The sequence below is a fragment of the Mycobacterium sp. AT1 genome (assembly GCF_002043095.1).
Lineage (GTDB): Bacteria > Actinomycetota > Actinomycetes > Mycobacteriales > Mycobacteriaceae > Mycobacterium.
Genome location: NZ_MVOC01000042.1, coordinates 1 through 57,671, shown reverse-complemented (window position 1 = coordinate 57,671; position 57,671 = coordinate 1). Strand labels below are relative to the sequence as shown.

Sequence of the window (57,671 nt, the reverse complement as noted above, 5' to 3'; positions counted from 1 at the left end):
TGCCGTTATCGATGATGTGCTCCTAGTTGGGGCAGGTGCCAGGTCGCGCCGTAACCGTGCCAGATGGTCACTCACCACAGATCAGCTTCGGTACATACGCGCCGACCACGCCGCATTGACTGCCCGCCGAACAGCTAGAGGTCAGGCAGCACGGCATGCCGAGTAAACCCTCCGCGAAGGCGCGAGCATGGCCGCTATTCGATGCGATCGTTGACCGCGCGGAACGCAAAGACGTCAACCCGTGGGCAGCGGGCGGCACATCGTTCGAACCGGACTTCGCGACGTTGGAGACGCTGCTTGCCGTTCCGCTGTACCTGTCGGCTAACACTCAATCCGGCGTGCCTGCACTGGCTTTCGATGTTTGGGCTGCATACGAACTTCGGCGCGCAGGACTGGACCCCGATGCCGTGTGGCCACGCGCCGTCCCCCCGCGCGTCGTGGCTCGCGATGTCCTGCGGTTTGTGGAGGGCCTGCCGAAGAAACTCCAGGCCGAAGTTTCACCGCGACTACTCAAAGGCGCTGCCGCTAAGGGAGTTACCGCAGCGTCGGCGAACATCGCGGGCAAGAATTACCTCAAGCAGGTCGACGTCATCATGTCGCACTGGCAGACAGGTCCCGAGATCCTCATTTCGGGTAAGAGAATGGACTCGTCGTTCGGCAAGAACGCAGCGAATCGTGTCGAGGAGTCCTACGGCGACGCCAAGAATCTAGCCCTTCGGCATCCCTTATCGGCACTCGGGTTCGTGTTCGGTCTGCGCTCGACGTGCTATACGGAAGAGCCGAAAACCTTCGAGTGGATAGTTGACCTGCTGATTAAACTCGGAAGGGAGGATGGAGCTTATGACGCGTGCTCGCTAATCATCCCTGAGTACGAAGGCGAAGCACCTGCCGAGTCTGACAGCGAAAAAGGTGATGCTGTAATGGATCCCAATGACGTTGAGCAGGAGGACGTTGATGAGGAGGACCTTAGCGGTATCGACGCGGAACTCGCGGAGCTGCCGAGGGTGCAGCTTCGCCACGATCTAGTGCCCGATGAGATCAGCCCCGCACGATTCTTCGCGGTCATCATCGCGAAGGTACTCAATAACTCAAGTGTCACCCAGCACGAAGAGGCGCGCCGTCGGAAATCGGCACAATCAGCCTCCCAGCGCCCCATCAGGGGCTGATGAAACTCGCCAAGGCCTTCTCGGTCATCTCAGGATCTAGAAGTGTTAAAAAGCTAATTATATTAGGGCCCTCAAAGGGCTTGACCGCATCCCGGGTCGCTCGCTGCTACTCCCATGGCCGAGCAACCGAGACGCAAATGACAGCATCAGTGAGACCCCCGGTGGCTCTTTCATCTCAATTCGCGGGCGGTCGTAGACGCCAGCATGCGGTCACCCGCCGCCGCGCGATCAACTAAAACCCGGACGACAACAGGATTAGCGCTGACCACGTTTTGGGCCACGGCCTCGGCCAGATCGGCGGCGTGCAATGGATTCTGGTCCATGCTTATTCCTCTAGTGTGGCGTTCCGGTAGAGGCGGGACAGGTCGCCTTCGGAGTTCAAGCGTTCAGTCTCCTTGCTACGAAGAAGATTCCGGCGCTGGCGAGCAGCACCGATGAGGTGATCGCAGATCTCCATCAACCGGCGGACCATTGCCGGGTTCGGTCGAGCCAGATTTTGCGTCCTGGTCTCGACCTCGACCACCTCGCTTGGTTCTGGCGGTGTCGTCAGAACAGCGAAGACACGGACCTGCTGCATCTCTTTGTTGACTCTGTGAGCGATATGGTGATGAGCTCTTTCAAAGATCTCGTCGTGTGCTTCTAACAAGCCGGAAGGCAAAGTCTTCACCCATTCGGTCCCTCGCGGCCGCCGGTGTTGATTCTTGCCGTGCCCGACCCCGTTCACGAATATGCGCCGGTACGAGATGAGGCTCGCCGTCCAAAGGGCCAACCTGATGTCGCCATGAGGGTTGGCCGTGACAACAACTGGCTGTTCCAGGTAGAGCTCCGCAAACCTGCGCGCGGTGTGCATGTCGTGAAGCTGTGAGGTGAGTTCGGCTATTTCGCTGGCTACCGCACTCCGCAACGATGCTTCCAAGTGCTCGCCGCCTGTCATGTTTTCTCCAGTCACCGGTCTACAAGAATGGGGGGCGGCAGTTCACGACGGTGGAGCAGTGCGCGTGACCATGCCCGTCGGCGGCGTCAGACGCGCTCGGCCGCTCTAGGGCGTCGGTGGGTCGACCGACACCTTTAACTTCAACGTGCGTCGGCCGAATGGGATCCGGCCTCCCTCGAGGTGTTCCAACGCCAAGGCATTGAGCTCGTATCGCTCGAGCGAGCCTACTGCCTCGATCTGACCATGTCCGGCGGTCGCTTTCATGGTCACGATCTGCTCCGCATCGCCGCTCACGACTATGCCCGGACTGCGGGTGGCGAACAGATACTGGCGGCTGCCGCGCAGCGAGCGCAAACGGTCGACGAGATACTCTTCGATCCACGGTGCGTGCAGCGCATCCTCTGGTTGATCGACGAGCACCGGTGTGTCGCCGTCGGCCAGCAAGATGACCAGGATGGCCGTGCATCGCTGACCATGCGCGAGCTGTTCGATCGCCGTGTACGTTTGATCGCCCGGCTTCTTGAACTTGATGGTGAGAACATCGGGACGATCGATGGCCTGTAGATTAAGAAGCTCTTCCCACAGATTGCGTTCGTCGATGTTCGTGAGCAGCTTGGCGAGGCCGGCCATGTCGATTCCGTGCTCGACGTCAACGAGTTCCGCGAGGTTGTGCGACCACATCATGCGGACGAACCTCAGCGGATGCGTCCGTAGTGCGAGTTCATTTAGGAAGTCTTCGCGGACCCGTGAGCCCACCTTGATCAGGTCGAGCGCACGGCGAAACTCAGACTGGTCCCCCTGATTGGGAACGTCGAGCTTGACGAACCCAGCCGCCTTCGCGTTGAGTTCCACGACCCGCGCCCGGCGCATGTCCCGACGCGCGCGTCTGGCAGCGTGAAGAGAGTCGGTGAGGTCATGCCTTTCCTGCTCCAGTCGGTTTAAGTCGGGCATCGCACGCGTTTCGAGCGCGGTCCTGGCAGCCTGCGCTTGGGTGAGTTTGGACTGCAATTGTTCGAGACTCACGCGGAGGGACGTGAGGGACGCCTCCGGATCGATCTTGACGAGCTCCTCATCGAGGCGGGTCTTGAACTCCTCGAAGCGCGTTCCCCACTGACCCTCAATGCGCGCCAGGGCCTTCGACGCCTCGGCGATCGCATCGAGAATCTGAGTGCTTCCTGCGTGGAGGCGTTGACGGAGAAGCGCCAGCACGGTGTTGGCTTCTATGAACAAACCGGCGTTCTCGCTTACTGACTCGTGGAGTTCGCCTTCGAACAAATCGAATACGGGCGCGTCGAGGTCGGCGAGGTCGTTCCGAGTGCCGTGCAGGCTGGTCTGTTCTGCAGTCCAGCCCGACTGCTCTTTGACCGTCTCGGTCTTGAACAGCTCCTCGAGCTGGCGGACCTGTTCGCCGAGTTCCGCCTCATTAGCGGCCTCGGATTGCAATGCCTGGACGCGATGCCGAGCGGCGATCAGCCTGCCGGCGTTTCCGCGCAGGCCCTCGATAGCTTCTTCGATGGAGGCGTTGACCTCCTCCAGGTCGATCGATGCATCGACAAGGGCCATGCGTCCAACGGGTTCTCGGGAGTACTCGAGGATCTCGCCTTGCGAGAACGCCGCGATTGGGCAGAGAAGGGCGGGGTCTACGTTGAGTTCGGCCCAGTCGCTTCCGGTCTGTTGCAAGACTCGCGCAGTTGGCGATCCGCCGGCGTTGTAGGTCCGCTCGATGCGGTACCGCATGCCGTCGCCGGCGACGTGCACGACAACCGTGCTGTTGTTCATCAGCGCCTTGGCCATTCGCGAGTCGATCTCGGCTCGAATCTGAGGAAAAGCGCTGGCGTCGACCTGCTGGTTCAACACGAACCGGATGGCCTCCAGCACTAACGACTTGCCGGCCCCGGTGCCTCCAAGCAGGCAGTTCAAGTCCGGCGAGAATCGGATGCGTTCGCCGCCAAGAAATCCCCCAAGGAATTCGACGTCCACGATTCGCGTGTAGGTGGTCGGAGCTGGCTGCTGCAGTGCGACGCGCAACTGCGGGTCGGCTAGTGCGTGGCGAATGCCAACCAGGTCCGGGCGGCTGGCCTTTATCCAGGTCCGGCGGGCACCAATTCCGGACAGCGCGTGATGGCTTCCGTCCTTATCCCAGGTGTCTGATCCGCGGACGAAGGCCATGTTGCGTTGCTCGCCGAGTTTGTGACGGACGTCGTCTGCGGTGTCGAGGTGAACGATCTCGACGGCGCAGACGTCGTCGTGCAGCAGGATCTCCTTGACGTGAGCCGGAACCGTCAAGCGCATCAGCCCTTTGTCTTTCTCGATGTGGGCCGGAATGGCCAAGCCCCCGGAGGCTGCAACCTTCGTCGCGGCGTGAGCGAAACCCGCGTTGGCGTTGATGTCCAACTTGCCGCGGTCGGCCTGGCCGATATCGAGTTTCACCAGAACTTCTTCGATCAGCGCGGGGTCGGTTCCTTGCTCCCAGATGGCAAGCAGATGGCCCTCGTTGGTGCTGATCTCGACCCCGGGCAGCACGACTAGCGGAGTGCCAACCGCCGCGTCGGCGACGTCTTTACACCAGGAAACCGTGTTGTGGTCGGTGATGGCGATGGCGTCGAGGCCGGCGGCGAGGGCGGCCTCGACGATGTCTCCGGGCGAGCCGTAATGTTCATCCTTCGCGTCGCTCGAGCCGGGTGTGTGGACATGGAGATCAACAGCCCAAAAGCAAGCCGCAGCGGTCATTGATCAATAACCTCCGTTTGAATGGGAAAGGAGCGGTTGGAGTGACACGGAGTCGATTGCCGTTGCAAACTCGCAATCGACGATAGCTCAGCTCGTCAAAGAGGAGCGCAGTTCGCAGCCCTCAGGCACTACCCGCATACCGCTACTTGTCCATTTCAGCGCAACGCTCAGCGACCAAGTCCACGTTCCGACCCGTACGCGCGTCGTTCTCCTCAAGGTCGGGAGAATCTGCGCGTCGATGTCGATGCCTTCATCACGGACATGGCTGCCGCGGAACGCTGTTGCTCAGCCTCTGCATGACGTCGAGGGCCGAGAAGGTTCTAGTCCGAAAGACCAAAACAAACGTCATGGATAATGAAGATTATCCAGGAACTGACAGGTGTTGTGAGACTGGGCTTCTCACGTCCCAGTGCTGACGTCGGCTGTACGGCCTAGTGCTGACCATCGCCCGAAGCTCCAAAGGAGGCAACCCCGTCTCGTCGGACCGTGCGACCCGCGAAGCCGTTGTCTCCGGATGGTTTTCGAGCCACGGGTGGGCGGTATTAGAAGCGGATGCGTTTGCATCGCATACGAGTAACCAACTTACTACTTGGTAACCCGCCATATTTAAATCCGCCGTATTCCTCCGGTCGCGCGGCATTGAACCAGTTCAATTCCGGGGCAGGAATCGCCGTGAGACAACCGGAATGCCAGAGGTCAACGTGCACCGGAGATGTCATAGACGCTGCGAACCTACATGTCTATAACGCTCCGCTGGAGCCATCCCTGCGATGACGCTCCGCATCGGGATACCCGGGTTCAGAATGCTTTCATGACGCAGACCGGAGATCTCGCCGAAGACAACCGCCCGCTGCGGGCGTTCATAAGCTATGTCCACGAGGACCAGGAACACCGTGACCTCGTGTTGCAGTTCGCGCAGCTACTACGCGCATGCGGTATCGATGCGCACCTGGATCAGTTCGTCGAACACACCACTATCGATTGGCCGACGTGGATGCATCAGGAGATCACTGACGCGGACGTCGTTCTATGCATCGCGTCGCCCTCCTACAAGCCGCGGACCCAAGGCGATGTCGAACCGCCGATCGGTCGAGGTGCTCGTTGGGAGGGTGCAATCTTGCGAGACTGGATGTATGACGGTCTTCGAGATGCTGGCCGTCGAATACTTGGAGTAGTTCTCCCGGGCGGCGCCGCCGACGATCTGCCCTACTTTGTTTTCCCGATATCGAGGACCCATTACAGGGTGCCGACGCTCGACCTAGCTGGAGTCGAAACACTGCTGCGGCGGCTGAGCGATCAACCTGAAGCGATCCCCGATCCGCTTCGCGGAACTCCGGTGTTGCCACCGCGACGCACGGAAGTCGGACTTGCGCGCGAAGACTTCGTACTGCCCGAGAAAGTTTCGCTTACGAAGCTGCTTGGCCTGCCCCGCGAGGGCTGGTCTTCCTCTCTGTGGGATCGCCCCATGCCAACGCTGGAATCGCCGATCGGTATCGACGTCACGTCTCACCCTGTCTCCATCAACCTGGCCGCTGAGGGGCCCAATGTTGCTGTGGCCGGCACTACCGGAAGTGGTAAGACCGAAGCGGTCTTCACTATCATGCTCGGCCTTGCGGCTAGTAATTCACCGCTGCACCTGTCAATGCTGGCGATATCAGGAAAGGGTGCTGGCTTTCCGTACCACGTCCTGGACGGTCTTCCACACTTCCGGGGTATCTTCTCGATCGATCAGCCAGCGTGGGCCGATGTAGTCGGAGTCGTACGACACGAAATGAACGAACGACGGGCCCTGCTGGTCGAGCATAATTGCCGAGACTTCGACGAACTCTGGTCCGAGCCGTTGAGAAGGGGAGCCGCTGAGACGCCGCCACCGTACCTCTTGTTAGTCGTCGAAGAGTGGTCCTATCTCCAAGACGACGATGCTGAAGTCGCGCAGGTCATTTTGCGAGCTGCCCATCAGGGTCGAGCATTGGGCATCCAAGTGCTCGCGGGCGCACAGAATCCCGAAAGGCTCAGCCAGTTTCCCGCGCATATCCGACTTGCGCTCAGAATGTATGACGAACGAGCGGCATCCGAGTTCGCGCACATACCTATCTCGGTCCCTCGAATCCCCGGCCGCGCTGTTCTCGTTCGGGACGGGATGCAGCTGCCGCTTCAGATAGCGATGGCTCAGTCTTCTGAGCTCGACGAAATCGCCCAGCGAATGCGAGGAGCGTGGTTTCCCGGAGATACTTTCCACCGCAATCCTTGAGCTCGGACGGCCTCAGCGTCAAGACCCATCTCCGTCGAGTTCGGAAGATACCGGGGCGCACAAAGCGGAGACGCGATCCGATTTTGAATCGGTTGTGAGACAAACCGGCCGCGTCCTTGCACCGGTGAGATTGCCGCCGACGCCGCGGGCCCGCTGCGCTTGATGGCCGTCGGGATGCGGTCTAGGCGGCGGGATGGGGCGCCGGCCGCCGACGTGGACGGCGCAGTGGATCCTTCCGTCACCTAATTCGACTGCGACCGAGGGACTAGAGGGTCACCACTAGCTCGGTAAACGCTCAAGGTACGGATACCACTGCCGCGCATAGCCTTCTGGCGCCGTCTGCGGCCACTGTGCGGTCCCGGGCGTAACGATGACCGTTTCGCACCGGTCGCCTGCGGACTTGCTCAGTGCGTACCCTCGTCGGTTTCCTCCGTCCGATCGGGCGGGCTCACTTTCACGTGTGGCGGCAGCGGCACGCCGTCGTCTTCGTCGGGCGCAGCCTCCGCCCCGCGCGCCACTTCGTCCATGAGCTCGGCGAGTTCCTTGTCCCGGCCGGTCCGCAACGCGGATCCGACCTCGATCGTTCCGTTGATCTCGTCGGCGCGGGGTGGCTCGGCGGCGTAGCTACGGGCCAACTGCTCGTAGTCGGCGTCTGTGGCGCGGCGCTTCTCGGTCATGCGGCTCATGGTCGCACCTGGACTGATTACGGCGGAACGAATTTCCGTCGGCTAGATAAGTTGCCATGACCACTCAGCGACGCCCGATGCACTGCTCTACCTACCAATAAGACACTGCATCCGTTCGGTATTGCCGTTGGACTGACTCCCAGCGCGCCAGGGCTTTCCATCGGCCAAGGGGGGGTCGGCCCGCAGGTTATCGGATACAAGACGATAATGAAAGCAATAATTATTGTTGCACTGCAACAGATTTGGGAATATAGCGGCGTTTAGTTGACTAAATATCGGTAATCGGCGAAATGCGTTGCTGCACAATCGGGTACGCGCTTTGATCCATAACTTCATGCCAGAGTTACACGTTCGACATCCAACGTTAGCGCGGCGGCACGCATCGCGTGAGGTTTCGCGGACGTCAAGACGACAGCGCGCTCTTCAGCGGAACGTCGTATGGAAACGACCGCTCTGCGCCCGCTGCGAGCGGGGATCGACGAGAACCGCTGAGCTGATAGCTTCGAAGAATTCGTGCGGGTGTGCCGACCGAGGTGCGCCGAGGGATTGTGTGCAGCTCGTACATCCCGCCGCCTTCAAGAACGCCTCGTCGGCCCGCAGCAGTGATACGTCGCCACGTTGCAGGACCCGAGGAACGAACCCGGCAGCTCCTCAGGCAAGGCCCACCCGAAAACTGCATCACGCAATAACCGAATGCGCCAACTGGATTCGTCACTGTGACGAATCCATGGCCGACTGAAGCCGGCGAGGGGGTGCGTAGCCTCGGGCCTACGGCTTGCCGCGAACCGACGGCTACACAATCCTTTCATGGCTCACCTAACAACGAATCAATCACCCAAGTGATCGACCCTTGCGACGATCGAGCGCAACGCCCGGCGGCCCCAGGTTGACTACGACGCCAAATACTTTGCTGCACAGAGCATTTCGGATGCCGATAAGCTACCTTATGTCAGGTAGTAAGTTGGTTATTCGCATGCGATGCGAATACGTCCACTCCGCATCGGTGCGCCAGACCCCCACCGCCCGCGGTCAGCGACGATGGTTGCATCCGCACTGGGCAACTCAAAATGTGGATCGCGATGCGAAGGTTGACATGTCGTTGACGTTCACGACCGGGAGCCCCAGCGACGCTCGTGCGCGGTCCATGATCTGTTGCACGGTTGCAGGCCCAGCGTCGACGAATACGACCCAACTCGATATGACCAATATCCAGTGACGCCAAAATGCCTCCCCTGCAGGTACTTTGAGCGAGCCGTTGAGGCCGAGGCCGCCATCTACTTGGCGTGCGGTTCAAGATGAAGGTGCCTTCGGACATGTCTGACCTCTCCATTGCAGGTCAATTGTGTGCGAGGGTCGCCCATCTATCAATCTGTTCGTGGGGTGTTGCCGCCAAACATAGACTTCGGTTATGCCTCTGCCTCCCCGGGTGTGCGATCTCACCAGCTTCGAGCTGCTGCTGGGGGTCGCGGCGACCGGCAGCATCGGCCGCGCTGCCGCGACTCACGGGATGTCCCAACCTGCGGCCAGTTCCCGACTGCGTGAGCTCGAGCGCCATCTCGGGGTGCGGCTGTTGGAACGTCTGCCCCGGGGAACGCGGCTGACGACCGCCGGGGAACTGGTGGCCGGCTGGGCGCAGCCGGTGCTGGCCAGGGCGGCCGATCTCGAGGCAGGCATCGCCGCACTGACCATGGACCGGGATTCGCACCTGACGGTGGCGGCCAGCCTGACGATCGCGGAATACCTTCTGCCGCGCTGGCTGATCGCCCTGCAGGCCGCGCACCCGGAGACGACGACCGCGCTGGTGTGCGGCAGTTCGGCGGACGTCGTCGCCCAAATTCACGGACGACGGGCCGATCTCGGCTTCGTCGAGAGCCCGACGTTGCCTCGGGGCGTGCGGGCATGCGACGTGGGCCGCGATGAACTCACCATCGTGGTGACGCCGTCGCACCCGTGGGCCCGCCGACCTGCGGCCGTGACGGCCGACGACCTCGCGGCCGCGCCGATGGTCAGTCGCGAGCCCGGTTCCGGGACCCGGCAGACCTGGGAGCGCGCCGTCGCAGAGCAGCTCGGGACGGCCCTTCCACCACCACTGCTGGTGGTCTCCTCGACCACCGCGATCAAGGCGGCGACGATCGGGGGAATCGGGCCCGCGGTCATCAGCGCCCGCGCGGTGGAGACCGAGCTCGCCATCGGGACGTTGATCGCCGTCACCGTGCCGGGACTCGACCTGACCCGCCGTCTGCACGCGATCTGGGCCGAGGGCGACAGATTGCGCGGACCCGCGGCCGACCTCCTGGCGATTGCGGTGGGGACATAACCATCGCCTATGCATCCATCGGCGATTGGCCCTTATGCTCGGCCTGCGACCGGCGAAGAGTGAAGACGTGAACACATCACGGTCCGGAATCGTCAAGCCCACCCCGTCGGACCTGATGGAGGACACCGGGTCGGGTTTGGACTTCGGCACCCGACCGGACCGGATGCTCGGCGACATCACCCCCGTCGACCGCTTCTTCGTCCGCAGCCATGCCCCCACGCCCGCGATCGATGCGGCGACCTGGGAACTCCGCATCGACGGCGACGGCGTGCGCCGCGAACTCCGCTACACCTACGACGACCTGTGCACGGGTTTCTCGTTGACGACGGTCACTCGGACCCTCGAGTGCGCGGGTAACCGCCGCGTCCTGTTCGGCACCGAGCTCGGCCGCACCTTTGAGGGCACGCAGTGGGGACGCGGCGCCATCAGTACCGCCGAGTGGACGGGGGTGCGACTGCGCGACCTCCTCGACCCGGCTGGCATCACCCCGAACGCGTGCGACGTCATGCCGGAGTCACTCGACGCCATCCGTGCGCGCCGACCGCTCCCGCTGGCCAAGGCGAGCGCCGACGACACCATCGTGGCCATCGCGATGAACGGTGAACCGCTGCCGCCGGACCACGGTTTTCCGGCTCGGCTCATCGTGTCGGGCTGGCTCGGGGCCGCGAGCATCAAGTGGCTGGGTCGCATCGAGGTGTCCGAGCAGGCGCTGCAGGTGCCGTGGAACACCGTCGACTACGTCCTGGTAGATCCGCAACACGCCGAGGATCCAGATGCCAGGGGCGAAGCGATCACCAGCGTTGCCCTGTCCAGCCTGGTCGAACTGCCGTGGCCGGCACGACTGCACACGGGGAACCACGTCATCCGCGGGCGGGCCTACGCCGGCGAGAATCGGGTGAGCGACGTGCAGTACCGCATCGACGACGAACCGTGGCGCACCGCGACCATCACCTCTGCATCGTCGCCAGGGGTGTGGGCGCGGTGGGAATTCGACTGGGCACCCGAACCCGGTGAGCACCTACTCCGGGTACGCGCCATCGACGATCGGGGTTACGTCCAGCCCGATTCGACCCCCGGCAATGCGCTGGGGTATCAGCACGGCTCCGTGCTGGCCCACCCGCTGCACGTCGAGGAGGCCGGCAGCTGATGCCGCCTGTCGGCCAGGAACCGGACTACCGTTTCACGCTCGCGAACGAGCGCACGTTTCTCGCCTGGATCCGGACCTCCCTCGCCCTGATGGCAGGCGGGGTCGCCTTGGTGCAGCTGGTGCCCAGCTTCGGCATCACCGGTGTCCGCGAGGTGTTGAGCTTGTTCCTGGTGGCGTGCGGCGGCCTGTTGGCTGCGCTGGCCGTCCGCCGCTGGCAACGGGTTCAAGCCGCGATGCGCGCCAATGCCGACCTTCCGCCCAGCAGGTTGCCCGCGCTCCTCGCTGCCGTACTGCTGGCCGTCACGATCGCGTTGCTGGTGCTGATCTCCGTCGCGCCAGCGGGCCGGTGACCGTGCCGCCGGCGTCCGACAAACCCGGGCTGTTCGCGGAGCGCACTCAGCTGGCCTGGGAGAGAACGGCCATCGGGTTTCTCGCGGTGGGCGCGATCGTGCTCCTGCCCCATCGCGGCCCGCTGACCGCCGACCGGGCGGTCGTCGCGGCGACCTCGGTCGTGGTGGCGTTCATCGTCTTCTGGATCGGGCGCCGTCGGAGCAGGCAGGTCGACCACATCCCCTACACGGCGGTGCGGCTGATCGGCTTGGCTACCACCCTGCTGGCAGTCGTCCTGGTGGTGCTGATCCTGCGGCTCGGCTGAGGCTCAAGCGGTCTTGACCTCGAGATCTTCCAGCGCCGGATAGTCCACGTAGCCAACGGGTCCTGGCGAGTAGAACGTCGCCACGTCGGGCTCGTTCAGCTCGGCACCGAGAATCAACCGGTCCACCAGGTCGGGGTTGGCGAGGAACGTTCGGCCGACGGCGGCCGCACTGATCGCACCCCATTCTGCAAAGCTCTCCAGCTGGCAGAAGTCCGTCCCGGTCCCGTGGGCCGTGTTTGGCACGAAGGTTGCCCGACCAGATCACCCGGACGGCGCCGAACGCCGCTGCCGTCAGGTCGATGAGGACGTGCAGGTAAGCGATCCCCAGAACGTCCCCCCGCGGCCGAACACAGCGACGACCCCGAGGCCTACAGTGCGGCCAAGGGTTCATTCATTCGTTCAGTTCTTGACACGCCACCAGAGGCAGCAGCACATTTCGACCAAACTTGATACTGCCGATAACCAGTGGTAACTCGCGACATTAAAACCCACGCCGGCCATCCACACACCCATCGAACAATTCGCACGATGGCACCACCTGAGGCGATTACGCGAATCCATCAATCCCGCAAGCAACATGGACAACGCCACCCGATGCGCCAAACAGGAAATCACCGAAGCCGGCCCGGGCAGATCGCCGGACAGCTCAAGGCGGTGCTGACGGCCGCGGAGATCGACGACATCGAGAACGGCGGCGAGATCGACATCGAAGCGGTGCTGGCAGCTGAGGCCACCGAACGCGCGGAGTCGACGACCATCTCCTACTTCGCCTTCACCGCCACCCCCAAGGGCAAGACCCTGGAGTTGTTCGGGCGGCCCCCGGCTGACGGCGGCAACCCAGCGCCGTTCCACGTGTACACGATGAAGCAGGCCATTGCCGAGGGCTACATCCTGGACGTGCTGACCGGCTACCACTCGTTCAAGCTGGCGTTTCAGATCGCGCAGAACGCTGGCAGCAGCACTGAAGTGGACCAGTCCCAGGCCACCAAGGAAGTCATGCGGTGGGTGAAGATCAACCCGCAGACGATCTCGCAGAAGGCGGCGATCATCGTCGAGCACTTCCGTACCAACGTCGCCGACCTGCTCGACGGTCACGCCAAGGCGATGGTGGTTGCCGACTCCCGCAAGGCTGCGGTGCGCTTCAAGCTGGCCATCGACAAATTCGTGAAGAGCAAGGGGTACGGCTACGGCACCTTGGTCGCGTTCTCCGGAAGCGTTCACGACCCAGAATCGGGCCCCGTCGACTTCACCGAAGCCACGATGAACCCGGGCGTGCATGATCTGCGTACCGCGTTCCGCGGTGATCAGTACCGGGTGATGATTGTGGCCAATAAGTTTCAGACCGGGTTCGATCAGCCGCTGCTGTGCGCGATGTACGTCGACCGAGTCCTCTCCGGTGTTACAGCGGTGCAGACCCTTTCACGCCTGAACCGGACGTACCGCACCCCGTCGGGCATCCCGAAGACCGCTGCGACGACCCAGGCCGTGGACTTCGTCAACGAACCGGACGCGATCCGCGAGGCGTTCGAGCCGTACTTCACCGATGCTTACCTGGAGACCGAGACCGACCCGGACCTGGTGCACGACTTGTCGGCCAAGCTCGACACCTCCGCCATCTACACCCACGCCGAGGTCGAGCTGTGCGCCGACGCCCACATCAGGGGCCACCACGGCAAGCTCTCCGCGGCGGTCGACCTCGGCAAGGAACGGTTCGCCAAGCGCTACCAGGCGGCGCTGATCGACAACGGCGGCGAGGGCGACAAGCCCGCGCTCGCCGAACTCGACATGTTCCGCAAGGACGTCGGGTCGTTCGTCCGCCTATACGACTTCATGTCTCAGATCATCAACTACGGCGACCCGGAGCTGGAGAAGAAGCAGATTTACCTTCGCAACCTGGAGCGGGTGATCCAGCCCGAGAACTACACCTCCCCTATCGATCTGTCGGATGTCGTCCTCAAACAGGTCAAGCAGGTCGACCGAGGCAGGGTCAATATCGGTCTCGGCGCACGGGTCGGACTGTCCGGCGTCACCGCCGCCGGATCCGGTGAGAAGCGCGATCCAAAGATGGTCGCGTTCCAGCAGGTGCTGGATCGACTCAACGATTTGTTTGGGTCCGAAGACTTCACGGAGTCGCAGAAGGTGTCATTTCTCGAAGCGCTCCTGCGGACGCTGCTCGACGACGTCTCGCTCGTTCAGCAGGCAAAGGTCAACTCCCCCAGGCAGTTCGTCGAATCACCGGATTTCGATGACGCCGTCACCGGTGCGGTGGCCGACAATCAGGGCGCCCACGAGAAGATGAGCGACTACTTCTTCACCAATGCGCCAGGCCGGACGCACCTGATCTCCGACATCGCCAAGTGGTTCCATCAGGTTGTCGTCGACGCCGATTCCTCGGGGTCGATAGCATCGTTGTAACCACCATGAGTGGCAACCGGGACAAGGGACCCGTTGCCACCAACGGTGTAACCGGCGGGTGGCGCAAGGGGCAACGACATGGCTTGTCCCCCCACGGCGGCGGCGTACTGTGCAGCTTCGTCCAGCTCGGCGGCGGTGTAGACACGCACCGCCGCTGGCCGCCCGGCGACCCGCACCATGGTCGTGAAGTCGGAGACATGGAAGTCGCCATTCCGCGCGCGGGGGGTCTGGCGGACCTGTAAACCGCCGTTGCCGTCATCACTCATCGACCCATTGTCGCGTCGGGGAGCGACAGGGTCGTCCAGCCAGTCGTCGTGTCTCCACTGCGGCGCTGCACTGTCAACCGGACGACGTCGAACGCCCTCTTGCAGCCCGCGGGGACGACGCGTTGGCCGACATCCTGGATCCCGCGCTGAGCTGAGCGCCACGCCAGCGCGGGATGCAGTGCGGCCCTACACCGCCCCGGAGGCCGCAGGGACGCAAATGTCACCAGCCAATTTGTCGCGCAGCCCCTTCCAGCTGGTATGACGTAACCACAGGCCCGGGACGTACTCGCGGTAGGCAACTTCACCGACTTGGGTCGGCATCACCCAGCGCACACCGGTCGCTTCCACCGGCAACGCCAAGGGCGTGTTCGGGCAACGTAGGGGGCTTAGCAAGCCGAACAGATACCGGCGCATGGAGGAGCTGAATCCGGTGCCGACTTGGCCGACAGCAACCAGGCGGCCCGCGTCGTCGTGGCCGGCCAGGAGCAAGGAACCGACTGCGCTCGCGCCGCCAGGTCCTGCAGCGCACCAGAACCCAACAATCACCAGCTCGGCAGTCAACCTCACGGGCACTTTCGTCCACAATCCGGACCGACCCGAAACATAGGGCGAGTCAACACGTTTGATGACCACGCCCTCCATCCCGTGTGAGGCTGCCACGGCCAACATGTCGGCGGGCGACACGTCGGTGAACGCGCGCGGCACGGTGAGCACCGGCGACCGGTCGACGACCGACACAGTCTCCAAGATCGCGCGGCGCTCGTGCCACGGTCGCGCGGTGAGACTTCGCCCCTCGAATTCGAGGACGTCGAAGCCCATGACGCGCACGGGCACCTCACGCAGCAGCGCCGCATCGGGCCGACGGTGCTGCGGCCATCGTCGCTGCAGACGGGTGAACGACGGCCGCCCCCGAGCGTCCAGGGCGACGATTTCCCCATCCAAAATCATCGACCGTCGCCCAACCGACTCGGCGACGCCCCCGAGTTCCGGGAAGGTTCGCGTGACGTTCTCTCGGGCTTCGACAGGTGTGGTGACCCGTTGCACGCGACACGGCGCAAATGTGCTTGGAAGTGATTCTCCGGGGGTGTTGAGTTTGTGGTGAGTCGTGAATGTGATCGTTGATTGGGCGCATATGCGTGCATTTCTTGTTCGGATGCCATCTGGTGACCGCTACTGGACTGTGATCGATGATCAGTACGAGGTGCATCCGGTTGCGCACCAATTCCTGACAGAGCTTAGGTTCGGCCGTGATCGTGCCGAGTCCACTTCGAAGGCATATGCCGAGAGTGTCTCGCTATTCCTTCGGTGGTGCTTTACTACAGGCCGTGACTGGCGTAGTGCTGCAGGCGACTTGGGGTTGTTCATCACCTGGCTGAGGTATCAGCCTGCGACTGGATCGCGCCTCATACCTGGTCCGGGTACCGAGGCCGTTAGAAGTGTCGGACGGATCAATCGCATCCTGGTCGCCGTGCGTGGATTCCTCGCGTTCGCGGTGGTCACGAAGCAAGTGCCGGCGTCGGTGATGGACCAGATCTACGAGATGGGTGACTCACGGGATCTTCCGATGGAGGCTCGCGGTGAAGATTCGAGTCTGCGATATCGGCTGCGGGCCCGCCATCGAATGAGTGAGCCTAGGACGGCAGTCGACCGCGCGACGAACGAAGAGATCATTGCGTTGATGGAAGCATGCCGCTCGGCCAGAGACAGGCTAATCGTGCTGTTGCTGTCACGCGTGGGATTGCGGCGTGGGGAGGCTGCCGGGTTGCGTCGCTCAGACTTGCACATGTTGCCCGACAACGCCGTTCACGACTGTTCAGTCGCCGGAGCGCATCTGCATGTCGTTCGCCGACAGAATGCGAACGGGGCTTGGGCGAAGTCGCGGCGCCCCCGCGCGGTGCCGCTTGACTTCCTGGTCGTGCGAAGCGTGGATTTGTACCTGTTGGAGCGTGACGAACAACCGGCGGCCGCAGATTGCGACTACATGCTGGTCAACCTTTTCCGGGCGCCGCTGGGGGCGCCGATGCAGCCAGGAGCATTTAACGAACTCTTCGAGGCATTGTCTCGCCGAGCAGGTCTCGCGCGGACGGTGACTCCACACCAGGGTCGTCATGCCTTTGGGAGCAACCTGGCCGATTCTGGAGCGCTGCTCGACGAGATCCAGACGCTGATGGGCCATTCGAGCCCGACTTCGTCCCAGCCCTACCTACATCCTTCAGCCGACCGTCTTAGGGCCGCAGTGAACCGCGTCGGCTCGCCACGCGAGACGGCGCGAGGAAAGTGACAATCGCTGCGCATCGCGCCGCTGCTGCCGAGACAGACGCAGACGGTGCGACCAGTGCCGAGCTGTGGAACGCGGTTTCGCAGCTATTCCTGACGTCGGTGAACTGGTCCGGCGATGATCGCGTTCTGTGGTTCCCTCGTGACCATGCCGTGCTCGGCTGGCGGGAGTGCGTCGTTCCCGATTGTGACCAGAAGATGCTGATATCCGAAGGTTTGTGTGCTGCATGCAATCTGCGCTGGAAGCAACTCGAACTTCCCCCTCTAGCTGACTTCGTCCAGGTGCCACGCGTTCGTCATCGTCGATTCAGCGACGATCCATGCGGGGTCAAGACCTGCGAGAGGACCGCGCGAACCGGGACGGGTCTGTGCGGTGCCCATGAGCGTGCCCGCAAGAGGCGCCACATGGCGGTTGAAGATTTCATCAACCAGCCAGACCTCGACGTGGTTGTCACCTTCGGTGAGTGCGGGGTGGGTGCCTGTACGCGGGAACGCGTGTCGAGTAGTAACTCGTACTGCCCAGCGCACGCCGCCCGGTGGCGTGAATACGTTGGTGGGACTGCGATCAGTGTGAGTGACGAGGAGAAGTTCCGGCGTATCCAGCCGGCGATCACCGTGCGGGGAGAGGTCACTCTTCGTGGGCTGCCGGACCGGGTAGTCGCAGAGTTGCTCTACGGGTTGCAACAACACGTCGCCGAAGGGGTTCGTCTCGATGTGTCGCACTTCCGAATGCTGGCTCGCCAGTTGCGAAGTCAGCAAGTTGCCACCATCGATGACGCGGATGCAGGCCAGCTCACCTACGAAGTGGCCAAGCTGCATCGCAAGTTCGTGACCAGTGCCCGCAGGTGGCGCACGACGCCCGAGATGGAGGCGGCGAAGGATGTCTGGGATCTTGCCGTCTTCGGTCACCCAGGAACGCTGAGGTTCGGATCGATCTCCCAATCGTGGCTGCGTGCCGCGGCAAAGGTCGAGGTATACAACGACCTGCCGCGCCGTCGCGGTAAAGGCGGTAAGAGCCAGTGCCAAACCAGAATCAATTACCTGGTACTACTCAGCGAGAGTCTCCACCTTCAGCGCGGCGACAGCGGTGACGATCTGCACCTGCTGAGTCGCAGCGACATCACGGCATTCCTGAACCGGATGGCCTTCTTGGAATCTGGTGGCCAGATTACCGGCAAGTTGCGTGCGCGTGCGGTCCGCGAACTGCGCCGCACCCTGAACCAGATGCGCGCCATTGGCGTTACCCGCATTGGCCAACCACTGCACGGCCTGCCCGACGACTTCTCAATCGCCGAGGGAGACATCCCTGATGAGCCCGATGAGCAGGCCGCTGGCCGAGACTTACCCGTGGAGGTGGTCCGACACCTGTGTCAGCACCTTGATGGACTCGAGGTTCAAGCGGGCACTGAAGTGCGGGTGGCCGTCGAGTTGATGATCGACACGGGCCGCCGCCCGGAGGAGATCTGCGAACTGGCATTTGACTGCATCAGCCGCGACGGCGGCGGCGACGCGGTGCTGATCTACGACAACCGCAAGGCCAACCGCTTGCAGCGCCGGCTACCGATAGGGGCCGCGACGCTCGCCGTCATCGAACGGCAGCAGCAGCGGGTGCGCCAGCGCTTTCCGGACACGCCAGCTGGGGAGCTGAAGTTGCTACCGACATCGATCAAGAACCCGTACGGCGCCAAGGGCATGCGCGATGAAACCGTCGGAGCACGACACCGGAAATGGGTCGATTCCCTGCCCGAGGTTCTGGTGCCGAAAGTGACGACAATCGACGGCAAGGCGCCCGAGCCGATGCCGTTCGACAAGAGCCGCATGTTCCCCTACGCGTACCGCCACACCTACGCCCAACGCCATGCCGACGCCGGTGTGCCCGTCGACGTCCTGCGCGAACTGATGGACCACCTCAATCTCGTCACGACCCAGGGTTACTACCGCGTCGGTGAGCAACGGCGTCGCAATGCGGTCGACCGGGTGACGGCCATGCAGTTCGATCGGCACGGCAATCGGACTTGGAGCATCGCTAAGAAATTGTTGGACTCTGAACATCTTCGGAGGGCAGTCGGAGAGGTCGCCGTACCCTATGGAATGTGCAGCGAGCCAGCCAATGTCGCCGCTGGAGGCAATGACTGCCCAGTTCGGTTCCGCTGCGTGGGATGCGCCCACTTCAGCACCGACGTGTCTTACCTGCCCGATCTAGAAGGCTATCTCGCCAGCCTGCTGCGGACACGCGAGAAGCTGCTTAGCTTCCTCGACGCAGACGAGTGGGCTAGAAGCGAGGCGCTGCCGTCCGACGAGGAGGTCACCCGGATCCGCCGCCTCATCGCACGCATCAAAGCCGATGTCGACGACCTCTCCGAGGCGGATCGCACACAGATCGAGGAGGCCGTCGGTGTGGTGCGGCGAGCCCGAAACGGCGTCGTGCGCCTCAACATGCCGAGCGTCCGGCAGCCTCCGTCCACCATCCGTCCCGACAGAACGGCTTGACGATGACCGAAGCGCTAATCACCGGCCGCCGGGCTGATTCACACCGCCGCCGTGAACGCGTCAAAAAAGCACTGGACCGCGCCCGGGACCAAGGCCACGCCGTCAGCGTCGCGTCCATCGCCCGCGCAGCCGGTGTCGACCGAAGCTTCCTCTACCGGCACCCCGATCTTCTCGCCAACATCCATACCTCCCAAGCCACACCGACGCCCGAGCAGTCCGGGGTGTCAGTGACAAACGCATCACTACGGGCCGACCTAGTCAACGCCCAACAACGCATCGCACGGATGGCCGCCCAGAATCGGCAGCTGGAACGCAAGCTGTCCGAGACCCTCGGCCAGCAGGCATGGCTCGAATCAGGCCTCGGCGCAGCACCAGACATCGACGAGCTTCAACGACAAGTCACCGGACTCGAACAACGCAACGTTGCTTTGCAACGCCAACTGGAACAGCGCGAAGCAGAACTCGATGCCGCCCGCGCCGCCAACAGAGAGCTAATCACCGCGCTCAACAAAACGCAGTGAGGCTCGGACTGCCGTTAGCAGTCCGGTAGGCGAACGGTGAACGCGTCGACGTTCAGGACACCCTTCCACGCGGGGTGACGAAGTCTCCCGGTGAACTCGCGGTACTCGATCCGACCCACCACGCGAGGGTGGACCCAACGCACCCGTCCGCCGCGCTCCACAAGACTGGCGGTGCTAAACGGTGAGGTGCCTCGCTCGATGCTCGACAGGCCTAGGTACAAACTTCGGCGTGCGCGATGGCTGAAACCGACACTGACGGTGCCGCAGTAGGAAAGATCGCCAGCCGCGTCATACGCACCGACCAGGACGGCACCGACTGAGGTCTCGCTCGAGGCAACGAAACCACCGACTACGAACTGACCGCTACAACGGTAGGGCGTCTTGACCCACTGCCGGCTGCGCCGGCCAACCTGATACTGGGAATCAATGGCCTTGCAGACAACGCCTTCCATCCCGGCGCTCACCATGGCACGCAGGACGTCGCGTCCATCGAGACCGAACCAAGCCGGTGAGGTCGCTAGCTCGGGAGCCAGCCGATCGAGGCCGAGTCCTTCGAGGATGTTCCGACGCACACGGTAAGGCTGGTGCGTCAAGTCCTGTCCATCGAGGTGGAGCACATCGAAGACGAGAAGACGCGCGGGAAGACGACGCTGCAGCGTGGCGCGCGGCCTCGGACTACTCAGTCGACGTTGTAGCAGTTGAAAGTTGGGCCGCGTGCCGGCGTCCAAGACGATGATCTCGCCATCCAGCAGGGCGTCACGTTGGCCGAGAGTCGAGCATCCCGTCGCCACCTCAGGAAAAAACAATGACAAATTCGTGGCCTGCCGACTGAATAGCTCCGCCCGGCCAGAGTCAACGCGAGCGATACACCGCGCCCCGTCAAACTTCGGCTCGACGACCCAGCCGTCTCCACCGGGCGGCGGACCAGCCGTCGCCAGCATCGGCGCTGGTGGTAGTCGGTGCAGGACATCCTGGCCGTGAAGCGTCATATCAGGGTCCAGCCTACGCAAGGCGAACGTGTAAGACGTCGGCTGCAGGTGGTCGCCGAGCAGATTCAGAAGGATCTCGTCGAGTTGCGGCGATCCATGGGCCAGCCCGCACCGTCGGCCGTGATCGCGTCATTTGTACCGCCCATACACGCATGGACGACTCGTCGACCCCCGGCGCGACGGCCAAGGCAAGACTGGCGTCCCGATGAAGGACATCGTCAACCCGGACGTGGGCGCTACTCGAGGAGTTTCTGGTTATCGAATTTCACCATGCTTTCTTCCTCTACGAGGATGATGCGTGCGCCGCGGGGCCAACGCGTTGATGCGCCGTCAGGAAGTCATCGACGATGTGTTCGCAGTGGTGCCGGCTCATGGTGTGGAGTCCGGTCATGCGTGCGAAGGCGAGTGGTCCGACGAGTTGGCACATGGCGAGTTCGACGTCGAAGTCGTCGAGTTCGTCGCGCGCTTGGGGGCTCTGCAGGATGGTGTCGAACGGTTGGCGGTATTGGTCGACGACCCTTTTTCGCAGTGACTGCGTGTGGCCCGCGTCTTTACCATCTGGCGACAAAGGCCCTAGTGAGACCCAGGCGAGGGTGGTGAGGTGAAGGGGCGCCTCGGCGAACAAGGTTGCCTGACGTGTGAGCAGTTCGATCAGCTGGTCTCGTAAGGGAACCGAGCTCGGAAGCGGCGGGGTGACTTGGGGCAAGAGTCGCTCGAAGGTGGCGGCGAGAAGATGGGAGGAACTGCTGAAATGCCGGTAGAGGGTGGTTCGCGCGACCTTCGAGGCCTTGGTGACGGCCTCGATCGTGACAGCCTCGACTCCGCCGGTACTGAGTAGATGTGCTGCCGCGTCGAGCAGCCGTGTTCGCGATCGGGCCCGACGGGGATCGGGGTCGTCATCCTCGGGCGGTGCGGCGTGGCTCAACGCCGCACCCGTTGTCCGGCCATTCCGACTCGCATCCAGTTATGGTACCAACAGTAGCGTAGCGATACCGCCCATCCTCCGGCCTACGGCGGGCGCGCCGACATCGGTTGCGCGTGCGACGACCCGCCCCTCGAAAGGCCACGGATTTCCGATGACGACGACCGGATCGATCACCGAAGATCGCTTCGCTGAGGCGGCCCGCAAGCGTGAGACCATCCTGGACTGCGCTGCAATGATCGCGACGGGCGGTGGATACGACGCGGTGAAGATGCGCACGGTCGCCGAAGGCGCCGGGATTGCCGTAGGCACCCTGTACCGGTTCTATCCGTCTAAGCCGCGCGTGCTGGTCGCGGTATTGGCCCGTGAGTTCGAACGTATTGGTGCTGAACGGGATTGGACCGTCACGGCGGGGTCGCCGCGGCTGCGGGTGGGCCAGCTGAATGCTCGCCTCTGTCAGGAATGGCGCGCCAGGCCAGCGCTGACCGAGGCGGTGACCCGCGCGTTCGTCGTCGCCGACGGAAGCGCGAGCGCCGAGGTGGACCACGCCGAGGCGGCGATCGAGCACCTGATCGGGCTCGCGATCGCCGGCGGGGAACCGAGCCCGAGACACCACCGGGTCGCCGCCCTCATCGGCAACATCTGGTTGGCCAGCCTGATCGCCTGGGTCCGGCAAGCCACCTCCGCCGACGACGTCGCACTCCGCCTGGAACGCAGCATCGCATTGATCGTCCGCGACGAGAGCTAACGCCGAACCGATCCGCCCCGACGCAACGCGAACGCTACTGTTAGTAGCGTAGCGATACCAATGGTATCGTTGAGTATCGAATCGGCGGAGAGGGGTCTCGTGATCACCCAGTGGATCCAAGCCTGCGGGGTTCAACGCGTCAGCTTGGTCGGCGGCCTGGTGCTCACCATGGCCGACTACAACGAGCTGGTCGTTACCCGACCCCTGCGCTTGTCGCTTCCTGCGGTGGGGGCACATCCGGCCGAAGACGTGATGGTCGACCCGAACGACGTACCGAATCACCAGCGCCCGTTGTTGAACTTCGCCGGTAGCGTCTGCACGCTCGCCACCTGCGAGGACGACGGCACTCTGCACGTCGAGTTCTCCAACGGCTACGGCTTCACCGTGGCCGCCGACGAGTGCTTCGCGGCGTGGGAGTTGTACGGCAAGCGCCACGGTTACATGGCTTGTCTACCCGGTGGCCGGGTCCGCGTCGTGCGCCACGACATGCCCGAGGATGACCTGGTTTCCGAGCGCCCTGCGGTGCGCCCTTGAGCGTCGACGGCCACGACGCGGACCCGCCCGACGCCGCCGCCACCCGGGTGCGTGAACGCACCATTTCGGCTGCCAAGACCTCCGGGGAGTACAGCGAGCGCCTCGGCGCGTTGGCCCGATTCACCGTGCGACACAAGGCGTTGGTGATCGGCGCCTGGGTCGGACTGGCGGTGGTCCTGGCCCTGCTGTTCCCGCAACTGGAAACGGTGGTGCAGAAACAATCCGTCCAGCTGATCCCCCGCGACGTGGCGTCCTTTCAGACCATCGACCGGATGAGCGAGGCCTTCGGCGAGCAGGGCTCCAAGACCATGTTGTTCGTGGCGATGGAGGACCCGGAGGGGATGACGCCGTCGGCGCGGGAACGCTATACCGATCTGGTGTCGCGGTTGCGTGCCGACACCGAGCACGTGCTGCTGGTTCAGGACCTGCTGGCCGATCCGGTGACCGCTGCTCAGGCGCTTAGCCAGGACGGCAAGGCCTGGTATCTGCCGGTCGGGGTGGCCGGCACGCTCGGTGACCCCGCTGCCGCCGAGTCGGTTACCGCGGTCCGCGCCATAGTCGCCCAGGTGTTCGACGGTTCGTCGACGACGGTGCGGGTGACCGGTCCGCCGTCGACGTTCAGCGATCAGATCGCCGAGGCCGAACACGATCTGCTGTTCATCTCCATCGCCACCGCGGGTTTGATCGCGTTGATCCTGCTCATCGTCTACCGGTCGGTGTTCACCGCGCTGTTGCCACTGCTGGTGATCGGCCTCAGTCTGGCTGTGGGGCGGGGGGTGCTCTCCGCGCTGGGTGAGTTGGGTATGCCGGTGTCGCAGTTCACCGTGGCCTTCATGACGGCGATCCTGTTAGGCGCCGGCACCGATTACACCGTCTTTCTCATCAGCCGTTACCACGAACAGCGCCGGGCGCAGGTCGCCCCCGATCAGGCGGTGGAGCACGCGACCGCCAGCATCGGTCGCGTCATCTTGGCCTCGGCCGCCACGGTCGCGTTGGCGTTCGCCGCGATGGTGTTCGCCAACTTGAGCGTGTTCGCCGGGATGGGACCGGCCTGCGCGGTGGCGGTGCTGGTCGGCTTCGTGGCGACCGTGACACTGTTGCCGCCGGTGCTGTCCCTGGCCGCGAAACGCGGTATCGGCGAACCCAAGTCCGACCGCACGCGCCGCTACTGGAACTCGGTAGCCGTGGCCGTAGTGCGCAAGCCAGTCCCGCTGCTGCTCGTCAGCCTGGTCATCCTGCTGGCTTTCTCAGCGGTCGCCACGACGATCACGTTGAGCTACGACGACCGCAAAGGACAACCCGACACCACCGCCAGCAACCAGGGGTACCAGCTGTTGGACCGGCACTTTCGCAAGGACGTCGTCATCTCCGAATTCCTCGTCGTGGAGTCCCCCACTGACATGCGCACCGGCAAGGGGCTGGCCGACCTCGACGAGATGGCGTCGCGCATCGCGCAAGTCCCAGGGGTGACGAAGGTCTCCGGGGTCACCCGCCCCGCGGGAACACGCCTGGAGCAAGCCCAACTTGGTTGGCAGAACGGACAAATCGGCGACAAGATGGCCGGCGCGGTGGACGACGGCAACGCCCGCAAGGACGACCTGGCCAAGCTCACCGGCGGCGCGGACCAACTCGCCGGCGGCCTCGCCCAACTCGACACCACGCTGCGGACCGCCCTGACGCCACTGACGGGAATTCTCGACCAGGCCCAGACCGCCGGACAACAGGTGGACCAGTTCCGGCCCCTGTTGAAGCAACTCTCGGCCACCGCACCTGCCGTCGACCAGGCCCTGCGTTCTGGCCCTGGACTGCGCCCACTCGCCGAACAGGCCGACGGCGCCATCGCCACGATCGACCCCCTGGTGGGCGCCCTGAACACCTCGCCGTGGTGCGCGACCACACCGCAATGCGCACAAATCCGCGACCAAGTCCAAGTCCTCACGACGCTACGCAACGCCGGGTTCTTCACACAGGTCGCCGGGCTCGGCGACACCGTCGGCCAGAACGCATCCGTGGCCGATACCCTGGCCGACGTCCAGACCGCAGTCACCTCGCTGGACAAGGCGTTCGGCGCGCTCGGTGACCCCGCCAACCTGGCCGGCAACGTCCGCCGACTCCAAGACGGCATCGGCCAACTCGCCTCGGGCGCCCAAGCCCTGGCCACCGGCGTGCACACCCTGGCCGACAGCAACATCGAAATGCTCAGCGGGATGAGCCAGATCGCCACCCAGCTGCAGAACTCGGCGCGCGCCAGCACCGGCTCCGACACCTCCAGCGGCTTCTTCCTGCCCCCCAACGCCTTCGAGAACCGCCAGTTCGCCGACGTCGCCAAACAGTTCCTCTCCCGCGACGGCAAGACCGCCCGATTCCTCGTCGAATCCAGCAACGACCCCTACAGCGCCGAGGCCATGGACTTGTCCCACCAGATGGTCGCCGTCGCCGGGGCAGCCAGACCCAACACCTCCCTGGCGCAAGCCCGTATCTCGGTTGCCGGGTTCCCGGCGGTCAACTCCGACATTCAGCGCCTCCTGACCGCCGACTTCATCCAGCTGGCCGCCTCCACCCTGCTCATCGTGGGCCTGATCCTGGTGCTGCTGCTGCGCGCACTGCTCGCCCCGCTCTACCTGCTGGGCACCGTGGTGCTCAACTACACTGCCTCGCTGGGCATCGGAGTCTTGGTCTTCCAGTGGGGACTCGGTGGTGAAATCGCTTGGCCCGTACCGCTATTGGCGTTCATCATCCTGGTCGCGGTGGGCGCCGACTACAACATGCTCCTGGTGTCGCGGCTCAAGGAGGAATCCACCCGCAACATCCGCGTCGGGGTCCTACGCACCGTGGCCAGCACCGGGTCGGTGATCACCTCGGCCGGCATCATCTTCGCGGTCAGCATGTTGGGCCTGATGGTCGGCTCCATCGCCATCATGATCCAGGCCGGATTCATCATCGGCTGCGGTCTGCTGCTGGACACCTTCGTCGTGCGCACCCTCACCGTCCCCGCCATTGCCGTCCTGCTCCGCGAGGCCAGCTGGTGGCCCCACCGCCCCACCGCCCCATGAAAACGGACCTCATGAACGACCGCGTTGCCTGCGCCTACTCGTCCCGACCTACCGCAGCAGGCGATGTCCGTGTGGGGTCGACGCGGACGTCTCTGCGGCGGAACCGGCGTCCACGAGCCGTCCATGTAGCCCTGCTGGCCATCGCTGTGGGCATCGGGGTCGCGACCGCGCCCACTGCGGTCGCCGATGAGGCCGGCTACCTCCAGCGACTTCAGAGCAGGTTGGCGTATCTGACAGCTCAACAACTGCTCACCGAGGGCTACAAGGTATGTCAGCTGACCCACAGCGGACATCCATCCTCTGACGCCATTGAGATGGTCTCGAAGGACTTGGCGATATCAGTACCGGCCGCCGTTGAGATCATCGTCGCCGCCGGAGGGGAACTCGGCTGCTGACAGCGGGCCGGGAACTGTCGCGTGGAAGAGCTTCTCGAAGCTGACGTAGTGGTGGTAGTCCACCACCGCTCGACATGTCGGATGAGTGATTCGCGGCGAAATAGGAAATGCGGCACCGATTTTGGACACGTAGCCAGCCGACGGCGCAGAAACTCTACAGACTGAACACGTCACCGAACTGGCCGCGTCGCCGCGGCGTGGGCAGCGTGCCCGAGCGGTGCAGTGGCGCGGTCTAGAGAGTGCAGCGGTCGAGGAAGTCGGTGACCGCTGCGGTGAAGGCGTCGTTGTCGTCCCCGGCGATCATGTGACCGGTGCCGGACACGTCGACGGTTTCGGCGTGGGGGACCAGTTGGGTGAACTCCTCGACGGTGGCCTGGGAGACCACGTCGGACAGCAGCCCGCGGACGAGAAGTGTTGGGGCGGTGACGCGTCGGGCTCCGTCAATCAGCAAGTGGCTGATCGCGTCGAACTGCTCGGTGCCCGCGGCCGCGCCGTCGCGCAGGAAGTCGAAGTTGGAGTGGACGAACGCCGGGTCCCATCGCCACACCCAGCGACCGTCGGGACGCTGCCGAAGCACCTTGTGCAGGCCGTCGAGGTTGTCGGGGCGCGCGCGATGCGGGTTGTAGGCGGCGATCACCTCGGCGGCCTCGTCGAGGGTGGCGAAGCCGTCGGGGTGGGCGGCCATGAACGTCACGACACGACGGGCACCCTCGAACTCCAACCGCGGGGTGACGTCGACCAGGATCACCGCCGCCCACGACGCCCCGGATGCGAGCAGGTGCGCGCCCAGGGCGGTCATTCCCCCCAGCGATGCGCCGACGACGGCTGGCGGGGCGTCGGCGCTGAAGTGGTCACGGACGGCAAGTAGGTCGGTGGCGAGTCGCTCGACGTCGTAGCGCCCGGCCGGATCCCAGTCGCTGTCGCCGTGACCGCGGGTGTCATAGGCCACCACGGAGTAACCGCTCGAATGGAGCCGCCGTGCCGAGGTGCTCCACGCGTGCCGGTTCTGACCGCCGCCGTGCAGGAGCAGCACGACGGGACGATCGCCGTCGTGGGGGTAGTGATCCGCGGCCAGGGTAATGCCGTCTCCGGTCCAGACCCGATGCTGCACGATCGAGGTCACGATGCGTTGCCTGCGGTGCTCACGATCGTGACGGTGCCCTGCGCGGCGCACACGGCCTTGTCGCCGTTGGTGATGTCGATGCGCGCCACCCCGCTGCGCCTGCCCAGCGACACGATGTCGGTGACGGCGACGCACACCCCGCTGGACACGGGTCTGAGCAGGTTCAGCTTGAACTCGGTGGTGGCGACCCACGAGCCCGCCGGTATGACGGGGTAGAACACCACCCCGAGGCAGTGGTCGACCATCGCGGACAGACATCCGCCGTGCAGGTTGCCGAACGGGGTTAGCAGGTCCTCGCGGGTGTCCATCTCCGCCACCAGCCGACCCGCGGTGAGTTCCGTGTGTCGAAAATTGAGGAACGTCGACAGTCCGCCCGCCGTGTTCGCCGCGTGGAGCAACTGGTCGGCGATCTGCGCGTCGAAGCGCGTGAAGGTCGTGGTCACCATCGTCTATCAGTCCTCGCCTTCTCTGTCATTGGTCGTCGATGAGCGTGCCTGGGCGAACCGCTCGAGCATGTCGCCGAACGCGCCGAGGTCGCCGTGCGCGGCGAAGTGCTCGACGTCCACGGCGACGAACATCGCCGTGGCCGTGAAGCGCACGATGCCGTCCTGCCCGGTCCCGGTCGCACTGACGTGCAGGGCTCGCCCCTCGCGGCTGTCGACGCGCGCGACGATGCGGTGGGGGTGATGCAACGGCACCGGTAGGACGTATCCGATGGCCAGGTTGCGGGTGACCGCCGGGGTTCCGACGATCCACAGGGTGAAGCCGAACAAGTCGTCGCACGCCGCGGCGATGGCACCTCCGTGGGCGAGTCCCGGTGCCCCGCCGTGCCGTTCGTCGAAGACCAGGTCGGTATAGACCTGCTGTCCGGATCGGAACACTTCCATCTGCAGGCCGTGGGGGTTGTCGGGGCCGCACCCCATGCAGGTGGGAGTGTGCGGCGGCAACTGCTGCGGCTCAAGGCTCAGCGCCTCACTCACGGGATGCTCGATTCTGTAGAGGTGTCTGCGGCGGGCGTCTCGGTAGGTGGGCGGCACCGTGCGGCAGTGGGCGGGCGGCCGGGCGCCCAGATCCCAAGGATGACGGCGCTGACGGTGGTGATCGCCGAAAGCGCCAGGGCGGCTTGGCTGTTGCCGTGCGCGAACGCGTCTCGGGCGATGTCGGCGAGGGGCTGACCGGAGGCACCGGAACGATCGGCGACCTGCAGTGCGGCAGCCAAGGAATCCGAAACCGGCTCGCGCACGGCCGGTGGCACCGTGGGAAGCACGGGCTGAATGCGACTGGTGTATCCGGCGGCCAGCACGCTGCCGGCGATGGCCACGCCGATGGCGGCACCGAGTTCGCGGCTCGCGTCGTTGACTGCGGCGGCGACACCGTGTTTCTCCACCGGCGTCGCGGCGACGATGGCGGTCGTCGCGGGCGCGGTGACCAGACCCAGCCCGGAGCCCATGGCCAACAAGGGCCACAGGAAGTCGGAGTAGGCGGCGTCGACGCCGAGGCGGCTGACGAAGTAGAGGGCCGACGGCGATGAGCAGCATGCCCGGCGCGGTAACCAGGCGCAGTCCGTACCGCTCCGCCAGCCGCGGTGCGATCAGCGAGATGATCACGATCGGGACGATCAGCGGCGTGAGTGCCAGCGCCGACTGAAACGGCGCGAACCCGGCAACGAGCTGCAGATACTGCACCAGCAGGAAGAAGCCACCGAAGATGACCAGGAACTGCAGGACCAGGGACAATGCGCCGTTGCCGAAACCCCGGTCGGCGAAGAGCCGCAGGTCCAGCAGCGGGTGCTCGCGCCGCAGCTCCACGATTACGAACACCGCCGACCCCACGACGCCGGCGGCGAACAGCCCCAGCACCCACCCGTCGGTCCAACCGCGCAAGGGTGCCTCGGTGACGGCGACGACGATGACACCAACGGCAGCAGCGATGCACAGCGACCCGACGTAGTCCAGGGGCGGATGGGTTTCCTGGACGACCTTGGGGAGGGTGAGTGCGGCGATCATCAACGCCAGCCCCGCCACCGCGAGACCGACGAAGATCGCCCTCCACGTCCACACCTCCAGCAGTGCCCCGGAGCACAAGACGCCGACGACGGCACCCGATGCGGCGACACCGGCCCAAACCCCCACCGCGCGGCCGCGTTGATGCTCGGGAAATCCGGCGGTCAACAGCGACAACGTCGACGGCATCACCAACGCGGCGCCCAGTCCGGCGATGGCTCGCGCCGAAATGAGCCACCACGGGTCCGCGACGATCAACGGGATGAGCGACGCCGCGGCGAAGACGAACAGTCCCAGGATCAGGACCAGCCGGCGACCGAAACGGTCACCGACGGCGCCCGCGGGCAGGACCAAGCCCGCCAAGACCAGGGTGTAGCCGTCCACGACCCACGTCAATTGGCTTTGCGTCGCACCGGTTTGGGCCGCGATGTCGGGCAGGGAGGTGTACAGCGCCGCCATCGAACCGATGACCAGTGCCACGGACAGGCACGACACCACCAGCGTCCACTTCTGGCCTCCGGTGAGATTGCGGGCTGCCGGCGCGGGATTGGACGGATCGTCGAGGTCGTCGAAGAGGGGCACGGGCTAGACCGGAGCGGCCGACGTGATGGGCAGCGATGCGAAACCCCGGATCGGCCCGGAACGCAGCCGCCGCGCAGACTCCAGACCGACCTCCCCGTCGGGCACCCCGTCCAGCAACGCATAGGAGACGATCCGAGCCCCCATCCGCGCCAGCACCCCACCCAGGCAGAAGGGGACGACCCGGCCGAAGGCCACCTGGTGTTCACAGCTCTGCACGGCGACAACGGCGACCACGGAGACCTCCTACCGCGACGAGAGACGTTGGTTAGACTCAGAGTCTAAACTTCGAGAACGGAATACGCGCAACGCGTTGGATCAACATCAGATCTGACTGCCGGACCTGTCCAGCGAGACGGCCTCGTCGATCCAAAGCGCCAATCTGGAGGTCGACGACATTGCCGCGATGTCCAATCCCGGTGCAGAACTCGCCAACGCGGTAGCCAATTCTGCCGACGGCGCCATCTCAGTTCGCACGGTCCGTCAGAACCCCGACACCCTGCGCTGCAATGTGGATCGGCCCTAGAGCGACGGGCTCTCGTTAGCTTGAGCCAGCGCCCGAGCATCATGGCCAAGATGATCAAGGAATCGGTCGAGCGGAGCGAGCATGCCCAGTGGTCTTGGTGATGGGAGCGCGTGGTCCCGCAACGCCACCACGCCAGTCGCCACGATCGCCAGCAGAGTCACTGCGATCAGAAAGGCCATGTGCTTCCCCTCCTAGACACGGTCTTCGTCCGTAGTGCCGTACGACAAAAGCCGACTGACATGATCAACGCTCGCCGCCAGTGTTCAAGCCATTCAGCGCAGAACAGATCACCTGGCTACACGTTAGAAGTCCGGGCGCGGGCCCGGTAGGTCTCACACCGTTGAACTTTTCGGCATACTTTGTCTCCCGGAGACAAAGAGCCCACTACTGTGCCTAGTGTGCTCGATTCGTCGCCAGGTGAAGGCGCCCCTGCACCGGCAGTAACTGACCTGCTCGGCCGCGTCGGCGACCTGGTCAAGGGCCTACCCGAGGCCATCCATCGGCTTCTCGTTGAGCAGGTCACCGAACTCACGGCCGATCAGCAGCTCAGAGATTTGCTCAGCGACACCGTCGCGGCGAACGTGGGCACCTGGTTGTCCGTCATCCGCTACTCGATTCCGATCGACCACGTCGAAGCGCCGACGGCTGCCCTCGAACACGCGCGTCGGATGGCGCAGCGTGAGATCCCCGTCAATGCGCTGCTACGCGCCTACAGGCTCGGGCATCAACACGGGCTCAATCTCATCATTGCTGGTTTGCGAAGCGCGGACCTGCCCCCCGAACAGAAACTGGCGCTCTTCGAGCAAATCACCAGTGTGTCGTTCCGCTACATCGACTGGATGTCTGAACAGGTGCTGGAGACCTACCAGGTCGAGCGCGCGCACTGGGACGACAACCGGCGGAGTCTGCGTGAACAAGCCATCCGCGACATCCTGGACGGACGCGACATCGACGTGACCGAGACCTCGTACTCCATGAGGTACCCGTTGAGCGCAACGCATATGGCCCTCCTGGTCTGGCTCAACCAGGATGCGAGCGCCGATTCCGATCAGCTCATCGCCCTGGAGCGTTTCGCGCGGGACGCGGCCTCCGCGGCTGGAGCCGAGCAACTGCTCTACCACTCGATTGACCGTCTCGTCGCGTGCGCGTGGATGACGGTCCCCGACCCGTCCAGCTCACTATCTCAGCTGCGCACCTTCGTCCAAACCTGCAGCGAGAGCCCGCGAATGGCGGTCGGTGCGCCGTCTCGGGGGCTGGATGGCTTTCGTCGGACCTATCGGCAAGCTGAACAGGCGCGCGCAGTCGCGATGGCGGCTCAAGGCACCGCTCGGCGGTTCGTGGCTGCCCAAGACTCCGGTTTGGCGCTCGCCTCGATGCTGGTGGCCGATGTCCCGACGTTGAAGTCCTGGGTCCACGATGTGCTCGGCCCGCTCGCTTCGAGCAGCACATCGGATCGCCGTTTGCGAGAAACGCTGAGCATGTTTCTCCGCGCCGGTGGCAGCTTCAAGGCCGCGGCCGTGGACCTCCACATTCACGGCAACACGGTGAAATACCGCGTGAATCGGGCGGTCGAGCGCCGGGGCCGAGCCCTGGCCGATGACCGACTGGACGTCGAGTTCGCACTGCTCATGTGCGATTGGTTCGGTGACGCAGTCCTGACCTGACTTCGAGGCGAGCGCTCAGTGTCGTGAGAGCCGGAACTCGCTCGGAGAGCGGCCCGTCCATCGCTTGAAGGCGTGTGAGAAGTTGGTCAGGTCGCCGTATCCCAGTTCGGTGGCGATCTGACTCGCCGACATCGAGCGGGTGAGCAACAGCAGCATGGCGCTCTCGCGCAAACACGACTGGCGCAACTGCCGAAAGGTGGTCCCCTCGTCGGCTAGGCGCCTCTTGAGCGTGCTCGTGGATACCGACAGTTCGTCTGCCACCCATTGGCTACTTCGCCGTCCGGGGTCCTTCTCCAGCAGTTGTCTGACCCTCGCCGAGATGGACGTTGCGCCGCTGCGCTGGTCGAGTGTGCGCTTCAGGTCGGCGACGGCGAGTCGATATGCGAGGGGATCGGAGAAGCGGCACACCTCGTCGAGCGTGTCCGCGGGGACGTGCAGATAGGACATCGGAGCGTCGAAGAACACGCGCCCGGCAAGCGCAGGGTCTTCCCGGTGGCAAGCCGGCGCGACGGGCGCTGGCCAACCCACGTGAAGTGCGACGGTCGGCGCGCGACCTGCGAGCATGTCCATCAGTCGCAGCAACGCCGATCCGGTGTAGGTGACGGCCAGGCAGTCCAGAGCGTGATCACCGGTGTGTCCGCTCAGACCAACGGTGAGGCCGTCCTCATTCGGATGGAACTGTGGATTGATGGCTGCGGTGATCAGCGGCAGATAGGTGAGCAGCTCCACGATCTCGGCTACCGAGCCTGCACTCACCAGCGGAACGCTCAACGGTCCGAAGGACGTCAACTGGGCCTGCCCGGCGAACGCGAAGCCGAGCAGGGTTGCGTGGTCGACGTCCAGATCGGGGTAGACCTCGCGAAGCCACCGCAATGGGGCCTGGATGTCACGCTGGATCAAGGTGGCTTCGTCAGTACCTTCACGCGACATGACGTCGCGAAGCCGCGCGACGACGTCGGGGCCGAGCGCGTCGCTCTCGAGCATCTGCACGAACGCCAGCGGCGGCACACCCGCATCGTTGAGGTTCACCAGCCTGCCCCTCTGAGCCGAAATCACAAGTATCTGACTCCTGCGAACATAGCCGCGGCGGCCGTCCTCGATGAGACTTTCACCAAGTCACCGAGCACGAACTTATGAGGAGTTGGCCATGTCGGTTGTCACCTTCGTCTCCCATGACGGCGAGAAGCGCGAAGCGCCTCTGCAGGCAGGTCAGTCGCTGATGCAGGTTGCGACAAACAACGCGATACCCGGTATCGACGGCGACTGCGGCGGCGAGGCCGCGTGTGGCACGTGCCATGTGGTCGTCGATCCGCAGTGGTCAGAGCTGGTGGGCCTCTCCGGCGCCGAGGAAGAGGAGATGCTCTCGATGAACCCCGAGCGTCAGCCGACCTCTCGGCTGTCGTGCCAGATGCCGGTGTCCGAGGCGTGGGACGGCTTGATCCTCCACACCCCCGAATTCCAAATGTGACGACAACGAGTAGGTAGGCGTGATGAGCATTCCCGGAGCAATCACCGACAGAGTTCAGTCGAGCATTCCGATCGAGCGCCAAATCCAAGGCGCGCACCTGTACGACAAGGCCCGGCGATGGCTCACCCGCACGAACGGAGAGAAGATCTTCGTCGAGAAGCCCATCCCCCCGGTGGAGGACGTGGAACTCGCCGACATCGACGTCAGCAACCCCTTCCTCTACCGGCAGGGGCGCTGGCAGTCCTACTTCGAGCGTTTGCGCAACGAGGCTCCGGTCCACTATCAGCCCGATAGCCCGTTCGGTCCGTTCTGGTCCGTCACGCGTCACGCCGACATCGTGGCCGTCGACAAGAACCACGAGGTCTTCTCCGCCGAGCCGTTCATCGTCATCGGTGTCCCGCCTCGGTTCCTCGACATCGCGATGTTCATCGCGATGGATCCGCCACGCCACGACAGGCAGCGGGCCGCCGTTCAAGGGGTGGTCGCGCCGAAGAACCTGCGTGAGATGGAGGGTCTGATTCGGTCGCGCGTCCGGGAGGTGCTCGATGATTTGCCGGTGCACGAGCCGTTCGACTGGGTGCAGAAGGTCTCGGTCGAACTGACCGCTCGGATGCTGGCGACCCTCCTGGACTTCCCGTACGAACAGCGTCGCAAGCTCGTCCACTGGTCGGATCTCGCGACGTCGATGGAGCAGGCGAACGGCGGGCCCTCCGACAACGACGAGGTGTTCAACGGAATGCGGGACATGGCGCGGGGTCTCAGCGCTCTTTGGCACGACAAGGCCGCCCGGACAGCTGCCGGGGAGGAACCCGGCTTCGACTTGATCACCATGCTGCAGAGCAATGAGAGCACCAAGGATCTGATCGATCGACCGATGGAGTTCTTGGGCAACCTCGTGTTGCTGATCGTCGGCGGCAATGACACGACCCGCAACTCGATGAGCGGCGGCGTTCTTGCGCTGAACCGGTTCCCGGACCAGTTCGAGAAGTTGAAGGCGAACCCCGACCTGATCCCCAACATGGGCTCGGAAATAATCCGGTGGCAGACGCCGCTGGCCTACATGCGGCGAATCGCCAAGGCCGACACCGTGTTGAACGGGCAGTTCATCCGCAAGGGCGACAAGGTCGTGATGTGGTACGCCTCGGGCAATCGCGACGAGCGGGTATTCGAACGGCCCGACGACTTCATCGTCGACCGGGGCAACGCCCGCAACCACATCTCGTTCGGGTTCGGAGTCCACCGCTGCATGGGCAACCGGCTGGCGGAGCTTCAGCTGCGCATTCTCTGGGAGGAACTGCTGTCTCGCTTCGAGAACATCGAGGTCATCGGCGAACCCGAGTACATGCAGTCCAACTTCGTGCGGGGTATCAGCAAGATGATGGTCCGGCTGACCCCGATGTCCGACACGTGACACCGCAGCGGGCCCTCATCGTGGGGGCCAGCCATGCCGGGGCGCAACTCGTGGCCAGCCTGCGTCAGGAAGGGTGGACCGGTGAGATCGTCCTCGTCGGCGAAGAGTCGGCGCTGCCCTACCAGCGTCCTCCGCTGTCGAAGGCCTACCTGACGGGCAGCTGCGCGGTCGATGAACTGGTAATCCGCAACGCGGACTTCTACGCCAAGCAGCGAATCCGGATCCTGGACGCGACGGTGCAGGCAATCGACCGCACGGCCAAACACGTCACCCTGAACACCGGCGAGACCCTGCGCTACGACAAGCTCGCGCTGTGCACCGGCGCCCGCCCACGCCGACTCCGCATCCCAGGAGCCGAACTGGCCGGAGTGCACTACCTACGCACCGCCGCGGACGTCGAGCTGATCCAAGAGGCGACCAGCCGTAGCCGACGAGCCGTCATCGTCGGCGGCGGCTACATCGGACTGGAGACGGCCGCCTCGCTGCGCGCACTCGGCCTCGAGGTCACGGTGCTCGAAGCGACCGAACGCGTTCTCGAAAGGGTCACCGCCCCCGAGGTATCGGCGTTCTTCGATCGGATCCACCGCGAGGAGGGCGTCAACATCCGGACCGGCGCCCTGGTCGCGGCGCTATCCGGCGACAGCAAGGTCCGCGACGTGATCCTGGCCAACGGCGAATCAATTCCCGCCGACTTCGTCATCGTCGGCATAGGAGTCCAGCCGAACACCGAACTCGCCGCCGCAGCGGGTCTGACCGTCGACAACGGCGTCGTGATCGACGACCAGACCCGGACCAGCGACCACGACATCGTCGCCGCCGGCGACTGCGCCAGCCACGACATGGCCCGCTACGGCCGCCGCATACGACTGGAGTCCGTGCCAAGCGCGGCCGAGCAAGCCAAGGTCGCCGCCGCGACGCTCTGCGGAAAGCCCAGACAGATCGCAGCACTTCCATGGTTCTGGTCAGATCAATACGACCTCAAGCTTCAAATCGCCGGTCTCAACACCGGGTACGACGACGTCGTCCTCAGCGGCGACCCGACCAGGGACCGCGACTTCACCTGCTTCTACCTTCGTGGCGGCGAACTCATTGCCGCTGACTGCGTCAACCGACCTCGCGACTTCATGTTCAGCAAGCGGGCCATCACGCAGCAGACCCCCATCGACCGAGCCGAACTGGCGCTGGCCGGCGCGGCGTCCGGTTCGACGAGCTGATCACCCGTGACACACGCCGGACCACGGCGACCAAAGGCACGACGACACACGACCAGACCACTCCATCGAAGGACCCTCCCGTTTCTGAGCCGCAGTTGAAAGCGATCGGAGACGACGCTGGAAGACGGCCGAGCCCCAGCTGCGACACCGAGCTGCAGCCCAGGAGCCACCCACCACGATGCCTGCGCTCCGACCAACGGTCAATCGGTGTCATGACCCCAGGACAGGCGAGGAGGCGGCAATGACCACGGTACAAATTCCCTACCGGCACGAGAAGGGAGGTCACTGCGGCTCGGGCGCGCTTCGGGACCTCACCGAATGGGCCGAAATCGCTTGGGGATCGCAAACACGAAGAAGGAGTGGTCTTTGCCCTCGGCGGAGCCCTGGACTTCTGCTACGTCCGCTCGCCGCAGCTGACTCCGCAGATCTACCTCGTGGGGTGGGGTAGCGAATTGGAGCAGGATTACCTCACGCGGGTGGGCGCGAAGTTCGTCGTGCGAACGACGGACGACCCAGACGTGGGATGGGCATTCGTGACCGACGAAGTCGGCAAGGGCCGCCCGGTCATGGTGTGGGCGGACATCGGCGAGCTCCCCTATTTGCGCGTCCGATTGCACATGAGCCGCCACGACATCGTCATCGTCGGATACGACGATGAGGAACGCGTGGCGTACGTGGTCGACAACGACCGCGACACCACCCAGCTCGTTCCCTACGACAATCTACGACGCGCGCGGTCCTCAGTCGGGTTCCCGACCCCCACCCGGCACACCACCTATCACGTCGATTGGCCGGACCACGTGCCCGACCTCCGTCCGATTGCGAGTGACGCGCTCGGCGCGAGCGCAGCGGTCATGCGGGGTGACGCCGCGGGTGCGCCGCTACTGCACGTCGAGGCGGCCGAGGTCGAATCCTCGGGCTTGAAGGGCGTGCAGGCGTTTGCAGAGGACTTGCGTTCTTGGACAACGTCATTCGATGACGAGGGTCTGACGGCAGCACTATTCGGGCTCGGTGCCTTCATCGAGAAGGCCGGCACTGGGGGTGGGCTCTTCCGCACGTTGCAGGCGCAGGGTTGCCAGACCATCGCCGACCTTCTGAACGACGCCGCCGCCGCCGATGCCGCGGCGGCGGCCAGAGACGCCTCCAAGGCGTGGTCCGCGCTGGCGGCCGCGGCCACGAATGCTGACACGCCGCTGCGCAGCCGGAGCCTGGCTGCAGCCGAAGTCGCTGCAATGCTCCCGGAGACCGAGATGCGTCTCGTCGGAGCCCTCGAAAGGGCCAGTCGATCTCTTGGCTCCGTCGACGCCGACGGCACTTCTCAGCTCAAGGTCGATTTGTGAACCGCACTTTGAGTGATCCGACGTTCCTGGAGACCACCGGTTTTCTGGACGGGCAGCACGACGACGTTCAGCGCTTCACGGCCAACGCGGTCGGCGACGTTCGTGATCCCGCACAGAGGGCACGGTTGATCTTCACCGCGGTGGGTCGAGCGCGACGCCTCCTCGCAAGGACAGGCGAAGGACTACAACCCGAGACTCACCTGCCCGCCATCCGACATCACGGAGCTACCTGCGAGGAGCAACGCCGGTTTAGACTCTGAGTCCAAACTCTGCGAACGGGAGAGGCGATGCGCAAGGTTCCACGTCAAATCGCTGATCGGCTTCCTGCCGCGGCGGACCTGTTCGCCGATAAAGGTCTCAACGACTCCAAGATCGAAGACGTCGCCGCAGTGACCGGTGTTCCCAAGGCAACGCTCTACTATTATTTCGCCGGCAAGGAAGAGATCCTCGCGTTCCTGCTCGAGGATCTTCTTAAGGACATCTCCGATGCCGTAATCAAGATCGTGAAAACCGACGGCACCGGTGCGGAACGTCTCGAACTCGTCATCCGCGCACAACTGCGGGCGATGGCACAGCGCCCAGCGGTCTGCCGTGCACTCATCGGTGAACTCGGGCGAGCCGCCCGGATGCCGGCCATCGCCGAGATGATCAACACCGCCTATCAGAAGCCCGTGGAGGCTCTACTCGTCGCGGGAGCCCGCGACGGATCCCTCGTGGAACAGCCCGACGCGCGCTCCACGTCGATCGCGCTGTTCGGTGCCGTCACCATCAACGCCCTCATGTACCTGGTCACCGATCACCATCTCGACGAGACGGTGGTCGCCGACACCCTCTACGCCGTCATGTTCAACGGCCTTCGCCCTCGCCAAGGAGACGAAATATGAGCACCTATGGCCTGTCGGTTCTCGGCGCGGACCTGCAATCAATAGCCCTAACCGCCCAAGCCGCTGACGCCGCTGGCTTCGATGCCACGTGGGCCTCGGAGTTCTACAACCGCTCCGGATCTATCTCAATGGCCGCGATGGCCAACAGCACCCAGAACTGCCGGATCGGGTCTTCGATCCTCTACGGCGTCGGACGAAGCCCCCTGGTGCTAGCAACCGAGGCACGCGACCTCGACGAACTCTCCCAGGGCCGTCTGGTGCTCGGCATCGGCAACGGCACCAAACGAATGATGAGCGACTGGCACGGTGTCCCCGACACCTCCGCACCCGCACTGCGCATGGAAGAACTCGTCGAACTACTGCGGCGTATCTGGAACCTGCACGAAGGTCCAATCCACCACGAGGGCCGCTTCTACGCGATGAACCTCATTCCAACCGGCGACGTGCAACCACCCAGCCGCGCGATCCCGATCATCACCGCCGGAGTGCGCCCCCGGATGTGCGAAGCAGCCGGCAGGGTGGCCGACGGCCTGGCCGGCCACCCCCTGTTCACCACCACCTACGTCCAGGAAATCGTCCGCCCCGCCATCGCCAAGGGCGCCGCGCACGCCGACCGCGACCCCCGTGACGTCGAGATCGTCTCCATGGTCATGTGCGCCATCCACGACGACGCCGAGGTCGCCAGACGCGAACTAGCGCAACAGATCGCGTTCTACGCTTCGGTCAAGTCCTACGAAACCGTGCTCGACGTGAACGGCTTCGCCACCGAGGGCAAAGCCATCCGGGACGCCTTCGCCCGGCGCGACTTCCCCACGATGTTCGCCGCGGCGTCCGAGGAGATGATCGACACCATGGGCGTCGCCGGAACCGCCGACGACGTCCGCGTCGGGCTCACGCGCTACGAAGGCGTTCTCGACCACATCATGCTGTACTCACCATCGGTGGGCATCGCCCCCGAACGCGTGCAGCAGAACCTCGAGAGCCTCATCAGGGAATGCTCACCGCGCAGGATTGCTCACGCCGCGCAATAGTGCTCACTCGCCGCACGCCGTCCAGGCAATCGTCCCGACCCTCATGCGGCCGCGCAGGTCGACGTGGCGGCCATCCCAAGTGCGACGGGCTGCCGGACAAAATGCGTTGCGTAGGAGTGGTTTACGACATCAACGCCGGGTTTATCGAGGCAGCTGTCAGCCCGGAATAATTGCAGACACTCGCCTCACCCGCCACAGCGATGCTGCTGCGTGGCGCTAGGCCGGCTACAAGGATCCGATCCTTTCCGGAAAGTGCACGACATGTGTGGCGGCGCGCGAAGGGCGATTCCGGGCCGTGACAAGGGCATATGCCATTTACCAACACGTCGACCCCTAGAGAAGACACGTCTACCCCGTTGCGGGACAGAACTCGGGTCGTCTCACCGTCGATGATCAATATGGCCCGTTGGCCGTCCCACTTGAATTCCGTAGCTAACGTGTCACCGGCTACGGGCGCCTTCCCCAACGTGGCCAGCATGGGCGCGGGTGCGCCGCGCAGCACCCGCTCTGTCTCTCCCTTGGCCACCCCTTCGACGGTACGCCCGGTTGCGACGGCCCACCCTCTGCTCTGCGAGGAGGCGAGCGCTCAGCATCCTGCATACCCACCGGCGCCTAGCAAGGGGGCGCCGCGTTCGCTCAGGTAGGAACGTCGCAAGTCGTCCACGGTATGGCCGAGGAAGTGCGAGAGCGGGACCAGCGCCGCCACGCTCGTGGACAGCCCGGGTGCAGCGGCCACGGGCTCTACGCCCCGAAACAGCGTCCGGGAACCGCTCTCGAGTGGCCCCAAGCTGTATCCGCGTGCGACGTCCGCCGCGGCCGACGGCAGCTCAAGGTACGGCAGGTCCAAATCGTCCCGGATGTCATCCCCCAGCAAACCCATCACGAAGCGTTCCAAGACCTCGGCGCTGGCCGCGTACAGGACTCGCTCGCGCGTCCCGTCGTCGCCGACCTCCAGCAGCTCTGCGCGATCCCCCGGCCGCGCCACCACCGCGTAGCCGTCCTCTCCTGGCCGCCGCAGTATCCCTGCGGCCGGGTCCCAGTCGTAGCGCGCCAGCTGTGCCCATCTGACGCATTCCACCGTCAACGAGAACGCGTCGGACCGCACCCCGCCACGGTAACCACGCCGGGCGGTCCCGGCCGTCGCGGTCACGGTCCTACGCCACAGATCGGTGTCCGTAAGGTGCCGAAACGGGAGATAACATCGTACGGTGAGCGACCACCCATCCACCGCGGTCTGACCTGCGCATTTGGTTGTTGGTCTTGCAGGATCCGCAGTTGGAATGCAGAATATGCAGTCGTTGAGGAGGCTTGTGTGGACGCACCAATGGGTCGGTTGGCATACCTGCCAGCGGGTGTGTCAGGCCCTGATCCCGATGCCTTCCTCAGCGACGTGCTGACCGGATGGCGCCGCGCGCAGCTCGCGCAGAACTTCTCCACCGACACCGCCCGTCGCCGAGTGGCCTCGGTGCTGCGGATGACCGACTTCGTGGGGTCCTATCCGTGGCAGTGGACGCCGGCTGACGCCGATGACTTCTTCGGCCATCTCCGGGGCGTCCTCAACCGCGCCCACACCACGGTGCGGGCCTACCAGACCGACGTGAAGTTGTTCCTCGATTACGCCACCGACCCGACCTATGACTGGAACGAACACTGCGGGAGGCTGTTCGGCACGGTGTTCTGCCAAGTCATCACCGAATTCAACAAGGCACGTCACGTGCAGGCCAACGATGCACGACCGCTGAAACGCCCCTTCACCCCCACCGAGCTGCAACAGTTCTTCGACCTGGCCGACCTGGAACCCGAACGGATCCTCAACGCCGGGCGCAAAGGTGCGTTGGCGGCGTGGCGGGATGCGGTCGCCTTCAAGACGCTCTACGGGTGGGGCCTACGCCGCAACGAAGTCCGGCACCTGCAGCTGGTCGACTTCTCCCGAAACGCCCGGGCCCCGTTCTTCGGTGAATGGGGTCTGGTGAGGGTGCGCCACGGCAAGGCCATGCGCGGATCACCGGCCAAGCAACGCGCACCGTATTGACGGTGTTCGATTGGGCCGCTGAGGCACTCGCAGATTGGGTGGAACGCGGACTTCCCCGCTACGGCCAGCCCGTCAACGACCTGTTCCCCACCGAGAAGGGAGCCCTGGTGCCCGAGCGCAATCTGTGGCAGCGCATGCGCAACCTCGTCGACGAACTGGGCTTCCCGCCCGGGTTGGACCTGCATTCGTTTCGCCGCTCCTATGCCACCAACCTGCAAGTCGAGTACGGCTACGACGTCAGCTTCGTGCAGCTGCAACTGGGCCACGAGCATGCCTCGACCACCTCCATCTACACCGTGGCCGCACCGGACTACCGTGCCCGCGAGCTCCAACGCGTCCTCACTGCCACCCTGGCTCGCAGCAACGTCCACTTGGGCGGATCAACCGGAAAGGAGCCATGATGAAACGAGAAATCCAATACCATTGGCGGGTAAGGGAATTCATGGCCAGAGCCGGCATGAAGAACAGCCGCGACCTGGTCGGCCCACTGCGCGAGCGGGGCATCACGCTCTCCGAATCCCAGATCTACCGCATCGTCGGACAAGAACCCGAACGCATCTCCTTCAAAGTCCTCGTCGCACTCTGCGACATCTTCGGCATCGAAGCCGGCGACCTCATCACCTACACCGCCGCAGACACCCGCCACACCCGCACCAAGGTCGTCAACGCACCCAGCGACGTGCCGCTACTGAACGCCTACCGGCCGGTGAAGGCCCGGATCGTCTCCGATGACTGAACTACGCAGCCGCGGCCGCCCGCGCAGCGTCGGCGAACACGAATGCAGCCGATGCCACCACATGGTCCCCAAGATCCGGGTGCACTGGCCAGAGGGCCAGATCTGCGGCCCCTGCTTCACCACCGCCGCCCGCACCTACGGCCAATGCACGTTCTGCGGCACCGAACGCCTGCTGCCCGGACGATCGAGCACCGGGCAGGACATCTGCCGCGACTGCGCCGGCATCACCACCAAACTGGACTGCGACAATTGCGGGCGCGAAGGCGAACGCCTCCGCGGTGGCCAGTGCGCACGCTGCGTGGTCACCGGGGACCTCGAGCAGATCCTCAAACCACACACACCACCCGACATGCGGATCAAACGACTCGTCACCGAGCTAGCCGCAGTCCCGCGCCCCGAAAGCATCATCACCTGGATGCGCCATCCCGTCACCAACGATCTGCTGAACCGCATCGGCGCACGAGAACTGCAGCTCACCCATGACGCATTCGATGCACTGCCACCCTCACGCAGCCTCGAGCACCTCCGCGAAATGCTGGTCCACCACCGCATGATGCCCGACCGCGGCGACCCCCGACTGGCCCGCTTCGAAGCCTGGCTCGACCAACGGCTGGCGACCTTGAAATCCACGCCGACCATCCACACGCCCATCGAACAATTCGCACGATGGCACCACCTGCGACGGCTGCGCGAATCCACCAATCCCGCACGCAACATGGACAACGCCACCCGATGCGCCAAACAGGAAATCACCGAAGCCGGAAGGTTCCTGCGCTGGCTGCTCGACGAGCACGACACCACGATCAACCATCTCCGCCAAGCCCACCTCGACGCCTATCTCAGCGAAGGGCCAACGACCCGCAACACCATCCGAAACTTCATCCAATGGCGCACCCGAGCCGGGATCGCGCCGCCGTTCAAGACCCCGCACCGCACCGCACGCACCACCCCGCTCGCCTCCTCACAGCGGCGCCTGGAGCTGATCAAGACCGTCGTCGAAGCCGAGCACACCCACCTATCCACCAGGATCGCCGCGCTGATCCTGCTGCTCTACGGCATCCCCGTGCGCAGGATCTCCGAACTCACCCTCGACGACGTCGAGACCACGGCCGAACAGACCACGATCAGGATCGGAACCCTCCCCGCACCGATCCCCGAGCCACTACTCCCCTACTTCCACCAGCACCTCGCCGACCGCGGCAACCGCCAAACGATGAACCACCAAAACCAGTGGCTGTTCCCCGGCACCCGCGCCGGGCACCACATCGCTGAACAAGCACTCATGCAGCGGCTGCGCGGATTCGGGATCGACATCCAAGCCGCCCGCAACGCAGCACTGCACGACCTCACCAAGGAAATCGACCCCGCATCCCTGGCCGAGCTTCTCGGCTACTCGACCCAGGTCATGAACATCCACGCCGCCCGAGCCGCAGTGCCCATGGCCACCTACCCCGCGATCAACCGACCACAGCACCACTAGAACAAACGCGGCCCACTAGTCGTTACAGCACTCGCAATCATCCTGGGCTGCAACAGTTCTGGTCATCGACGGGGTCGCGCAGCAGGTGTCACCCTTCCAGGCGTTGATACCCTCTTTGGTGGCGATGACGGCGATGACGAGCGCGGCAACCGGGTCAGCCCAGGACCAACCCAGAAGGCTGTTCAGCAGCAGTCCCACCAGCAGCACCGCCGACAGATAGGTGCACAGCAGAGTCTGCTTGGAATCAGCAACCGCGGACAGCGATCCGAGTTCGCGCCCGGCGCGACGCTGCGCCCAGGACAGCACCGGCATCACGGCGAGGCTGACCCCAGCGAGCACGATGCCGATGATCGAATGACGGGCCTCCCCAACGCCGAACAATGACCGGGCCGCATCGACGGTCACGTAGAGGGCCAACCCAAAGAAGGAGAACGCGATGACGCGCAGGGCGACCTTCTCGCGAACCTCGGGATCGGCTCCCGCGAACTGCCAGGCCACCGCCGCCGCGGACGACACCTCGATCACCGAGTCCAAGCCGAAACCGATCAGCGCCGTCGAAGAGACCCGGGCACCCTCGGTGAGGGCCACTGCGGCCTCGATGACGTTGTAGCTGATCGTCGCCGCCACGAACCACCGGATCCGACGCGAAAGAATTTGGCGCCGTGGCTCACTCAGAGTGGGCCGCACACTGGGCAGCCCAATCTCGGAGGCCATCAGCAGGTGCATCCGTGCTCGGCGCAGCAGGACGGATCGACCGCGAGAACCAAACCCAGGAGATCATCCAGAGCATGCCCGATGCGCCAATCGGCCAGCTCATATCGGGTCCTACGACCCTCGGACACCGCGACCACCAGCCCGCAACCACGCAGACAAGCCAGATGATTGGACATCGTCTGACGCGAGACCCCGATCGCCTCGGCCAAATCAGAGGGATGCTGCGGCGCCTTACGCAAAGTCAGCAAGATCTGCGTGCGAGTGGCATCAGAGAGGGCATAGCCGAACCGGGCCAACGCATCGGTATGCACCAAGGTCTCCACGCCGACGACGATACATCAAACGCTGTACTCAAAGGAAGCTGCATCCCGCCCTGACCCTAGGAATACAACCGTTCTTGATACGGCCGATATCCAGTGTCGTTCAATTCAACACGTGCGCAACGGATCTCGCGCTTCACCGCCCGCTGGGCCGCCATGCGGATCCACTAGCATAGTGCCGATTCGCCTAAGTCACACCCTTATCCGGGCTGGCACAGCATGGCGGCACGTTATGTGCGCTGTCACCGCGTAAAGACAGCCTCCGAATCCGAACGAGAGGCCATTTGCATTGCGCCTCGGCCGTGGGAGGGCATTCCAGGAAGCATCGCGACCACTCCCCCGCCGGGGGATCGGCGGAATGCGTTCCACCCCGGTCGCGCGCCTAGCAAGCGCCCGACCACACTGAGACGTCACCTCGCTACAACGTCAACTTCGCGGGATGGCATTGTGCGACAGACGGTCTCACCCAATCATGGATAATAGTCATTATCCATGATGTTGTTCACGCCTCGATCAGAGCAAGATGCTGGGTTATCCTCTGATGAGTCGACTGTTAGAGCTCCAATCAGCGGAGCGCACGTCATTCGTCGTGGGAATGATCACCGTGGTCGTCGATCAACGGTTCCGCTGTCGGGAGCGGAGGTTCGGCAGGTGCCGGTGCCGCCGGAGTGCCGATCGACTCGAAATTCGGTGGGGACGTGGCCGGCTCTGGGTGTTCGTGATGTGCCTCTGCAGTTCCAACATTAGGACCGTGGTGGTCAGTTGCGGCGCCGGCCTGCTCGGGATGGCCGTGCTGTAGACCAGAGGCCACACCTACCGTCGACGCCAGAGCGACGACGGCAGTTGCGCCGAGGAGCACGATCGCGTTCCCGAACGCTGGTATCGGTTCGCTGTGGTGGCCTCGGTACACCACCCAGCCGGCTGCCATCACGACATAGATTTGAAGCAGCAGAGCACAAAGGTCGGCGCCCTTGACGAGCTCAGGTTCTCCGGCGTGAGGGCCGAACGGCGCGCCCGCCGTCCGCGAAAGAGCCCACAGTGCGATGGCCCCGACATTGAGCATGATCCCCGCGGCAAGCACAGACGTCGTCATCCGAGCCAGGACTAGTCGCGCCCAGATCAGTTGGCACAAGGCGATCGAGAGAAAGAACAGGCCTGCCGGCACCCACTCTTGCCAGTGCGTCGGCACCACCGCGAAGTGAACGATCGCCGCGCCGAACGAAGCTAGTGCGGCAAGCTTCACTGCCAGCCTGCTGTCCGTCCTCGTCGCTACTTTGGGTGCCACACGTCCGATGATGGCAGCCTGTGCTCGAACATCAACTGTGCGACACCGTATCTCAACCTGACCGAGATACCTCCGTCACCTGCCCACCGTCGCGATGTCGGAATGGGTGCACGGCTCTGCAGGCCGACCGACGCTCACTACGCTCCGGCCGCACCCGGTGTCGGAAGACGAAGACGTTTAAGGGTCAACGCATTAACGGCAACGAGGATGCTGGAACCTGCCATCGTGATCGCGGCGATCTCCGGGCGCAACACCAGACCAAACGCCGGCTCGAAGACCCCCGCGGCGATGGGTAGCGCCACCGAGTTGTAGCCAATCGCCCAGACGAGGTTCTGCTTCATCTTGCGGACCGTGCCCCGCCCGATCCGCAGCGCCACCGCCACGTCGAGCGGGTCCGAACGCATCAGGACCACATCGGCGGTTTCCACCGCGACATCGGTGCCGGCGCCGATCGCGATCCCGAGGTCGGCCTGAGCCAAGGCCGGAGCATCGTTGACACCGTCACCGACCATCGCCACCCGATGTCCGGCGTTCATGAGTTCGGTGACCTTCGCGGCCTTGTCGCCGGGCAAGACGTCGGCGATCACCTCGGTGACCCCGATCTGCGCCGCGATCCGCTGCGCGGTGGCCGCGTTGTCTCCGGTGAGCATGACCACCTCGACGCCCATGGATCGCAGCTCCGCGACGGCGGCCGCGGAGGTGGGTCGCACCGCGTCCGCGATACCGATCACCGCCACCGCCCGCCCGTCGACCGCAGCGAGCACCGCCGTCCGGCCCCCGGCGGCAAGTTCCTGCTGCCGGGGACCCAGGACACCAAGTTCGATGCCCTCGGCCGTCATCAGTCGGGTGTTGCCCACCACCACGCGGTGACCATCCACGACCGCGACCGCACCCTGCCCCGCCACGTTCACGAAATCATGCGCATCGAGGCGGCGCGCTCCCGCGGCATCGGCGTGCCGCACCACCGCGGCCGCCAGCGGATGCTCGGATTCGCGTTCTAACGCGGCGATCAGCGCCAGCGCGTCGGTTTCGGGCGACCCCTCCACCAGCAGATCGGTCACCGAGGGTGCACCCAAGGTCAGGGTGCCGGTCTTGTCCATCACCACCACGTCGATCTTCTTCGACGTCTCGATTGCGGTCGCGTTCTTGAACAACACTCCGCGGGCAGCGCCCAGACCAGTCCCGACCATGATCGCGGTAGGGGTGGCCAGCCCCAGCGCGTCTGGGCAGGTCACCACGACCACCGTGATCGCGAACAACAGTGCCTCGCTGACCGAGCGGCCCACCAGCAGCCACACCACGAACGTTCCGACCCCGCCGAGCAGCGCCACCAGAACCAGCCAGAACGCGGCCCGGTCCGCCAGGCGCTGCCCGGGGGCCTTGGAGTTCTGCGCTTCCTGCACCAGCTTGACGATCTGGGCCAGCGCGGTGTCCGCGCCGACCTTGGTGGCCCGGACCCGCAGTGTCCCCGTGGTGTTGATGGTGGCCCCCACCACCTCGTCACCCGGACCCTTGTGAACCGGCAGGCTTTCACCGGTCACCGTGGACTCGTCGACGTCGCTGTCCCCGTCTTCCACCACCCCGTCGACGGCGACCTTGGAACCGGGTCGAACCAACAGCAGGTCACCTACCACGACCTGATCGGTGGGGATCTCCACCGACTCATCGTCGCGGAGCACGGTCGCCATGGGCGGGGCCAGCTTGAGCAGCGCGCGGACCGCGTCGTTGGCGCCGCCCCGCGCCCGCATTTCGAAGTAGTGCCCGAGCAGCACGAACGCAGTCAGGATGGTCGCCGCTTCGTAGAAGACGTCGCCGCCCCCGGCCACGGTGACCCCCACGGAGTACACCCAGCCGGCACCGACGGCGACCGCGACGAGCACCATCATGTCCAACGTGCGGGCACGAAGCGCCCGCACAGCACCAGCGAAGAACACCTGCGCCGAGTAAAAGATCACCGGAACGCTCAGAATCAGCTGAAACACGTCGTCGCGCAGCCCGAACGGCGCCGCCACGGAGAACCCGAACACGTCGCGCCCGATCCGGGACCACAACGTGATCACGACCCCGAACACCACCGCGACCAGGAAACGGTCACGCATGTCGCGGATCATCGCGGCCATCGACATCTCACCGTGCCCGCCGTGCCCCATCACCTCGGCCGGCGTCCCCGTCCGACCCGTTCCCGGCTCCCCTGCGGCGCTGCGGTCGTGGGCTGGGTGGCCCGCGTGGTCAACAGCTTCATCGGCAGTGCCGGATGACCGCTTCGCGTCGGTAGCCGGCGCCGGCACGGCACACAGGTGATCGGGGACGGATTCACCCCGACAGTGATATCGGCACTCTCGAACCCAGCCGGCGAGGTGCTCAACCGTGGTGCGATCCGGGTCGTATCGCACCGTCACGGTCTGAGCAACCGGATTAGCCTCCGCGCCAACGACTCCCGGTCGTCGACCGAGGACTGTCTCCACCACGTTCTTCTGACTCGCCCACTGCACGCCGTCGAGTTCCAGCACCACGGTGCGCACACCCGCCACTGGGCTACCTGTCTCCATGTCGTTCACCTGCTCCGACCTCCATCCACCCTGTCGTTCATTCAATCGACGCCACCGACCTCGACGCGAATAGAGCAATCGGGGCAACGTCTCGACTGTGGACCTACGTACCAACGTAGTAGAAGGTCGGCTACGCGGTGATGTTCTCGCGATCGTCGGGCGGCAGATCCGTTGACTCCGGCCGAACACGCTCGACTCATCGGTTTTGCGGCGTGGCAGCATTTATGTCCCGTCTTGCCGCGAAGCGAGCGAGGGTTCATCCAAACTCCGCTTGCGTCCTGATTCGATGACTGTCAATATCGATGTATGTCCAACTCAGATCAGGCGGTGGACGACGTCTGCTGCGTCACGCCGCCGCTGCTGCACGAGCCGTTGAGCGAGCCCGCAGCCGTCGAGATGGCCAAGAAGTTGAAGGCGCTGGCCGACCCGGTGCGTTTGCGGTTGTTCAGTGCCATCGCCAGCCATTCCGGTAGTGAGGCGTGTGTGTGCGATGTCTCCGTGGGGATCGACGTCTCGCAACCCACCGTGTCGCACCACCTCAAAGTCTTGCGCGACGCTGGTCTGTTGACCTCGGAGCGGCGGGCGTCGTGGGTGTACTACGCCGTGGTTCCGGAAGCGCTGCACGACATCTCGGCGCTGCTGAATCTGAACACCGCGGCGCTGGCGGGTGTAACGGCATGACCGACACGGTGGCCACGAACACCTCGGCACCGGTGATCGGCAAACTGTCCACGTTGGACCGGTTCCTACCGGTGTGGATTGGTGTGGCCATGGTCGCTGGTCTGCTGCTGGGGCGCTGGATCCCGGGTTTGAACACCGCGCTGGAAAGCGTTCAGGTCGACGGCATTTCGCTGCCGATCGCCTTCGGTCTGCTGATCATGATGTACCCGGTGCTAGCCAAGGTCCGCTACGACCGCCTCGACACCGTCACCGGAGACCGCAAACTGCTCCTGAGCTCACTGTTCCTGAACTGGGTGTTCGGCCCGGCGCTGATGTTCGCGCTGGCCTGGCTGATGCTTCCCGACCTGCCCGAATACCGCACCGGGCTGATCATCGTCGGCCTGGCCCGCTGCATCGCCATGGTCATCATCTGGAACGACCTGGCCTGCGGTGACCGGGAAGCCGCCGCCGTCCTGGTCGCCCTCAACTCGATCTTCCAAGTGATCATGTTCGCCGTCCTGGGCTGGTTCTACCTCTCGGTGCTACCCGGGTGGCTCGGCTTGGAACAGACCACCATCAGCACCTCACCGTGGCAGATCGCCAAATCGGTCCTGATCTTCCTCGGCATCCCCCTGCTGGCCGGCTACCTGTCCCGCCGGCTCGGAGAGAAGGCCAAGGGCCGCGACTGGTACGAGACCACGTTCCTGCCCCGGATCGGGCCGTGGGCGCTCTACGGGCTGCTGTTCACCATCGTCATTCTCTTTGCGCTGCAAGGAGAACAGATCACCACCCGACCGCTGGACGTGGTGCGCATCGCGCTTCCCCTGCTCGCCTACTTCGCCATCATGTGGGGTGGCGGGTACCTGCTGGGTGCCGGCATCGGGTTGGGCTACCAGCGGACCACCACCCTGGCGTTCACCGCGGCGGGCAACAACTTCGAACTCGCGATCGCCGTCGCCATCGCCACCTACGGCGCCACCTCCGGCCAAGCGCTGGCCGGGGTGGTCGGCCCGCTGATCGAAGTCCCGGTCCTGGTGGCGCTGGTGTACGTGTCGCTGGCGCTACGCCGACGCTTCCGCGACGGCAACACCACCGCGCCCACCACCGTCCCGCCTTGGACGACACAGGAGTCGTGACACCATGTCCGAGAGCCCCGCTGCCCTGCGTCCGCACCGCGACCTGTCCATCGACCAACGGCACGCACTGACGACGGCGGCCACCCGGTTGGAACGCGACTTCGGCGACAGCTTCAACGTCGAGACCATCGAACGGTTCCTGCACACCTCCTATGACCAGTTCGCCGGCAGGGCCACCGTCCCCAATTTCCTGCCGCTGCTGGCCGAACGGTTCGCCCGCCAACGCCTGCTCGCGCTGGCGCGGGTGGAGGGCAAGATCAGCGACGGCAAGCCCACGGTGCTGTTCCTGTGCACCCACAACGCCGGCCGGTCCCAGATGGCGTTGGGGTTCTTCACCCACCTCGCCGGTGAGCACGCGGTGGCCTGGTCGGGTGGGTCCGAGCCCGGTGACGCCATCAACCCGTCCGCTGTCGTGGCGATGGCCGAGGTCGGGATCGACATCACCAGTGAGTTTCCAAAACCGTGGACCGACGAAATCGTTCAGGCCGCCGACGTGGTGATCACCATGGGCTGCGGCGATGCCTGCCCGGTCTTCCCCGGTAAGCGGTACGTGAACTGGGAGCTGCCCGACCCCGCCGGCCAAGGCCTCGAGGCGGTCCGCCCCGTCCGCGACGACATCGAACAACGCGTCCGACGGCTGCTCGCCGACCTCGACGTCACCACGAGTCAAGGCTGACCCGATGACCGACTCCTCGACACCGTCAGTCCTGTTCGTGTGCGTCAAGAACGGCGGCAAGTCCCAGATGGCGGCCGGCCTGATGCGTCAGCTCGCCGGTGACACCGTGACCGTGCATTCGGCGGGCACGAAGCCTGGCTCCGCGGTCAACGACCTGTCGGCGCAAGCACTTTTGGAGGTGGGCGTCGACATCACCGGCGAGCAGCCCACGCTGGTGGACTACGAGTTGGCTCGCGACGTCGACCTGGTGGTCACCCTCGGCAGGGAAGCAAAACTCGATCCGTTGCCGGGCACCCGGGTGGAGAACTGGGACACCGACGAACCGTCTGACCGCGGCATCGACGGCCTCGAACGGATGCGCCTGGTCCGCGACGACATCACCGCCCGCGTCCACCGCCTGCACGCCACCCTCACCGGCGCCTGATACCCACCCCGATCACGCTGAAGTTGTTCTTCGATTTCTGTGACCTCATGTGCCGCGGGGGGCGTACATGATGACGGCGACCCCCAGGATGCAGACGATCGCGCCGGTGACGTCCCACCGGTCGGGTCGGAATCCGTCGAAGGCCATGCCCCACAGCAGGGAGCCTGCGACGAATACCCCGCCGTAGGCGGCGAGGATGCGGCCGAAGTGGGCGTCGGGCTGCAGGGTGGCGACGAACCCGTAGGCGCCGAGCGCGATGACACCGAAACCGGCCCAGATCCAGCCGCGGTGTTCCCGCACGCCTTGCCACACCAGCCAGGCGCCGCCGATCTCGAAGAGGGCAGCCACGACGAACAGGGCGATGGACTTGGCGATCAGCATGGGCGGACTTCCTGGATGGCGGGGCTGGAGAGTGCGGCGATCAGTGGTTGGGCGTCGGCGGGTCCGGTGACCGTCACCCGGGCATCGGTGCCGGGGAACGTGACGGTGAACCGAAGAAACGAGCAGCAGGACTGCTCGGCGACGATGAGATCGGTCAACGCGGACGCGTGGGCTAGGGGAAGGGTGGCGACGAACCCGTCCGCAATCGGTGCGACGTGCGCGTGAGCCAGCAGGTCATGCCACGCGGCGATGCGGTCGCGGTACTCCCCGCTGTCGAGGGAACACGTTGGCGGCCCAGGGTCGGCGATGGGCAGCGCGGCGACACGATCGCGTTGATCCAGGAGAAAGGCGCACTCCGGGTCGCAGCGGTGGTCGCGGTCGGGCAGCTCGTCGAGACGAGTCCTCGCCTCGGCCAAGTGTTCTCGCAGAGACTGCAGCTCGGTGATCGCAGCGGTGGTGTCGGTGAGTCGCTGATCCAGCAGCGGCCGTAGCTGGTCTTTGACGGCACGGCAGGCATCGGACTGCCAGACGATGAGCAGGTCGGCGATGGCCGGCAGTGGCAGCCGTAGCCGCTTGGCTGCCTCGATGAACATCAGCCGCTGATGGGCGGCCTCGTCGTAGAGGCGGTAGCCAGCCGGCGTCCGGTCGGCGGGGAGCAGGCCGAGCTGACCGTAATAGCGCAACGTGGACGCGGGCACGCCACTGCGGCGCGCCAGTTCCGAGATCCGCATCCCAGTGGTCATGCAGCGACGGTAAACCTTCACGTCGACTCGAAGGTCAAGCCCGCGACCCGGTCGCGTCTTGTCTGACAGTCAGACCCGGATGCTCGGCGCGACGGTATGCACCCGGGGCCTGGTTGCCAGTGCGACCAGGGCGCCCGCGGCGGCGATCGCCCCGAGGGCCAGGAACATGGCGGCGTAACCCCCGAGCAGACTGGCCAGGGCCGCGCCGACGAAGGGGCCGACCGCGGTGGCGATCATGATCGGTGCGGTCAGGATGCCGCTGAGATGCCCGTAATGCGTGGGGCCCCAGCGTTCGGTGACCGCGGTGGCCTGCAGCAGTGTCATGATGCCGCGCATCACGCCGGCCCCGATGGCCACCGCGACCAGCGCCGCGTAGGCGGTGAACAGTCCCAGCAGTGCGGTGGTCGCCGCGACGCCGGCCATGACGATCACCGTGCGGGGCACGACACCGACACGGCGGACCAGGGTTCGGTAGCCCAGGCGGCCCAGGACCTGCCCGGCACCGCCCAGACCGAGCGCGACCGCTGCGGCGCTGGTGCTGATGCCGCGTTGGCTCATCAACGGCACCAGGTTGGCGATCACCGCGTACGAGGCGAGCCCGGCGAGCGCGAACGCCGCGATCAACGCCAGGAACGGCCCGCTGCGGGCGGTGCGGCCCGGCGCCTCGACATGGTGATGCTCGGTGGTCACCGGCGGCCAGGGGCGCCGCAGCCCGAAGACGTGCGCCGGGATGGTGATCACTGCCATCACCGCGGCCAGGACGAGATAGGTGTGGCGCCAGCTCATCTGAGCCGACAAGGCCGCGGTCAACGGGGCGAACACGGTGCTGGAGAAGCCCGCCACCAGTGTCAGCGCGGTCAGTGCGCGGACCGCGTCGGTGCCGAAGAACCGGGTCAGCGCAGCGAAGGCGGGTGCGTAGAACGTCGCGCTCATCGCGACCCCGGCCACCACCCAGGCCGCCAGGAAGCAGCCGTAGTTCGGGGCCGCGACGACCGCGATCACGGCGAGGGTGCCCAGTATCGAGCCGGCGGTCATGATCCAGCGCGGGCCGATACGGTCCAGCCACCGCCCGACGGGGACTCCCACCAGCGCCGAGGTCACCAGCCCGGCGGAGAACGCGGCGGTCACCGCCGGGGCGGACCAGCCGGTGTCGGCGCTGATCTGCTCCGAGAGCACGGTGAAGGCGTAGTACAGCACGCCCCAGCTGGTGATCTCAGTGACGCACAACGTCGCCAGCACCCAGCGCAGCCCATGGGCCACGCGGGGTGCCGCCGTCGAAGAATGCTCCTGCGTCATCCGCCAATGGGGTTGAGCGACAACGAAAACGGCTGCAGCGACACCTGCTGCGGTGCCGAGGCGGTCCCGCAGCACCCACCGCCGGCGTTCTCACCCTGCGGATCCTCGAACAAGCCCGCCCCGCTGCACACCCCGGTATCGGGCAACGTCAGCTCCACCCGGCGAGCCGCCTCATGGTCGCCAACCAGCTCCGCAGCGATGCTGCGGACCTGCTCGTAGCCGGTCATCGCCAGGAACGTCGGCGCCCGCCCGTAGGACTTCATGCCCACGATGTACAGGTTCGGTTCCGGGTGGGCCAACTCGGCGGCACCGTGCGGCAGCACACTGCCGCAGGAGTGCATGTTCGGATCAATCGAACCGGCCAGGTTCACCGGCGCCTGCAGGATCGGGTCCAGTTCGATGCGCATCTCCGAGAGGAACGACAGGTCCGGCCGGAACCCGGTCAACACGACCACGTGATCGGCCGGCGGCAGGGATCGCCCGTCCTCCGCGGTGAGGACCGCACGCCCGTCGAGAAGGTCGACGCGTTCGGTGCGGAACCCGGTCGACAACGACACCCGGCCCGCCTCGACTGCTTCCTTGGACCGCACACCCAGAGCGCCGCGCTGGGGAAGTTCGTCGGCCGCGCCGCCGCCGAAGGTGTCCTCGGAGACCCCGCGGCGCAGCACCCACGTCACCGTCGTCGAGGGATCCTTGCGTACGACTTCGCCGAGCTGAATGACCGCGGTCATCGCCGAGTGCCCGCTGCCGACGACCACCACGTGCTTGCCTGCCAGCGCGGAGGCTTGGGCCAGTGTCGGCGGGACGTAGGTCAGCACACCGGAGCCGGCGGCGGCACGTTCGCCGACCGCGGGAACCCCGTCGGCGCCAGCAGGATTCGGCTGGCCCCAGGTGCCGGAGGCATCGACGACCGCTTGCGCTTGGATCCGGCACTCGGTGCCGTCAGTGTTGTTCACGTGCACGACGAACGGCGTCTCCGCGCGTCCCGGGGTGACCAGCCGGTCCCGTCCCAGCCGGGACACCGCCTGCACCCGTGCGCCGTACTGCACCCGATTACCCAAGGTGTCTGCCACCGGCGCCAGGTAGTCGTCGATCCACTCCCGGCCGGTGGGGAACCCCGCCTCGGGGGCGGTCCAGCCAGTGGCTTCGAGCAGCTTGGCGGCCGCGGGGTCGACCAGTTCGGGCCATGGGGAGAAGGTGCGCACGTGTGCCCACTGCTCCACCGCCGCAGCGGGACTCGAGCCGGCCTCCAACACAAGTGGTGTGAGTCCACGCTCCAGTAGGTGCGCGGCCGCCGCCACACCCAACGGTCCGGCCCCAATCACCACGACGGGCAGTTCCGACATCCCAGACTCCTCGCATCGACGTTCTTCGATGAGTCGATCCTGCGTGACGCATCGACGTTTGTCAATGCGTGTGCCATCATGGATGGCATGCCCACCGCGACCGCACCGTTGACCTCCAGCGACGCGGCTGCCTGCTGCTCCCCGCTGACCGGCGGCGTGCTGGACACCCCAGCCGCCGAACGCCTGGCCACGGTATTCAAGGCGCTCGCCGATCCGGCCCGGGTCAAGCTGGTGTCCCTCATCGCCGCATCCGACGGCGGTGAAGCCTGCATCTGCGACCTCACCGAACCGCTCGGACTCAGCCAACCCACCGTGTCGCACCACATGAAGCTGCTCGTCGACAGCAGCCTCGTCAGCCGCGACCAGCGCGGCAAATGGGCCTACTACCGCGTGAACACAGAGGCCCTGGACCGTATCGCCGCCGCAGTGTCGACACATCCGGCGTGACGGACGGATTCAAAAGTCTCGGATTAGTAGTCGGTCGGTGGTGGCGTCCTAGCTGGGCGAGAGCACGAGGGGCAGGTGCATTGGATGCCACGTGGAGGTGGACGCCAAGACGTGAGCTGGCCGCACTCCTCTTCGACGCATTACGACCCGCGCCTCATGCATACCCCTAGGGGGTATGTAACGCAAGGGTGAGCCTGTTGGTCCGCCGCGGCATCCACGCCTTCCCGGCACCGGCTGCCGGGATGCGCTAGATGCACGCCATCCCGGGCTGGGTGATCATCGCCGTGATCCCGAGGAGCGGCGCGAGGAGGGCCGCGCCGGTCGCGGTGATGAGGCCGATGCGGGCAGGGAGGGCGTTGGGCGGGAACAACAGCCGTTCGACGCGTTGGGTCACTGCCAGTCCGGCGGCGCTGAGCGCCGCTGCCGGCGACGAGGCTGCCACGGCTCCCGGTGGAAGGCTGAGGGCGAGGAGTGCGTCGACGACGGTGTCGGGGCTGTGGCGGCGGGCGGCGACGTCGTCCGCGCGCATCTCCAGGAGCCGGGCGACAGCGGCGGCTCCGTCGGTGAACAGCCGGACCCGGGGGAACAGCGTGCTCAGTGCCCTGGTGAAGGCCAGGACCTGGTGGTGATGCCCGCGCAGGTGGGCACGTTCGTGGGCGAGCACCGCGGCCAGCTGCGCGTCGTCCAGGGCGACCAGGGCGGCGCGGGTGATGACGATGGTGTGCGGGCGGCCGGCCAGGCAGTACACCCCGCGACGATCACTGTCGACGACGAACGCGCCCCCGGGACCGCCCGGGGTGGTGGTCCCGGTCGCGATCCGGACGGCGTGACCGTGGTCGTGACTGTCCCGACACATTCGACGCAGAGCCAGCGCGGCGCGGCCGCCGAGGATGGCCACCGCCAGGGTGCTCATCACCGCCAGCGCCAGGACGCCGATCTGCACCAGGTCGCCGTACCCACCGCGGGCGATCATTCCCAACCCGGCCACGCACCCGGTCAGGACCGAACCGATCCGACCCCAGGAGGCGACGGTCTGAGACACGAACAGCGCCACCGCGGCCACCACGGCCACCAGGACACTTCCCATCATCACCAGCCAGGCCCCGATGCCCCATCGGGGCGCGGCACCGGCACGGGTGGCCCGCGACAACACCGCCGGCCCCAACACCGTCAGGGACAACGCGTAGGCCAGCAGGCACACCGCGAGGTTCATCGCTTGGTGGCTCCCCGGCCGCGGCGTCGGATGACGTCCTTGAGCCCGGCGAGTTGATCGGGGCTCATCTCGTCGACGAAGTGCATCAGCACCGCGGTGGTGTGCTGTTCACCGTCGTTGAGGGCCTCGCGCATCAACCCGGCGATGTGTTCGGCGTGGCTGAGCACGGTGCGGTAGCGAAACGCCTTGCCCTCGCGTTCCCGACGCAGATGGCCCTTGCGGTACAGGTTCTCCATCGTGGAGAGCACGGTGGTGTAGGCGACCTCACGGTCAGGGCGTATCCGGTCGACCACCTCCCGGACGGTGCCCTGTCCGTCGGTGGCCCACAGCTGGGCCATCACCACGGTTTCCAGTTCACCGAACACCCGCACCGATACCACCCACTCCCGTTCGCTGTGCCATGCCGTTCTCGCCGCGGTCTGCCGCGGCGCCGATCCGTTCGCCACCACCGGCGCCTGTCCCGGTACGTGTCACTACTATCTCGGTACCGAGAT

At 65.0% G+C, this 57,671-nt stretch carries 54 protein-coding genes and 4 pseudogenes (1 of these 58 running past the window's edge); 31 read left to right on the top strand and 27 right to left on the bottom strand.

Translation table 11 applies throughout. The features are described 5' to 3' along the window. Both B1790_RS19765 and B1790_RS19760 read left to right on the top strand, forming a co-directional pair. Nucleotides 1–166 carry the 3' portion of an N-6 DNA methylase gene (locus B1790_RS19765; RefSeq protein WP_079924993.1) on the top strand. 1,511 nt of this gene lie to the left of the window's left edge, so the window shows 166 of its 1,677 coding nt (coding positions 1,512–1,677); the start codon falls outside the window, past its left edge; the stop codon is at nt 164–166. Further along, a complete protein-coding gene (locus B1790_RS19760; RefSeq protein ID WP_079924964.1) occupies nt 156–1,166 on the top strand; it encodes a hypothetical protein in 1,011 nt (336 codons plus the stop codon). Before B1790_RS19765 ends, B1790_RS19760 begins: the two co-directional genes overlap by 11 nt. A gap of 170 nt (nt 1,167–1,336) precedes the next feature. Here B1790_RS19760 and B1790_RS34720 read toward each other — a convergent pair whose 3' ends face one another. The 3 genes from B1790_RS34720 to B1790_RS19750 form a co-directional block, all read right to left on the bottom strand. Next, nucleotides 1,337–1,489 (bottom strand): hypothetical protein, encoded by a 153-nt coding sequence (locus B1790_RS34720; protein ID WP_158083849.1) that lies wholly within the window; start codon nt 1,487–1,489, stop codon nt 1,337–1,339. A 2-nt stretch (nt 1,490–1,491) separates the two neighbouring features. Then, nucleotides 1,492–2,100, bottom strand: coding sequence for a hypothetical protein (locus B1790_RS19755; protein ID WP_079924963.1), 609 nt, complete (start codon nt 2,098–2,100; stop codon nt 1,492–1,494). Nucleotides 2,101–2,205: 105 nt separating this feature from the next. After that, nucleotides 2,206–4,830, bottom strand: coding sequence for an AAA family ATPase (locus B1790_RS19750; protein ID WP_079924962.1), 2,625 nt, complete (start codon nt 4,828–4,830; stop codon nt 2,206–2,208). A gap of 811 nt (nt 4,831–5,641) precedes the next feature. Here B1790_RS19750 and B1790_RS19745 point away from each other — a divergent pair. Then, nucleotides 5,642–7,081, top strand: coding sequence for an FtsK/SpoIIIE domain-containing protein (locus B1790_RS19745; protein WP_158083848.1), 1,440 nt, complete (start codon nt 5,642–5,644; stop codon nt 7,079–7,081). Between the two features lie 404 nt (nt 7,082–7,485). On the opposite strand, the gene B1790_RS19740 is transcribed toward B1790_RS19745, so the two are convergent. Then, on the bottom strand, nt 7,486–7,767 hold the full coding sequence (locus B1790_RS19740; protein ID WP_079924960.1) for a hypothetical protein: 282 nt from the start codon (nt 7,765–7,767) through the stop codon (nt 7,486–7,488). Between the two features lie 1,408 nt (nt 7,768–9,175). On the opposite strand from B1790_RS19740, the gene B1790_RS19735 reads away from it, so the two are divergent. The 4 genes from B1790_RS19735 (at nt 9,176) to B1790_RS19720 (ending at nt 11,886) form a co-directional block, all read left to right on the top strand. Then, nucleotides 9,176–10,084 carry a LysR family transcriptional regulator gene (locus B1790_RS19735; RefSeq protein ID WP_056547462.1) on the top strand — a complete coding sequence of 303 codons (909 nt, stop codon included), beginning with the start codon at nt 9,176–9,178 and terminating at the stop codon, nt 10,082–10,084. Between the two features lie 67 nt (nt 10,085–10,151). Beyond that, complete coding sequence (locus B1790_RS19730) at nt 10,152–11,231, top strand: sulfite oxidase (protein ID WP_158083847.1); 1,080 nt, start codon at nt 10,152–10,154, stop codon at nt 11,229–11,231. After that, nucleotides 11,231–11,581 (top strand): YidH family protein, encoded by a 351-nt coding sequence (locus B1790_RS19725; protein ID WP_056547456.1) that lies wholly within the window; start codon nt 11,231–11,233, stop codon nt 11,579–11,581. The genes B1790_RS19730 and B1790_RS19725 overlap by 1 nt, the downstream gene beginning before the upstream one ends. Beyond that, a complete protein-coding gene (locus tag B1790_RS19720; protein WP_056547451.1) occupies nt 11,578–11,886 on the top strand; it encodes a DUF202 domain-containing protein in 309 nt (102 codons plus the stop codon). The genes B1790_RS19725 and B1790_RS19720 overlap by 4 nt, the downstream gene beginning before the upstream one ends. A gap of 3 nt (nt 11,887–11,889) precedes the next feature. Here B1790_RS19720 and B1790_RS19715 read toward each other — a convergent pair. Next, a pseudogene (locus tag B1790_RS19715) lies at nt 11,890–12,214 on the bottom strand (alkene reductase); the annotation flags it as partial. Nucleotides 12,215–12,351: 137 nt separating this feature from the next. Between B1790_RS19715 and B1790_RS19710 the strand changes: the two are divergent. Further along, nucleotides 12,352–14,301 (top strand): hypothetical protein, encoded by a 1,950-nt coding sequence (locus B1790_RS19710; protein ID WP_233165212.1) that lies wholly within the window; start codon nt 12,352–12,354, stop codon nt 14,299–14,301. Here the strand turns inward: B1790_RS19710 and B1790_RS19705 are convergent. After that, a complete protein-coding gene (locus B1790_RS19705) occupies nt 14,253–14,567 on the bottom strand; it encodes a hypothetical protein (protein ID WP_079924958.1) in 315 nt (104 codons plus the stop codon). The two genes, B1790_RS19710 and B1790_RS19705, sit on opposite strands and share 49 nt — an antisense overlap. A 186-nt stretch (nt 14,568–14,753) precedes the next feature. Beyond that, nucleotides 14,754–15,611 (bottom strand): RNA ligase family protein, encoded by an 858-nt coding sequence (locus B1790_RS19700; RefSeq protein ID WP_233165211.1) that lies wholly within the window; start codon nt 15,609–15,611, stop codon nt 14,754–14,756. Between the two features lie 61 nt (nt 15,612–15,672). Between B1790_RS19700 and B1790_RS19695 the strand changes: the two genes are divergently transcribed. The 3 genes from B1790_RS19695 to B1790_RS19685 are packed head-to-tail and all read left to right on the top strand — an operon-like array spanning nt 15,673 to nt 19,855. Next, the gene (locus tag B1790_RS19695) at nt 15,673–16,848 is read left to right on the top strand and encodes a tyrosine-type recombinase/integrase (RefSeq protein WP_369832381.1); all 1,176 of its coding nucleotides are present in this window, start codon (nt 15,673–15,675) and stop codon (nt 16,846–16,848) included. After that, a complete protein-coding gene (locus tag B1790_RS35370; protein WP_233165210.1) occupies nt 16,845–19,334 on the top strand; it encodes a tyrosine-type recombinase/integrase in 2,490 nt (829 codons plus the stop codon). The genes B1790_RS19695 and B1790_RS35370 overlap by 4 nt, the downstream gene beginning before the upstream one ends. A 2-nt stretch (nt 19,335–19,336) precedes the next feature. Next, entirely contained in the window at nt 19,337–19,855 is a 519-nt protein-coding gene (locus B1790_RS19685) for a DUF6262 family protein (protein WP_079924955.1), read from the top strand. Nucleotides 19,856–19,869: 14 nt separating this feature from the next. On the opposite strand, the gene B1790_RS19680 is transcribed toward B1790_RS19685, so the two are convergent. After that, nucleotides 19,870–20,796 carry a hypothetical protein gene (locus B1790_RS19680; RefSeq protein ID WP_233165218.1) on the bottom strand — a complete coding sequence of 309 codons (927 nt, stop codon included), beginning with the start codon at nt 20,794–20,796 and terminating at the stop codon, nt 19,870–19,872. Between the two features lie 331 nt (nt 20,797–21,127). Then, nucleotides 21,128–21,769 carry a TetR/AcrR family transcriptional regulator gene (locus tag B1790_RS19675; RefSeq protein ID WP_079924953.1) on the bottom strand — a complete coding sequence of 214 codons (642 nt, stop codon included), beginning with the start codon at nt 21,767–21,769 and terminating at the stop codon, nt 21,128–21,130. Nucleotides 21,770–21,920: 151 nt separating this feature from the next. Here B1790_RS19675 and B1790_RS19670 point away from each other — a divergent pair, with 151 nt between their 5' ends. From B1790_RS19670 to B1790_RS34355, 4 genes are all read left to right on the top strand, one after another. Then, nucleotides 21,921–22,514: a TetR family transcriptional regulator gene (locus B1790_RS19670; RefSeq protein ID WP_079924952.1), complete on the top strand. Its 594-nt coding sequence runs from the start codon at nt 21,921–21,923 to the stop codon at nt 22,512–22,514. A 99-nt stretch (nt 22,515–22,613) separates the two neighbouring features. Beyond that, a complete protein-coding gene (locus B1790_RS19665; RefSeq protein ID WP_079924951.1) occupies nt 22,614–23,048 on the top strand; it encodes a DUF6188 family protein in 435 nt (144 codons plus the stop codon). Between the two features lie 47 nt (nt 23,049–23,095). Beyond that, entirely contained in the window at nt 23,096–26,101 is a 3,006-nt protein-coding gene (locus B1790_RS19660) for an RND family transporter (RefSeq protein ID WP_079924989.1), read from the top strand. A gap of 11 nt (nt 26,102–26,112) precedes the next feature. Further along, nucleotides 26,113–26,496, top strand: coding sequence for a DUF732 domain-containing protein (locus B1790_RS34355; RefSeq protein WP_158083846.1), 384 nt, complete (start codon nt 26,113–26,115; stop codon nt 26,494–26,496). Nucleotides 26,497–26,728: 232 nt separating this feature from the next. Here the strand turns inward: B1790_RS34355 and B1790_RS19650 are convergent, their stop codons facing one another. From B1790_RS19650 to B1790_RS34350, 6 genes and pseudogenes are all read right to left on the bottom strand, one after another. Continuing rightward, on the bottom strand, nt 26,729–27,619 hold the full coding sequence (locus B1790_RS19650; RefSeq protein ID WP_079924950.1) for an alpha/beta fold hydrolase: 891 nt from the start codon (nt 27,617–27,619) through the stop codon (nt 26,729–26,731). Beyond that, nucleotides 27,616–28,065 carry a PaaI family thioesterase gene (locus tag B1790_RS19645; protein ID WP_079924949.1) on the bottom strand — a complete coding sequence of 150 codons (450 nt, stop codon included), beginning with the start codon at nt 28,063–28,065 and terminating at the stop codon, nt 27,616–27,618. Before B1790_RS19645 ends, B1790_RS19650 begins: the two co-directional genes overlap by 4 nt. A 6-nt stretch (nt 28,066–28,071) precedes the next feature. Next, nucleotides 28,072–28,506, bottom strand: a complete 435-nt coding sequence (locus tag B1790_RS19640) for a PaaI family thioesterase (RefSeq protein ID WP_233165217.1) — start codon at nt 28,504–28,506, stop codon at nt 28,072–28,074. 89 nt (nt 28,507–28,595) lie between these two features. Beyond that, nucleotides 28,596–30,081 (bottom strand): annotated as a pseudogene (locus B1790_RS19635) (MFS transporter). Nucleotides 30,082–30,207: 126 nt separating this feature from the next. Further along, nucleotides 30,208–30,438 (bottom strand): hypothetical protein, encoded by a 231-nt coding sequence (locus tag B1790_RS19630; protein ID WP_079924947.1) that lies wholly within the window; start codon nt 30,436–30,438, stop codon nt 30,208–30,210. Between the two features lie 285 nt (nt 30,439–30,723). Beyond that, nucleotides 30,724–30,906: a hypothetical protein gene (locus B1790_RS34350; RefSeq protein WP_142271403.1), complete on the bottom strand. Its 183-nt coding sequence runs from the start codon at nt 30,904–30,906 to the stop codon at nt 30,724–30,726. A 219-nt stretch (nt 30,907–31,125) separates the two neighbouring features. On the opposite strand from B1790_RS34350, the gene B1790_RS19625 reads away from it, so the two are divergent. Continuing rightward, nucleotides 31,126–32,391: a CdaR family transcriptional regulator gene (locus B1790_RS19625; RefSeq protein ID WP_079924946.1), complete on the top strand. Its 1,266-nt coding sequence runs from the start codon at nt 31,126–31,128 to the stop codon at nt 32,389–32,391. 15 nt (nt 32,392–32,406) lie between these two features. Here B1790_RS19625 and B1790_RS19620 read toward each other — a convergent pair whose 3' ends face one another. Further along, nucleotides 32,407–33,420: an AraC family transcriptional regulator gene (locus B1790_RS19620; RefSeq protein WP_079924945.1), complete on the bottom strand. Its 1,014-nt coding sequence runs from the start codon at nt 33,418–33,420 to the stop codon at nt 32,407–32,409. Nucleotides 33,421–33,538: 118 nt separating this feature from the next. On the opposite strand from B1790_RS19620, the gene B1790_RS19615 reads away from it, so the two are divergent. The 6 genes and pseudogenes from B1790_RS19615 (at nt 33,539) to B1790_RS19585 (ending at nt 39,739) form a co-directional block, all read left to right on the top strand. After that, on the top strand, nt 33,539–33,859 hold the full coding sequence (locus B1790_RS19615; RefSeq protein ID WP_079924944.1) for a 2Fe-2S iron-sulfur cluster-binding protein: 321 nt from the start codon (nt 33,539–33,541) through the stop codon (nt 33,857–33,859). A gap of 22 nt (nt 33,860–33,881) precedes the next feature. Further along, on the top strand, nt 33,882–35,270 hold the full coding sequence (locus B1790_RS19610) for a cytochrome P450 (protein WP_079924943.1): 1,389 nt from the start codon (nt 33,882–33,884) through the stop codon (nt 35,268–35,270). After that, nucleotides 35,267–36,484, top strand: coding sequence for an NAD(P)/FAD-dependent oxidoreductase (locus tag B1790_RS19605; RefSeq protein ID WP_079924942.1), 1,218 nt, complete (start codon nt 35,267–35,269; stop codon nt 36,482–36,484). Before B1790_RS19610 ends, B1790_RS19605 begins: the two co-directional genes overlap by 4 nt. A 241-nt stretch (nt 36,485–36,725) precedes the next feature. Continuing rightward, nucleotides 36,726–37,824, top strand: a pseudogene (locus B1790_RS19600) (BtrH N-terminal domain-containing protein). A gap of 287 nt (nt 37,825–38,111) precedes the next feature. Further along, the gene (locus tag B1790_RS19590; RefSeq protein WP_079924940.1) at nt 38,112–38,708 is read left to right on the top strand and encodes a TetR/AcrR family transcriptional regulator; all 597 of its coding nucleotides are present in this window, start codon (nt 38,112–38,114) and stop codon (nt 38,706–38,708) included. Continuing rightward, entirely contained in the window at nt 38,705–39,739 is a 1,035-nt protein-coding gene (locus B1790_RS19585; RefSeq protein ID WP_079924939.1) for an LLM class flavin-dependent oxidoreductase, read from the top strand. The genes B1790_RS19590 and B1790_RS19585 overlap by 4 nt, the downstream gene beginning before the upstream one ends. Before the next feature lie 586 nt (nt 39,740–40,325). On the opposite strand, the gene B1790_RS19580 is transcribed toward B1790_RS19585, so the two are convergent. Then, nucleotides 40,326–40,889, bottom strand: coding sequence for an Imm61 family immunity protein (locus tag B1790_RS19580; RefSeq protein WP_158083845.1), 564 nt, complete (start codon nt 40,887–40,889; stop codon nt 40,326–40,328). Between the two features lie 162 nt (nt 40,890–41,051). Here B1790_RS19580 and B1790_RS35910 point away from each other — a divergent pair, with 162 nt between their 5' ends. Genes B1790_RS35910 through B1790_RS19565 form a run of 4 tightly spaced genes read left to right on the top strand, consistent with a single transcriptional unit; the run spans nt 41,052 to nt 43,987 of the window. Beyond that, the gene (locus B1790_RS35910; RefSeq protein ID WP_369832380.1) at nt 41,052–41,771 is read left to right on the top strand and encodes a hypothetical protein; all 720 of its coding nucleotides are present in this window, start codon (nt 41,052–41,054) and stop codon (nt 41,769–41,771) included. A 2-nt stretch (nt 41,772–41,773) separates the two neighbouring features. Continuing rightward, complete coding sequence (locus B1790_RS35905; RefSeq protein ID WP_369832378.1) at nt 41,774–42,172, top strand: tyrosine-type recombinase/integrase; 399 nt, start codon at nt 41,774–41,776, stop codon at nt 42,170–42,172. Then, entirely contained in the window at nt 42,172–42,507 is a 336-nt protein-coding gene (locus tag B1790_RS19570; protein ID WP_079924937.1) for a helix-turn-helix transcriptional regulator, read from the top strand. The genes B1790_RS35905 and B1790_RS19570 overlap by 1 nt, the downstream gene beginning before the upstream one ends. Next, nucleotides 42,500–43,987: a hypothetical protein gene (locus B1790_RS19565; RefSeq protein ID WP_198952058.1), complete on the top strand. Its 1,488-nt coding sequence runs from the start codon at nt 42,500–42,502 to the stop codon at nt 43,985–43,987. Before B1790_RS19570 ends, B1790_RS19565 begins: the two co-directional genes overlap by 8 nt. 15 nt (nt 43,988–44,002) lie before the next feature. Here the strand turns inward: B1790_RS19565 and B1790_RS19560 are convergent, their stop codons facing one another. The 4 genes from B1790_RS19560 to B1790_RS19545 form a co-directional block, all read right to left on the bottom strand. After that, nucleotides 44,003–44,701 (bottom strand): cation transporter, encoded by a 699-nt coding sequence (locus B1790_RS19560; protein ID WP_079924988.1) that lies wholly within the window; start codon nt 44,699–44,701, stop codon nt 44,003–44,005. Further along, entirely contained in the window at nt 44,701–45,024 is a 324-nt protein-coding gene (locus B1790_RS19555) for a helix-turn-helix transcriptional regulator (protein WP_079924935.1), read from the bottom strand. The genes B1790_RS19560 and B1790_RS19555 overlap by 1 nt, the downstream gene beginning before the upstream one ends. Before the next feature lie 577 nt (nt 45,025–45,601). Continuing rightward, nucleotides 45,602–46,306, bottom strand: coding sequence for a hypothetical protein (locus tag B1790_RS19550; protein WP_198952057.1), 705 nt, complete (start codon nt 46,304–46,306; stop codon nt 45,602–45,604). 137 nt (nt 46,307–46,443) lie between these two features. Then, entirely contained in the window at nt 46,444–48,855 is a 2,412-nt protein-coding gene (locus B1790_RS19545; RefSeq protein WP_198952056.1) for a cation-translocating P-type ATPase, read from the bottom strand. Between the two features lie 306 nt (nt 48,856–49,161). Between B1790_RS19545 and B1790_RS19540 the strand changes: the two genes are divergently transcribed. From B1790_RS19540 to B1790_RS19525, 4 genes and pseudogenes are all read left to right on the top strand, one after another. Continuing rightward, the gene (locus B1790_RS19540) at nt 49,162–49,536 is read left to right on the top strand and encodes a metalloregulator ArsR/SmtB family transcription factor (RefSeq protein WP_079924933.1); all 375 of its coding nucleotides are present in this window, start codon (nt 49,162–49,164) and stop codon (nt 49,534–49,536) included. Beyond that, a pseudogene (gene arsB / locus B1790_RS19535) lies at nt 49,533–50,589 on the top strand (ACR3 family arsenite efflux transporter); the annotation flags it as partial. The gene B1790_RS19540 and the pseudogene arsB, both read left to right, overlap by 4 nt. Before the next feature lie 66 nt (nt 50,590–50,655). Then, nucleotides 50,656–51,327 (top strand): arsenate reductase ArsC, encoded by a 672-nt coding sequence (locus B1790_RS19530; protein ID WP_079924931.1) that lies wholly within the window; start codon nt 50,656–50,658, stop codon nt 51,325–51,327. Between the two features lie 4 nt (nt 51,328–51,331). Beyond that, entirely contained in the window at nt 51,332–51,751 is a 420-nt protein-coding gene (locus tag B1790_RS19525) for a low molecular weight phosphatase family protein (protein ID WP_079924930.1), read from the top strand. A 45-nt stretch (nt 51,752–51,796) separates the two neighbouring features. On the opposite strand, the gene B1790_RS19520 is transcribed toward B1790_RS19525, so the two are convergent. The 4 genes from B1790_RS19520 to B1790_RS19505 form a co-directional block, all read right to left on the bottom strand. Then, on the bottom strand, nt 51,797–52,132 hold the full coding sequence (locus B1790_RS19520) for a YnfA family protein (protein WP_079924929.1): 336 nt from the start codon (nt 52,130–52,132) through the stop codon (nt 51,797–51,799). Continuing rightward, entirely contained in the window at nt 52,126–52,875 is a 750-nt protein-coding gene (locus tag B1790_RS19515; RefSeq protein WP_233165209.1) for a MerR family transcriptional regulator, read from the bottom strand. The genes B1790_RS19520 and B1790_RS19515 overlap by 7 nt, the downstream gene beginning before the upstream one ends. Before the next feature lie 69 nt (nt 52,876–52,944). Beyond that, nucleotides 52,945–54,171: an MFS transporter gene (locus tag B1790_RS19510; RefSeq protein WP_079924927.1), complete on the bottom strand. Its 1,227-nt coding sequence runs from the start codon at nt 54,169–54,171 to the stop codon at nt 52,945–52,947. Next, a complete protein-coding gene (locus B1790_RS19505) occupies nt 54,168–55,517 on the bottom strand; it encodes an NAD(P)-binding domain-containing protein (RefSeq protein ID WP_079924926.1) in 1,350 nt (449 codons plus the stop codon). Before B1790_RS19505 ends, B1790_RS19510 begins: the two co-directional genes overlap by 4 nt. Nucleotides 55,518–55,604: 87 nt before the next feature. Between B1790_RS19505 and B1790_RS19500 the strand changes: the two genes are divergently transcribed. Next, on the top strand, nt 55,605–55,964 hold the full coding sequence (locus tag B1790_RS19500) for a helix-turn-helix transcriptional regulator (protein WP_079924986.1): 360 nt from the start codon (nt 55,605–55,607) through the stop codon (nt 55,962–55,964). A 247-nt stretch (nt 55,965–56,211) separates the two neighbouring features. Here B1790_RS19500 and B1790_RS19495 read toward each other — a convergent pair whose 3' ends face one another. Next, a complete protein-coding gene (locus B1790_RS19495) occupies nt 56,212–57,177 on the bottom strand; it encodes a M56 family metallopeptidase (RefSeq protein ID WP_079924925.1) in 966 nt (321 codons plus the stop codon). Further along, nucleotides 57,174–57,548, bottom strand: coding sequence for a BlaI/MecI/CopY family transcriptional regulator (locus B1790_RS19490; RefSeq protein WP_079924985.1), 375 nt, complete (start codon nt 57,546–57,548; stop codon nt 57,174–57,176). Before B1790_RS19490 ends, B1790_RS19495 begins: the two co-directional genes overlap by 4 nt. Nucleotides 57,549–57,671: the final 123 nt, after the last annotated feature.

Coding starts and splice junctions, on each gene's coding strand:
- B1790_RS19750 (WP_079924962.1), bottom strand. CDS start 4,830: ATGACCGCTGCGGCTTGCTTTTGGGCTGTTGATCTCCATGTCCACACA.
- B1790_RS19735 (WP_056547462.1), top strand. CDS start 9,176: ATGCCTCTGCCTCCCCGGGTGTGCGATCTCACCAGCTTCGAGCTGCTG.
- B1790_RS19570 (WP_079924937.1), top strand. CDS start 42,172: ATGAAACGAGAAATCCAATACCATTGGCGGGTAAGGGAATTCATGGCC.
- B1790_RS19645 (WP_079924949.1), bottom strand. CDS start 28,065: ATGGTGACCACGACCTTCACGCGCTTCGACGCGCAGATCGCCGACCAG.
- B1790_RS19610 (WP_079924943.1), top strand. CDS start 33,882: ATGAGCATTCCCGGAGCAATCACCGACAGAGTTCAGTCGAGCATTCCG.
- B1790_RS34355 (WP_158083846.1), top strand. CDS start 26,113: ATGAACGACCGCGTTGCCTGCGCCTACTCGTCCCGACCTACCGCAGCA.
- B1790_RS19615 (WP_079924944.1), top strand. CDS start 33,539: ATGTCGGTTGTCACCTTCGTCTCCCATGACGGCGAGAAGCGCGAAGCG.
- B1790_RS19670 (WP_079924952.1), top strand. CDS start 21,921: ATGACGACGACCGGATCGATCACCGAAGATCGCTTCGCTGAGGCGGCC.
- B1790_RS19640 (WP_233165217.1), bottom strand. CDS start 28,506: ATGGAAGTGTTCCGATCCGGACAGCAGGTCTATACCGACCTGGTCTTC.
- B1790_RS19560 (WP_079924988.1), bottom strand. CDS start 44,701: ATGGCCTCCGAGATTGGGCTGCCCAGTGTGCGGCCCACTCTGAGTGAG.
- B1790_RS19685 (WP_079924955.1), top strand. CDS start 19,337: ATGACCGAAGCGCTAATCACCGGCCGCCGGGCTGATTCACACCGCCGC.
- B1790_RS19755 (WP_079924963.1), bottom strand. CDS start 2,100: ATGACAGGCGGCGAGCACTTGGAAGCATCGTTGCGGAGTGCGGTAGCC.
- B1790_RS19760 (WP_079924964.1), top strand. CDS start 156: ATGCCGAGTAAACCCTCCGCGAAGGCGCGAGCATGGCCGCTATTCGAT.
- B1790_RS19495 (WP_079924925.1), bottom strand. CDS start 57,177: ATGAACCTCGCGGTGTGCCTGCTGGCCTACGCGTTGTCCCTGACGGTG.
- B1790_RS19520 (WP_079924929.1), bottom strand. CDS start 52,132: ATGCTGATCGCCAAGTCCATCGCCCTGTTCGTCGTGGCTGCCCTCTTC.
- B1790_RS19530 (WP_079924931.1), top strand. CDS start 50,656: ATGTCCGAGAGCCCCGCTGCCCTGCGTCCGCACCGCGACCTGTCCATC.
- B1790_RS19505 (WP_079924926.1), bottom strand. CDS start 55,517: ATGTCGGAACTGCCCGTCGTGGTGATTGGGGCCGGACCGTTGGGTGTG.
- B1790_RS19740 (WP_079924960.1), bottom strand. CDS start 7,767: ATGAGCCGCATGACCGAGAAGCGCCGCGCCACAGACGCCGACTACGAG.
- B1790_RS19745 (WP_158083848.1), top strand. CDS start 5,642: ATGACGCAGACCGGAGATCTCGCCGAAGACAACCGCCCGCTGCGGGCG.
- B1790_RS19540 (WP_079924933.1), top strand. CDS start 49,162: ATGTCCAACTCAGATCAGGCGGTGGACGACGTCTGCTGCGTCACGCCG.
- B1790_RS19565 (WP_198952058.1), top strand. CDS start 42,500: ATGACTGAACTACGCAGCCGCGGCCGCCCGCGCAGCGTCGGCGAACAC.
- B1790_RS19500 (WP_079924986.1), top strand. CDS start 55,605: ATGCCCACCGCGACCGCACCGTTGACCTCCAGCGACGCGGCTGCCTGC.
- B1790_RS19725 (WP_056547456.1), top strand. CDS start 11,231: ATGCCGCCTGTCGGCCAGGAACCGGACTACCGTTTCACGCTCGCGAAC.
- B1790_RS19525 (WP_079924930.1), top strand. CDS start 51,332: ATGACCGACTCCTCGACACCGTCAGTCCTGTTCGTGTGCGTCAAGAAC.
- B1790_RS19585 (WP_079924939.1), top strand. CDS start 38,705: ATGAGCACCTATGGCCTGTCGGTTCTCGGCGCGGACCTGCAATCAATA.
- B1790_RS19545 (WP_198952056.1), bottom strand. CDS start 48,855: ATGGAGACAGGTAGCCCAGTGGCGGGTGTGCGCACCGTGGTGCTGGAA.
- B1790_RS19590 (WP_079924940.1), top strand. CDS start 38,112: ATGCGCAAGGTTCCACGTCAAATCGCTGATCGGCTTCCTGCCGCGGCG.
- B1790_RS19510 (WP_079924927.1), bottom strand. CDS start 54,171: ATGACGCAGGAGCATTCTTCGACGGCGGCACCCCGCGTGGCCCATGGG.
- B1790_RS34720 (WP_158083849.1), bottom strand. CDS start 1,489: ATGGACCAGAATCCATTGCACGCCGCCGATCTGGCCGAGGCCGTGGCC.
- B1790_RS19515 (WP_233165209.1), bottom strand. CDS start 52,875: ATGACCACTGGGATGCGGATCTCGGAACTGGCGCGCCGCAGTGGCGTG.
- B1790_RS19680 (WP_233165218.1), bottom strand. CDS start 20,796: ATGCTGGCGACGGCTGGTCCGCCGCCCGGTGGAGACGGCTGGGTCGTC.
- B1790_RS34350 (WP_142271403.1), bottom strand. CDS start 30,906: ATGGCCTTTCTGATCGCAGTGACTCTGCTGGCGATCGTGGCGACTGGC.
- B1790_RS19705 (WP_079924958.1), bottom strand. CDS start 14,567: ATGAGTGATGACGGCAACGGCGGTTTACAGGTCCGCCAGACCCCCCGC.